This is a genomic window from Luedemannella flava (genome assembly GCF_039528515.1).
Classification (GTDB): Bacteria; Actinomycetota; Actinomycetes; order Mycobacteriales; family Micromonosporaceae; genus Luedemannella; species Luedemannella flava.
This window is the reverse complement of sequence record NZ_BAAALT010000143.1, coordinates 1-56328: the sequence shown is the minus strand read 5'-3', so window position 1 is coordinate 56328 and position 56328 is coordinate 1. Positions and strand designations below refer to the sequence as shown.

54 protein-coding genes and 1 pseudogene (1 of these 55 only partly in view) are annotated in these 56328 nt (G+C 71.1%); 30 read left to right on the top strand and 25 right to left on the bottom strand.

What is annotated here, in order from left to right; all coding sequences use genetic code 11:
* From ABD211_RS21640 to ABD211_RS21630, 3 genes are all read right to left on the bottom strand, one after another.
* On the bottom strand, positions 1 to 828 hold the start of the coding sequence (locus tag ABD211_RS21640) for a putative bifunctional diguanylate cyclase/phosphodiesterase (protein WP_344134864.1). Its footprint begins 948 nt before the window's first position; only the first 828 of its 1776 coding nucleotides appear in the window; the start codon lies at positions 826 to 828; its stop codon lies beyond the left edge, outside the window.
* Positions 825 to 1631, bottom strand: a complete 807-nt coding sequence (locus ABD211_RS21635) for an SAM-dependent methyltransferase (protein ID WP_344134861.1) — start codon at positions 1629 to 1631, stop codon at positions 825 to 827. Before ABD211_RS21635 ends, ABD211_RS21640 begins: the two co-directional genes overlap by 4 nt.
* Positions 1632 to 1708: 77 nt before the next feature.
* Positions 1709 to 2488: a VOC family protein gene (locus ABD211_RS21630; protein WP_344134858.1), complete on the bottom strand. Its 780-nt coding sequence runs from the start codon at positions 2486 to 2488 to the stop codon at positions 1709 to 1711.
* A 170-nt stretch (positions 2489 to 2658) separates the two neighbouring features.
* Between ABD211_RS21630 and ABD211_RS21625 the strand changes: the two genes are divergently transcribed.
* Positions 2659 to 3648, top strand: coding sequence for a hypothetical protein (locus tag ABD211_RS21625; RefSeq protein WP_344134855.1), 990 nt, complete (start codon positions 2659 to 2661; stop codon positions 3646 to 3648).
* A 225-nt stretch (positions 3649 to 3873) separates the two neighbouring features.
* Positions 3874 to 5517: pseudogene (gene ctaD / locus ABD211_RS21620) on the top strand (aa3-type cytochrome oxidase subunit I); the annotation flags it as partial.
* Between the two features lie 170 nt (positions 5518 to 5687).
* Here ctaD and ABD211_RS21615 read toward each other — a convergent pair.
* Together ABD211_RS21615 and ABD211_RS21610 are read right to left on the bottom strand one after the other, a co-directional pair.
* Positions 5688 to 6245: an isochorismatase family protein gene (locus ABD211_RS21615; protein WP_344134852.1), complete on the bottom strand. Its 558-nt coding sequence runs from the start codon at positions 6243 to 6245 to the stop codon at positions 5688 to 5690.
* Positions 6242 to 7540 carry a nicotinate phosphoribosyltransferase gene (locus tag ABD211_RS21610; protein ID WP_344134849.1) on the bottom strand — a complete coding sequence of 433 codons (1299 nt, stop codon included), beginning with the start codon at positions 7538 to 7540 and terminating at the stop codon, positions 6242 to 6244. Before ABD211_RS21610 ends, ABD211_RS21615 begins: the two co-directional genes overlap by 4 nt.
* A 204-nt stretch (positions 7541 to 7744) precedes the next feature.
* On the opposite strand from ABD211_RS21610, the gene ABD211_RS21605 reads away from it, so the two are divergent.
* The 6 genes from ABD211_RS21605 to ABD211_RS21580 all read left to right on the top strand — a co-directional run bounded on the left by ABD211_RS21605 (position 7745) and on the right by ABD211_RS21580 (position 12493).
* On the top strand, positions 7745 to 9763 hold the full coding sequence (locus ABD211_RS21605; RefSeq protein ID WP_344134846.1) for a protein kinase domain-containing protein: 2019 nt from the start codon (positions 7745 to 7747) through the stop codon (positions 9761 to 9763).
* A 52-nt stretch (positions 9764 to 9815) separates the two neighbouring features.
* Positions 9816 to 10106 (top strand): ATP-dependent Clp protease adapter ClpS, encoded by a 291-nt coding sequence (gene clpS / locus ABD211_RS21600; protein WP_344134843.1) that lies wholly within the window; start codon positions 9816 to 9818, stop codon positions 10104 to 10106.
* A 2-nt stretch (positions 10107 to 10108) separates the two neighbouring features.
* Complete coding sequence (locus tag ABD211_RS21595) at positions 10109 to 10600, top strand: DUF2017 family protein (protein ID WP_344134840.1); 492 nt, start codon at positions 10109 to 10111, stop codon at positions 10598 to 10600.
* Positions 10601 to 10638: 38 nt separating this feature from the next.
* Positions 10639 to 11124: a M67 family metallopeptidase gene (locus ABD211_RS21590; RefSeq protein WP_344134837.1), complete on the top strand. Its 486-nt coding sequence runs from the start codon at positions 10639 to 10641 to the stop codon at positions 11122 to 11124.
* A 63-nt stretch (positions 11125 to 11187) separates the two neighbouring features.
* A complete protein-coding gene (locus ABD211_RS21585; protein ID WP_344134834.1) occupies positions 11188 to 11538 on the top strand; it encodes a MoaD/ThiS family protein in 351 nt (116 codons plus the stop codon).
* 4 nt (positions 11539 to 11542) lie between these two features.
* On the top strand, positions 11543 to 12493 hold the full coding sequence (locus ABD211_RS21580) for a PLP-dependent cysteine synthase family protein (RefSeq protein ID WP_344134831.1): 951 nt from the start codon (positions 11543 to 11545) through the stop codon (positions 12491 to 12493).
* A gap of 44 nt (positions 12494 to 12537) precedes the next feature.
* Here the strand turns inward: ABD211_RS21580 and ABD211_RS21575 are convergent, their stop codons facing one another.
* Positions 12538 to 12975 (bottom strand): hypothetical protein, encoded by a 438-nt coding sequence (locus tag ABD211_RS21575; protein WP_344134828.1) that lies wholly within the window; start codon positions 12973 to 12975, stop codon positions 12538 to 12540.
* Positions 12976 to 13182: 207 nt separating this feature from the next.
* Between ABD211_RS21575 and murI the strand changes: the two genes are divergently transcribed.
* The 5 genes from murI to ABD211_RS21550 all read left to right on the top strand — a co-directional run bounded on the left by murI (position 13183) and on the right by ABD211_RS21550 (position 18053).
* Positions 13183 to 14007 (top strand): glutamate racemase, encoded by an 825-nt coding sequence (gene murI / locus ABD211_RS21570; protein WP_344134825.1) that lies wholly within the window; start codon positions 13183 to 13185, stop codon positions 14005 to 14007.
* 1 nt (position 14008) lies between these two features.
* Positions 14009 to 14758, top strand: a complete 750-nt coding sequence (locus ABD211_RS21565; protein WP_344134822.1) for an MBL fold metallo-hydrolase — start codon at positions 14009 to 14011, stop codon at positions 14756 to 14758.
* Positions 14759 to 14831: 73 nt separating this feature from the next.
* The gene (locus ABD211_RS21560) at positions 14832 to 16004 is read left to right on the top strand and encodes a glycosyltransferase family 4 protein (RefSeq protein WP_344134819.1); all 1173 of its coding nucleotides are present in this window, start codon (positions 14832 to 14834) and stop codon (positions 16002 to 16004) included.
* Positions 16005 to 16077: 73 nt separating this feature from the next.
* On the top strand, positions 16078 to 17271 hold the full coding sequence (locus ABD211_RS21555) for a glycosyltransferase (RefSeq protein ID WP_344134816.1): 1194 nt from the start codon (positions 16078 to 16080) through the stop codon (positions 17269 to 17271).
* 2 nt (positions 17272 to 17273) lie between these two features.
* Positions 17274 to 18053, top strand: coding sequence for an SGNH/GDSL hydrolase family protein (locus ABD211_RS21550; RefSeq protein ID WP_344134891.1), 780 nt, complete (start codon positions 17274 to 17276; stop codon positions 18051 to 18053).
* Between the two features lie 172 nt (positions 18054 to 18225).
* On the opposite strand, the gene ABD211_RS21545 is transcribed toward ABD211_RS21550, so the two are convergent.
* Positions 18226 to 18450, bottom strand: coding sequence for an RNA-binding S4 domain-containing protein (locus ABD211_RS21545; protein WP_344134813.1), 225 nt, complete (start codon positions 18448 to 18450; stop codon positions 18226 to 18228).
* Positions 18451 to 18468: 18 nt separating this feature from the next.
* A complete protein-coding gene (locus tag ABD211_RS21540) occupies positions 18469 to 18975 on the bottom strand; it encodes a YfbM family protein (RefSeq protein ID WP_344134810.1) in 507 nt (168 codons plus the stop codon).
* 89 nt (positions 18976 to 19064) lie between these two features.
* Between ABD211_RS21540 and rph the strand changes: the two genes are divergently transcribed.
* Both rph and rdgB read left to right on the top strand, forming a co-directional pair.
* Positions 19065 to 19793: a ribonuclease PH gene (gene rph, locus ABD211_RS21535; protein ID WP_344134807.1), complete on the top strand. Its 729-nt coding sequence runs from the start codon at positions 19065 to 19067 to the stop codon at positions 19791 to 19793.
* A complete protein-coding gene (gene rdgB / locus ABD211_RS21530) occupies positions 19790 to 20428 on the top strand; it encodes an RdgB/HAM1 family non-canonical purine NTP pyrophosphatase (RefSeq protein ID WP_344134804.1) in 639 nt (212 codons plus the stop codon). The genes rph and rdgB overlap by 4 nt, the downstream gene beginning before the upstream one ends.
* 55 nt (positions 20429 to 20483) lie before the next feature.
* Here rdgB and ABD211_RS21525 read toward each other — a convergent pair whose 3' ends face one another.
* From ABD211_RS21525 to ABD211_RS21510, 4 genes are read right to left on the bottom strand one after another with little or no spacing between them, the layout of a single operon-like run.
* Positions 20484 to 21881, bottom strand: coding sequence for a UDP-glucose dehydrogenase family protein (locus ABD211_RS21525; RefSeq protein ID WP_425560480.1), 1398 nt, complete (start codon positions 21879 to 21881; stop codon positions 20484 to 20486).
* Complete coding sequence (locus ABD211_RS21520) at positions 21872 to 23032, bottom strand: NosD domain-containing protein (protein ID WP_344134799.1); 1161 nt, start codon at positions 23030 to 23032, stop codon at positions 21872 to 21874. Before ABD211_RS21520 ends, ABD211_RS21525 begins: the two co-directional genes overlap by 10 nt.
* A gap of 4 nt (positions 23033 to 23036) precedes the next feature.
* A complete protein-coding gene (locus ABD211_RS21515) occupies positions 23037 to 25046 on the bottom strand; it encodes a right-handed parallel beta-helix repeat-containing protein (RefSeq protein ID WP_344134796.1) in 2010 nt (669 codons plus the stop codon).
* The gene (locus tag ABD211_RS21510) at positions 25043 to 26338 is read right to left on the bottom strand and encodes a glycosyltransferase family 2 protein (protein WP_344134793.1); all 1296 of its coding nucleotides are present in this window, start codon (positions 26336 to 26338) and stop codon (positions 25043 to 25045) included. The genes ABD211_RS21515 and ABD211_RS21510 overlap by 4 nt, the downstream gene beginning before the upstream one ends.
* 625 nt (positions 26339 to 26963) lie before the next feature.
* On the opposite strand from ABD211_RS21510, the gene ABD211_RS21505 reads away from it, so the two are divergent.
* From ABD211_RS21505 to ABD211_RS21495, 3 genes are read left to right on the top strand one after another with little or no spacing between them, the layout of a single operon-like run.
* Positions 26964 to 27413: an SRPBCC family protein gene (locus ABD211_RS21505; protein ID WP_344134790.1), complete on the top strand. Its 450-nt coding sequence runs from the start codon at positions 26964 to 26966 to the stop codon at positions 27411 to 27413.
* The gene (locus ABD211_RS21500) at positions 27410 to 27739 is read left to right on the top strand and encodes an ArsR/SmtB family transcription factor (RefSeq protein ID WP_344134787.1); all 330 of its coding nucleotides are present in this window, start codon (positions 27410 to 27412) and stop codon (positions 27737 to 27739) included. The genes ABD211_RS21505 and ABD211_RS21500 overlap by 4 nt, the downstream gene beginning before the upstream one ends.
* A 2-nt stretch (positions 27740 to 27741) precedes the next feature.
* Positions 27742 to 28182 (top strand): SRPBCC family protein, encoded by a 441-nt coding sequence (locus tag ABD211_RS21495; RefSeq protein ID WP_344134784.1) that lies wholly within the window; start codon positions 27742 to 27744, stop codon positions 28180 to 28182.
* Positions 28183 to 28205: 23 nt separating this feature from the next.
* Here the strand turns inward: ABD211_RS21495 and ABD211_RS21490 are convergent, their stop codons facing one another.
* From ABD211_RS21490 to ABD211_RS21455, 8 genes are all read right to left on the bottom strand, one after another.
* Positions 28206 to 28811: a DUF1349 domain-containing protein gene (locus tag ABD211_RS21490; protein ID WP_344134781.1), complete on the bottom strand. Its 606-nt coding sequence runs from the start codon at positions 28809 to 28811 to the stop codon at positions 28206 to 28208.
* A gap of 57 nt (positions 28812 to 28868) precedes the next feature.
* Positions 28869 to 30710: an ABC transporter ATP-binding protein gene (locus ABD211_RS21485; RefSeq protein WP_344134778.1), complete on the bottom strand. Its 1842-nt coding sequence runs from the start codon at positions 30708 to 30710 to the stop codon at positions 28869 to 28871.
* Positions 30707 to 32434, bottom strand: coding sequence for an ABC transporter ATP-binding protein (locus ABD211_RS21480; RefSeq protein ID WP_344134888.1), 1728 nt, complete (start codon positions 32432 to 32434; stop codon positions 30707 to 30709). The genes ABD211_RS21485 and ABD211_RS21480 overlap by 4 nt, the downstream gene beginning before the upstream one ends.
* Positions 32435 to 32543: 109 nt before the next feature.
* A complete protein-coding gene (locus ABD211_RS21475) occupies positions 32544 to 33038 on the bottom strand; it encodes a methylated-DNA--[protein]-cysteine S-methyltransferase (RefSeq protein WP_344134775.1) in 495 nt (164 codons plus the stop codon).
* A complete protein-coding gene (locus tag ABD211_RS21470) occupies positions 33035 to 34564 on the bottom strand; it encodes a DNA-3-methyladenine glycosylase 2 family protein (RefSeq protein ID WP_344134885.1) in 1530 nt (509 codons plus the stop codon). Before ABD211_RS21470 ends, ABD211_RS21475 begins: the two co-directional genes overlap by 4 nt.
* Positions 34565 to 34703: 139 nt before the next feature.
* Complete coding sequence (locus ABD211_RS21465) at positions 34704 to 35123, bottom strand: DUF4395 domain-containing protein (protein WP_344134772.1); 420 nt, start codon at positions 35121 to 35123, stop codon at positions 34704 to 34706.
* A gap of 179 nt (positions 35124 to 35302) precedes the next feature.
* Positions 35303 to 35950 carry a LysE family translocator gene (locus ABD211_RS21460; RefSeq protein ID WP_344134769.1) on the bottom strand — a complete coding sequence of 216 codons (648 nt, stop codon included), beginning with the start codon at positions 35948 to 35950 and terminating at the stop codon, positions 35303 to 35305.
* A complete protein-coding gene (locus ABD211_RS21455) occupies positions 35947 to 36402 on the bottom strand; it encodes a thioredoxin family protein (RefSeq protein ID WP_344134766.1) in 456 nt (151 codons plus the stop codon). Before ABD211_RS21455 ends, ABD211_RS21460 begins: the two co-directional genes overlap by 4 nt.
* A gap of 63 nt (positions 36403 to 36465) precedes the next feature.
* On the opposite strand from ABD211_RS21455, the gene ychF reads away from it, so the two are divergent.
* From ychF to ABD211_RS21440, 3 genes are all read left to right on the top strand, one after another.
* Positions 36466 to 37554: a redox-regulated ATPase YchF gene (gene ychF, locus ABD211_RS21450; RefSeq protein WP_344134763.1), complete on the top strand. Its 1089-nt coding sequence runs from the start codon at positions 36466 to 36468 to the stop codon at positions 37552 to 37554.
* Between the two features lie 200 nt (positions 37555 to 37754).
* Entirely contained in the window at positions 37755 to 38054 is a 300-nt protein-coding gene (locus ABD211_RS21445; RefSeq protein ID WP_344134760.1) for a hypothetical protein, read from the top strand.
* A gap of 102 nt (positions 38055 to 38156) precedes the next feature.
* Positions 38157 to 39950 (top strand): glycosyltransferase family 39 protein, encoded by a 1794-nt coding sequence (locus ABD211_RS21440; protein WP_344134757.1) that lies wholly within the window; start codon positions 38157 to 38159, stop codon positions 39948 to 39950.
* On the opposite strand, the gene ABD211_RS21435 is transcribed toward ABD211_RS21440, so the two are convergent.
* Positions 39937 to 40239 (bottom strand): pterin dehydratase, encoded by a 303-nt coding sequence (locus tag ABD211_RS21435; protein ID WP_344134754.1) that lies wholly within the window; start codon positions 40237 to 40239, stop codon positions 39937 to 39939. The genes ABD211_RS21440 and ABD211_RS21435 overlap by 14 nt on opposite strands.
* 180 nt (positions 40240 to 40419) lie before the next feature.
* Here ABD211_RS21435 and ABD211_RS21430 point away from each other — a divergent pair, with 180 nt between their 5' ends.
* Both ABD211_RS21430 and ABD211_RS21425 read left to right on the top strand, forming a co-directional pair.
* On the top strand, positions 40420 to 40833 hold the full coding sequence (locus ABD211_RS21430; protein ID WP_344134751.1) for a (deoxy)nucleoside triphosphate pyrophosphohydrolase: 414 nt from the start codon (positions 40420 to 40422) through the stop codon (positions 40831 to 40833).
* Positions 40830 to 41339 (top strand): DUF1990 domain-containing protein, encoded by a 510-nt coding sequence (locus tag ABD211_RS21425; protein ID WP_344134749.1) that lies wholly within the window; start codon positions 40830 to 40832, stop codon positions 41337 to 41339. Before ABD211_RS21430 ends, ABD211_RS21425 begins: the two co-directional genes overlap by 4 nt.
* Before the next feature lie 571 nt (positions 41340 to 41910).
* Here the strand turns inward: ABD211_RS21425 and ABD211_RS21420 are convergent.
* From ABD211_RS21420 to ABD211_RS21410, 3 genes are read right to left on the bottom strand one after another with little or no spacing between them, the layout of a single operon-like run.
* Positions 41911 to 42966: a succinate dehydrogenase/fumarate reductase iron-sulfur subunit gene (locus ABD211_RS21420; RefSeq protein WP_344134746.1), complete on the bottom strand. Its 1056-nt coding sequence runs from the start codon at positions 42964 to 42966 to the stop codon at positions 41911 to 41913.
* Positions 42966 to 44891, bottom strand: a complete 1926-nt coding sequence (locus ABD211_RS21415; protein WP_344134743.1) for a fumarate reductase/succinate dehydrogenase flavoprotein subunit — start codon at positions 44889 to 44891, stop codon at positions 42966 to 42968. The genes ABD211_RS21420 and ABD211_RS21415 overlap by 1 nt, the downstream gene beginning before the upstream one ends.
* A gap of 16 nt (positions 44892 to 44907) precedes the next feature.
* Positions 44908 to 45720 (bottom strand): hypothetical protein, encoded by an 813-nt coding sequence (locus ABD211_RS21410; protein WP_344134740.1) that lies wholly within the window; start codon positions 45718 to 45720, stop codon positions 44908 to 44910.
* 259 nt (positions 45721 to 45979) lie between these two features.
* Here ABD211_RS21410 and ABD211_RS21405 point away from each other — a divergent pair, with 259 nt between their 5' ends.
* From ABD211_RS21405 to ABD211_RS21380, 6 genes are all read left to right on the top strand, one after another.
* On the top strand, positions 45980 to 46762 hold the full coding sequence (locus tag ABD211_RS21405) for an HAD-IIA family hydrolase (RefSeq protein ID WP_344134737.1): 783 nt from the start codon (positions 45980 to 45982) through the stop codon (positions 46760 to 46762).
* Between the two features lie 373 nt (positions 46763 to 47135).
* Entirely contained in the window at positions 47136 to 48197 is a 1062-nt protein-coding gene (locus tag ABD211_RS21400; protein ID WP_344134734.1) for an ABC transporter permease, read from the top strand.
* An 82-nt stretch (positions 48198 to 48279) separates the two neighbouring features.
* Positions 48280 to 50028 carry an ABC transporter substrate-binding protein gene (locus ABD211_RS21395; RefSeq protein ID WP_344134731.1) on the top strand — a complete coding sequence of 583 codons (1749 nt, stop codon included), beginning with the start codon at positions 48280 to 48282 and terminating at the stop codon, positions 50026 to 50028.
* A 95-nt stretch (positions 50029 to 50123) separates the two neighbouring features.
* Positions 50124 to 51116: an ABC transporter permease gene (locus ABD211_RS21390; RefSeq protein WP_344134728.1), complete on the top strand. Its 993-nt coding sequence runs from the start codon at positions 50124 to 50126 to the stop codon at positions 51114 to 51116.
* A gap of 1 nt (position 51117) precedes the next feature.
* Entirely contained in the window at positions 51118 to 52182 is a 1065-nt protein-coding gene (locus ABD211_RS21385; RefSeq protein WP_344134725.1) for an ABC transporter ATP-binding protein, read from the top strand.
* Entirely contained in the window at positions 52179 to 53210 is a 1032-nt protein-coding gene (locus tag ABD211_RS21380) for an ABC transporter ATP-binding protein (RefSeq protein WP_344134722.1), read from the top strand. The genes ABD211_RS21385 and ABD211_RS21380 overlap by 4 nt, the downstream gene beginning before the upstream one ends.
* Here the strand turns inward: ABD211_RS21380 and ABD211_RS21375 are convergent.
* Positions 53207 to 55267: a prolyl oligopeptidase family serine peptidase gene (locus ABD211_RS21375; RefSeq protein WP_344134719.1), complete on the bottom strand. Its 2061-nt coding sequence runs from the start codon at positions 55265 to 55267 to the stop codon at positions 53207 to 53209. The two genes, ABD211_RS21380 and ABD211_RS21375, sit on opposite strands and share 4 nt — an antisense overlap.
* A gap of 128 nt (positions 55268 to 55395) precedes the next feature.
* Here ABD211_RS21375 and mshB point away from each other — a divergent pair, with 128 nt between their 5' ends.
* Entirely contained in the window at positions 55396 to 56256 is an 861-nt protein-coding gene (mshB, locus tag ABD211_RS21370; protein ID WP_425560482.1) for an N-acetyl-1-D-myo-inositol-2-amino-2-deoxy-alpha-D-glucopyranoside deacetylase, read from the top strand.
* Positions 56257 to 56328 lie beyond the last annotated feature (72 nt).

The window sequence follows — 56328 nt, the reverse complement described above, 5'->3', positions numbered from 1 at the left end:
CGCCAGCTCGTGCCCGTCGATGTGGACCGGCACCGCGACCGCGGCGAGCACCTCCTCGGCGACCGCGATGAGCTCGTCGGTGTCCGCCGGGTCGACGACGAGGACGACGAACTCGTCGCCGCCCATCCGCGCCACCAGCTGGCGGTGCGTGGCGACGTGCTGGCCGAGCCGCGCGGCGATCGCCACGAGCAGCCGGTCGCCGATGCCGTGCCCCAGGCTGTCGTTGATGACCTTGAAGCCGTCGAGGTCGATGAAGCAGACCCCGACCCGGCCCTCGCCGTTCTGGCCGAGGGCCTCGGCCAGTCGGTGGCCGAACAGGGCGCGGTTCGGCAGCCCGGTGAGCGGGTCGTGGGTGGCCTGGTGGCGGAACCGTGCCTCGCTGGCCCGCAGCGCCTGCTCGGCCTGCACCCGGGCGACCAGGGCGGCCTGCCGGATCGTCTCCTGCTCGTCCAGGGTTCGGTCGCGCACGGCCCGGGTGAACCCGGTGGCCAGCGCCCCGAGCAGCCGACCGAGCCGGTCGGCGGCGTCCGGTGTGGCCAGGTCCAGGTCGTGCAGCAGGCGCAGCTGAGTCACCTCGATGGTGCGGCCGAGCGTCTCGGCCGCGGCGAAGTCGGCTGCCACGAGCTCGGCGCCGATGTCGTAGCCGGCGCGCGGGCTGAACGGCTCGGCGGTCAGGGCGGTGGCCAGCCGCCCGGCCAGCCCGCCGAGGTACGTCTCGACCTCCGCCAGCGCCAGTGGCACGTAGGACGTGCCGGTGACGGCCTTCGCCCAGGCCCGGGCGAACGTGGTCACCCCGGGCCCGGGAGACCCGGGTGCGCCACCGGTCATTCCTTGCGTCCCACCCCGCCCAGTACGCCCGTCCGCTCGGGGTTCTCGCCGACCTCATCGGGCGAGTCGGGATGCCACTGGGGCACCCACACCACCCCGGGCGGCACGAGCTCGAACCCGTCGAAGAGGGCGGTCACCTGCGCCCGGGTGCGCAGCGTGATCGGGTTGGCGGTGTTGCGGTAGATGGCCATGCCGATGGCGCCGTCGCCCGGCCGGGCGTCGTCGGTGCCGTGGCTGAGCGCGAGATAGCTGCCCGACGGCACGGCGCCGTGCAGGGCCCGCACCATGCCCGCCGGATCGTCGTCGTCGGACACGAAGTGCAGCATCGCCACCATCATGATCGCGACCGGCTGCTCGAAGTCGAGCAGCGCGCGCACCTCGGGGTGTCCGAGGATGGTGTCGGGCTGACGGCCGTCGGCCCGGATCGCCGTCGCGTGGTCGTTCCCGGCGAGAATGCGCCGGCTGTGCGCGACGGCCACGGGGTCGATGTCGACGTACACCACCCGGGACGCGGGATCGGCCTGTTGGGCGATCTCGTGCACGTTGCCGAGCGTCGGGATCCCCGACCCGATGTCGAGGAACTGGCGTACCCCGGAATCGACGAGGAACCGGACCGCGCGCCGCAGGAAGGTGCGGTTTGCCTGGGCGCTGACTGACACGTCCGGGATGACCGCCTGCACCTGCTGCGCCGCGGCCCGGTCGGCGGCGAAGTTATGGCTGCCGCCCAGGTAGTAGTCGTACATCCGGGCAGCGCTCGGCCGCTCCATGTCAATGTCTTCGGGTGCCCAGTCCGGTCGGTCCATACCGTCCCCTCGACGTGGATGATCACCGCTATTGTGCCTGTTCCAGGTGAAGATCCGCCAGACGGACGAAGCCCTCGTTAGTTCGGTGGCGCGTCGAGAAGCTCCGGAATCGGCTGGAAGACGCCGAACAGGGCGCCGAGGGGGTCCACCAGGAACGCGGCGGTGCCGACGTCGACGAACACCGGCGGCACGGCCACGAAGCCGCCCAGGTCGCGGCAGCGCGCCGCGACCGCCTCGCAGTCGTCGACCTCGAAGGTGACGCCCCAGCGTGGCGGCAGCTCGGCCGGCATCTCGTCGGTGATCGCGATCAACCCGCCCACGGTGCGGCCACCCGTGTAGAACTCGCCGTAGTCGACCGACGCGGCCAGTTCGCCGGTGCGCTCGGACCAGCCGAAGACCTCCTTGTAGAAGGCGGCGGCGCTGACGGTGTCCCGGGTCCACAGCTCGCTCCAGGACGGCGCGCCAGCGACCCGCTGCACCTGTGAACCGGCGAAAGTGGCCCGCTGCCACAGGCCGAAGACGGCACCCTGCGGGTCGGCGCAGATGGCCGCGCGCCCCCGGGTGCCGACCTGGGCGGGCGGGGTCACGACGCGGCCCCCGGCCGCGGTCACCGCGGCGACGGTGGCGTCGAGGTCGTCCGTACTCACGAAGACCACCCAGGACGCGGGACCACCACCCGCAGCCGTCGCGCCGGCAGCGACCAGGTCACCCAGCCGGAAGTCCAGGCGGCCGTCGGCCGGGTCGCCCGCGTTCGTCCAGCCGAGGAGGGAGCCGTAGAACGCGCTCGCGAGGGTCAGATCGGGGCAGAACAGGTCCACCCAGCACAGAGCCGCCGGCGGGTACCCACGCACGCGCATGCCGCATCCCTTCCCAGCGTGACGATTCCCGGGACGTTACGCCTCTGTTAAGTGCGCGCATTCGTACGAAGGTCTCGTTGTTTGTCGACGAAAAAGCTTCACGCCAACTGAATGTGGTGGACCGTTCATCGACAATGGGTCGCACCCGCCGTTGCCGAGGAGTTCCCGCCATGACCGAGAGCGCGCAACCCACGCCGGCGCAGGACGCCGCCCTGCGTCAACTCACCGACACCGGCCAGTTGACCGAGGAGCAGGCGCGTGCCGTGCGCGGCGCGCTCTGGCCCGCCCCGCAGGCCGTCGCCCGGCAGGTGTCCTGGCTGCTGGAGGCGGCGGGCTACGTGGGCGGCGGCCTGATGGCCGGCGGCATCGCGATCGTCCTCGGCGAACGCTGGGGGGACCTGACCCGCCAGGGCCGGGCCGCGGTGCTGGGCGGCCTGGCCGTGCTGTTCGTCGTCGCGGCCCTCGTACTGGCGGGCGGGCGGTTGATCAGGGTCGGCCGTGGTCCGACGGGTGCGCGGCGGCGCGTCGTGGGTGCGCTGCTGACCTCCGCGGCGGTGCCGGTCGCCTTCGCCGTCTCGACCGTGGCCGACGTCGACGACGACCCGCTCGTCGGCCTGATCGCCGGCCTGGTCGTCGCGGTGGCCGCCTACGCCCTGGCGGACACGCCCTACGGCGTCGTGATGATGGCCGTGATGAGCCTGGGCGTGCTGGCCACGGGCCTGGGCCGGGCCGGCACCACCGAGGCGACGACAGCGGTCGTGACGGTCCTCGGCGGCCTGCTCTGGTGCCTGGCGGCCGTCGCGCGGCTGGTGCGTCCGGTCGCGCTGGGACTGGCGATCGGGCTGGCCACCGCGCTGGTCGGGCCGCAGTTCGCGATCGACGAGTACCCGTGGCTGGGCTATTCGCTCGGGTTCGGCGTCGCGGTGGGCGCGTTCGTGCTCTACCACCGGGTACGCGAACTGGTCCTGCTGATCGCCGGCGTGATCGGGCTGACCGTGCTCGTCCCGGAGCTGGTCAACGAGCTGACCGAGGGTGCCCTGGCCGGCGCCAGCGTGCTGGTCGTCGGCGGGGCCGTGCTCATCGCCGCCAGCGCCCTCGGCCTGCGGCTCCGTAAGGTGGAACGGGTCGCGCCGGTCGTCGCGGAGGAGGGTTCGCCATGACCGACCTGCGGAGTCTCGTGAACATCGGCCCGACGCTGGCCGCCGATCTGACGGCCGTGGGCATCCCGGACGCGGAGACGCCGCTGCGGACCAGCGCGAGCGGCGGGTCGTGATTTGGCACTGGCGAGTCCTGTGACCCCGTGGGATCCCTGTGACGCCGAGGGATTATTCTGCGTCCGAGGTACGCCTCAGATCTTGTACGACAGGTGACCCAGGAGGCCCCGAGTGACCACGGTTGCACCGAAGCCGATCGTGACCCGGCCGTGGCCGGTTCACCAGCCGGTCAAAGGCTCGGCCTTCGCGCGCCTGTTGCGGACGACGGACGCCAAGCAGATCGGCCTGATGTATCTGGTCACGTCGTTCGTGTTCTTCATGGTCGGCGGCATCATGGCGCTGCTCATGCGGGCCGAGCTGTTCAAGCCCGGGCTGCAGTTCCTGTCGCCGGAGCAGTACAACCAGCTCTTCACGATGCACGGCACGATCATGCTGCTGTTCTTCGCGACGCCGATCGTGTTCGCCTTCGCGAACTACATCGTGCCGCTGCAGATCGGCGCGCCGGACGTGAGCTTCCCTCGCCTCAACTCGCTGGCCTACTGGCTGTACCTGTTCGGTGCGTCGCTGGCCACCGCCGGCTTCATCACGCCGGGCGGCGCGGCCGACTTCGGTTGGTTCGCCTACACGCCGCTGACCAACGTCACGAACTCGCCCGGCCCGGGCGCCGACATGTGGATCATCGGTCTGGTCATCTCCGGCCTCGGCACGATCCTCGGCGCCGTCAACATGATCACCACGATCCTGACGCTGCGCGCGCCCGGCATGACGATGTTCCGGATGCCGATCTTCACCTGGAACATCATGATTACCAGCCTGCTGGTGCTCATGGTCTTCCCGATCCTGGCCGCGGCCGCCCTCGCGCTCGCCGCCGACCGGCACCTCGGCGCCCACGTCTACGACCCCGCCACCGGCGGGCCCATGCTCTGGCAGCACCTGTTCTGGTTCTTCGGCCACCCCGAGGTGTACATCGTGGCGCTGCCGTTCTTCGGCATCGTCTCCGAGGTCATCCCGGTCTTCAGCCGCAAGCCGATCTTCGGCTACAAGGGCCTCGTCGGCGCCACCATCGCCATCGCGGCCCTGTCCATGAGCGTGTGGGCGCACCACATGTTCGCCACCGGCCAGGTCCTGCTGCCGTTCTTCAGCTTCCTGAGCTTCCTCATCGCCGTGCCGACCGGCATGAAGTTCTTCAACTGGATCGGCACCATGTGGCGGGGGCAGCTCACCTTCGAGACGCCGATGCTGTTCTCCATCGGCTTCCTGGTGACGTTCCTCTTCGGCGGCCTGTCGGGCGTCCTGCTCGCGGCCCCGCCGATCGACTTCCACGTGTCGGACACGTACTTCGTGGTGGCGCACTTCCACTACGTGCTCTTCGGCACGATCGTCTACGCCGTCTACGCCGGCGTGTACTTCTGGTTCCCGAAGATGACCGGCCGCATGCTCGACGAGCGCCTCGGCAAGGTCCACTTCTGGCTCACCACGATCGGCTTCCACACCACGTTCCTGGTGCAGCACTGGCTGGGCACCGAGGGCATGCCGCGCCGGTACGCCGACTACCTGGAGCAGGACGGCTTCACCACCCTCAACCAGATCTCGACGGTGGGCGCCTTCATCACGGGCATCTCCACGCTGCCGTTCCTGTGGAACGTCTGGAAGTCCTACGTCACCGGCCGCACGGTCGACGTGGAGGACCCCTGGGGCTACGGCAACTCCCTGGAGTGGGCGACCTCCTGCCCGCCGCCGCTGCGCAACTTCGACCGGATGCCCCGCATCCGCTCCGAGCGCCCGGCGTTCGACGCCAAGTTCCCCAACCTGGCGGTCGACACCAGCCGGGAAGCAACCCTGAGCATCCACGCCAGGGACGCGATCAGCACCGCCCCCGCCACCACCACAGAACCCCCCAGCGGCGAAACGGCCGGCGAAAAGTAACCCTGCCTGAGAGTTGCGGCGGGTAAGTGCCCTGGGGGCACTTACCCGCCGCAGCAGGCCTATGGCGCGAGGGTGACTCCCGCGGAGCGCATGGTGGTGAGGGCGGATTCTCTGGTGGTGGGGGAGACGGCGGCCGTCAGGGGAAGCAGGACGGTGGTGGTGAAGCCCGCCTTCGCCGCGTCCAGGGCGGTGGCCTTGACGCAGTGGTCCGTCGCTATGCCGACCACGTCCACCTCGTCGACGTTGCGCATGCGGAGCCAGGCGGCCAGGCCGATGCTGCCGGAGAGGCCCTCGAAGCCGGAGTAGGCCGCCGCGTGCTGGCCCTTCTCGAAGACGGCCTCGATTCTGTCCGTGTCCAGCTCCGGGTGGAAGTCGACGCCGCCCGTGCCCACCACGCAGTGGGCCGGCCAGGAGTCGACGTAGTCCGGCGGGTTGCCGAAGTGGGCGCCCGGGTCGATGTGGTAGTCCTTCGTGGCCACCACGTGGTCCCAGCGCCTGGGCTCCTCGCGCAGGACGGCGGAGATGGCGGCGGCGACGGCCGCGCCCCCGGTAACGGGCAGCGAGCCGCCCTCGCAGAAGTCGTTCTGCACGTCGACGATGATCAGGGCCCTGGTCACGGCTTACTCCTAGCGGGGATGACGGTCAGCGGGATGGCGGGGTCGCCGGCGGAGAGCTTGAGACCCTCCCACGGGATGGAGATCAGGCACTGGCGCAGATGCTCCCGCGACTCCGACAGGGTCGGCACGTCCGGCAGGACCTCGCCGTCGCGGACGAAGACGCGCTGCAGCGCGCGGTCGTGCGGCGCGGCGTCGGCGGTACCCTGCGAGACCACGATCTCCTCGGTCGCCGTACCGGTCGGCTTGTGCCGGCGTACGGCCGTCTTGCGGCCGCCCACCGTGCCCTTGTTCTCCGAGCGCTTGACCACCGGCTGCCCGTCCACCTCGACGAGCTTGTAGACCAGGCCGGCGGTCGGCGCGCCGGAGCCGGTCACCACGGCCGTGCCGGCCCCGTAGATGTCGACGGGCTCGGCCGCGAGCGCCGCGATGGCGTACTCGTCGAGGTCGCCGGAGACGATGATCTTCGTGTCCGTCGCGCCGAGGGAGTCCAGCAGGTCTCTCGACTGTTGCGCGAGGACGGACAGGTCGCCCGAGTCGATGCGCACGGCGCGCAGCGCCGGCCCGGCCACCTCGATGGCGTTGCGGATGCCCTGCGAGATGTCGTACGTGTCGACGAGCAGCGTGGTCTGCTTGCCCAGCGCGGCCACCTGGGCGGCGAACGCGGACGGCTCGTCGGCGTGCAGCAGGGTGAAGGCGTGCGCCGCGGTGCCCGCCGTGGGGATGCCGTACCGGTGGCCGGCGGCCAGGTTGGACGTGAACGCGAAGCCGGCCAGATAGGACGCCCGGGCCGCGGCCACGGCCGCCTCCTCGTGGGTGCGGCGACCGCCCATCTCGATGATGGGCCGGCCGCGGGCCGCGGTGACCATGCGGGCCGCGGCGACCGCGATCGCGCAGTCGTGGTTGAGGACCGACAGGATCAGGGTCTCCAGCACCACGCACTCGGCGAACGTGCCGGACACCGTCAGAATCGGGGAACCCGGGAAGAACAGCTCTCCCTCGGCGTACCCGCTGATCTCGCCTTTGAACTGGTAGTTGAGCAGCCACGCCGCCGTCGCCTCGTCGACGACGTCCGCGCGCCGCAGAAACTCGACAGTTTCCGGGGTGAAGCGGAAGCCGCGGACGAGATCGAGCAGCCGTCCCACGCCCGCGACCACGCCATATCGTCGACCGGGCGGCAGGCGCCGGGCGAAGACCTCGAAGACGCACTGTCGATCGGCGGTTCCGTCGCGCAGCGCGGCACTCACCATCGTCAGTTCGTAGTGGTCCGTCAGGAGCGCGGTATCAGGGCCTGTCACGGCTCCAGCCTAGGCGGTCACACACGGCTGGCGGGTGGATCGGATCTGTGACGCCCACCCCCATGCCCGGCGACGGAACCCGTACACTCGGTGGCTCAGCTCAACCACCCACCGTGGCGGCGTGTACGCAGGCAGGAACATCCAGGTCTGTAGAACCGTCCATCAACCGGGTCCGTGCTGGACAGACAGTGAAGGGCGCTCGCCGTGAGCAGACACCGCGCGGGCGGCGACGGTGATGCCGAGCTCGCGCCCGGTGTCCAGTTCGCCGCATACGAGGTTCTGCAGCGCCTCGGGGCCGGTGGCATGGGGGAGATCTACCTGTGCCGGCACCGGATGCTCGACCGCGTCGACGCGGTCAAGGTGTTGCACCGCCACTACGCGAGCGACCCCGTCTACCGGCAGCGGCTACGCCTTGAGGCACTGTCCGCGGCGAAGCTGCGGCACCCGCACATCGTCACCATCTACACCGCCGACGAGGCGGACGGCCTGCTGTACCTCGCGATGGAGTACATCGAGGGCGCGGACCTGGCGGCCGTCATCGAGCGGCACGGAACGCTCGACCTGGCCCGCACGGTGGCGTTGCTGAGCCCGGTCGCGGCCGCGCTGGACGTGGCGCACGGCGCGAAGATCATCCACCGGGACGTGAAGCCCAGCAACGTGCTGGTGACGCCGGACGACCGGTCCTTCATCACCGACTTCGGGATCAGCAAGGTCGTCGGGATGGAGCCGCAGGGGCTGACGGCGCCGGGGGAGTTCGTCGGCACGGTGGCCTACTGCTCGCCCGAGCAGCTGTGCGGCGAGCCGCTGGACGGCGCCTGCGACCAGTACGCGCTGGCCTGCGTCGCGTACGAGTGTCTGACGGGGCATCCGCCGTACGTGCGCGACAGCCAGGTCGCGACGATCTCGGCCCACCTGACGCTGCCGCCGCCGCGCATCCGCGACATCCGGCCGGACCTGCCCGCCGAGATCGACGCGGTCTTCGCCCGTGCCCTCGCGAAGACCGCCGACCGGCGGTACCCGACGTGCTCGGACCTCATCGCGGCGCTGACCAAGGTGCTGTCGGGGGTCCCCGCGCCGTCGGTCGACCTCATCGACGGGCCCACCATGCCCCTGGTGCGGCAGCGCGTCCCGCAGCCCGCGCCCCAGCCCGTCAGCGGGCCGCCGGCGGCCGTGCCCCCGCCGTCCGTGGTCGGCAACCCGCTGCTGCGCGGCAGCATGACGACGCCGCCGCCGGTGCTCGCGGTGATCGGCGGGCCGGGCGCCGGCGAGGTGCTCACCGTCCCGGAGGTCGGTCTGCAGCTGCCCGGCGCCGGCCACGACGCCCGCGTCGAGGTGCAGCCGAGCGGTCTGTTCCTCGCGCCCTTCGGGCCGGCGCGGGTCAACGGGCTGCCCGCCGACGAGGGCCGCGACCTGCGCCCCGGCGACGTGGTGTCGGTGCGGTCGACGCTGCTGCAGGTGCGTTCGGCCGCCGAACCGTGGCGTGACCCGTTCGGGGATCCGGAGCCCGGCTGGGTCGGGCTGGACCCGCTGGCCGTCACCTACCTGGCCCGTCGCGGGCTGCCGGAGCACGGGACGGTGGGCAAGGACAACGAGCTCATGGTCCGGGTCGGCTGGAAGCACGGGACGCCGCCGGGGCCGATCGCGGTGAAGGTCGGCGGCGTCGACCCGCTGGCGGTGCGGGGCGAGCTCGACGTGGTGGCCGGCCTGGTGCGGCGCATGGTCACCCAGTTGGCCGCCCTCTACGCGCCCGGCGACCTGTCCCTCGTGGGGACCGTGTCCACGCTGGCCCGCGAGGACTGGTCGTGGTTGGCCGAGCTGCCGCACGCACGGGCGTTGCCGTTGGTGGGGCCGGACACCGGCCCTATCTACAGCCGGCGCTACGCGAAGGCGCTCGGCGCCGCGCTGCGGGCGTTGGTCGAGACCCGGCGGCGCAGTGCCCGGACCCGGCCCCGGGTGGTGGCCGTGCTCGATGACCAGCTCGGCGGCGTGCCGCGCGGGCTGTTGGGCCCGACGGCGGCGCAGGTCGGGGTGCACCCGGTCGTCCTCCTGCCGCCGCGCGCGAAGATCCCCACCGGCGTGGGGATGCACCTGGAGCTCGACTCCCACGGCGGCATGGGACTGCATCTGGGCCGGCACGGCATCCCGGCCCAGACGGGCGTGCCGGACGCCGTCAGCAGCCAGTACGCCCGTTCGATAACGGCCGCGCTGCTCGCCCGGACGTGACCGGCCACCCGCGCCGCTGCGCTGTCGCGGCCGGAGTTCGTAGGATGGTGTCGTGGCGACTCCACTCGCGGTGCCGACCGAGACACCCGACGTCGACGAGGTGCCCGGTGCCGACCGGCCCTGGGTCACCATTGTCTGGAACGACCCGGTCAACCTGATGCAGTACGTGACCTGGGTCTTCCAGAAGCTGTTCGGTTACAGCCGGGAGAAGGCGGAGAGCCTCATGCTCGACGTGCACCACAAGGGCAAGGCGGTCGTCTCGTCCGGGGCGCGCGAGAAGATGGAGTTCGACGCGTCCGCGCTGCACGGCTACGGCCTGTGGGCGACGGTGGATCAGCAGTAGTGATGTTCTACCGCGACGGCGCCGAGCTGGTGGCGCACATCGACCGCGATGCCGCGCAGGTGCTGCGCCAGTGCGCGGCGCAGCTGACCGAGCTGCTCGGCGACGACCCGGACCGCGACGACCCCGTGGTGGCGCGGCTCTTCCCGGACATGTACCGCAACGACCCCGAGGCCGCTGCCGAGATGCGGGAGCTGACCGAGGACGACCTCCGGTTGGCCAAGGTCACCGGGTTCAGCGAGATGATCGCGGACCTGCCCCGCAACGGCGGCGACGTCCGGCTGACCGAGGAGTCGGCGGACGTGTGGGTGCGCGGGCTCACAGACATGCGGCTCGCGCTCGGCCTGCGGCTCGACATCCGGGACGACACCGACTTCGAGGCCGAGATCGACGACGCGGTGGCGGCCGACCCGACGTCGAACCGGGTCCGGCAACTGGCGGTGTACGGGTATCTGACCGGTTTGCAGGGCTCGTTGGTCGACGCCCTGATGGACTAGGGTTTCTTGATCAACAAGGGCGAGGTAGCCTAGTCGGCGTGCTGAGCATCGATGCGGGGGTTCTCGAGGCGATTGTCGCCCACGCCCGCCGGGACCACCCGGACGAGGCGTGCGGCGTGGTTGCCGCGCCCGCCGGCCAGGAGGGCCCGCAACGGCACATCCCCATGGAGAACGCGGAGCGGTCCAGCACGTTCTACCGCTTCGACTCGATGGAGCAGTTGCGGGTGTGGCGCGAGATGGACGACCGCGACGAGGAGCCGGTGGTGATCTACCACTCGCACACCGCCACCGAGCCGTTCCCCTCCCGCACGGACATCAATCTCGCCAGCGAGCCGAATGCCCACTATCTGCTGGTCTCGACGCGTGATCCGGGCCCGGCGGAGGTGCGCTCGTTCCGCATTCTGGACGGCGAGGTGACCGAGGAACCGGTCCGCGTCCTCAATGCGATCGTGGATCCCGTGGCAGTGCAGTCCTACATGTTCGGGCAGAGCCCGGCGACGGTCGATTACGAGTGTCGCGCCTGATCTTTCTCAGGCCCCCGTAGTCATCTCCGTCCGACGAAACCCGATCAAGGAGTTTGTAGAACCATGGCCATCGAAGTTCGCATCCCCACCATTCTTCGTTCCTACACCGGCGGCGAGAAGGCCGTGCAGGGCGCCGGCGACACCCTCGCCGACCTGCTCACCGACCTCGACGCGAAGTTCTCGGGCCTGCGCGGCCGGTTGATCACCCCCGAGGGCGGTCTGCACCGGTTCGTCAACGTCTACGTCAACGACGAGGACGTGCGCTTCCTCGGCGCGCTCGACGCGAAGCTCAACGACGGTGACACCGTGACGATCCTGCCCGCCGTGGCCGGTGGGGCGCTCGGTCTCCTGGCCGCCGCCGCGCTGCTCGGCCGCCCGCTCTCCGACGCGGGCCTGGCCAGCCAGCGGTTCTAGACCCATGGCACGCTACGAGAACCTGCTCGACGCGTGCGGCGACACGCCCCTGGTCGGGTTGCCGAGGCTGTCCCCGTCGCCGGAGGTCCGGCTGTGGGCGAAGCTCGAGGACCGCAACCCGACCGGGAGCGTGAAGGACCGCCCCGCGATCTGGATGATCCGGCAGGCCGAGAAGGCCGGCCGGATCAAGCCGGGCGACACCATCCTGGAGCCGACGAGCGGCAACACGGGCATCGCCCTGGCCATGGTCGCCAAGCTCCGGGGCTACCGGCTGGTGTGCGTCATGCCGGAGAACGTCTCCGCCGAGCGGACCCAACTGCTCCGGATGTACGGCGCTGAGATCATCTTCTCGCCGGCCGCCGGCGGGTCGAACGCCGCCGTCGCGCAGGCCCGTCAGATCGCCGCTGAGCACCCCGACTGGGTCATGCTCAACCAGTACGCCAACGAGGCCAACTGGCGGGCGCACTACGAGACGACGGGTCCGGAGCTGCTGCGCGACCTGCCGACGCTGACCCACTTCGTGGCCGGCCTCGGCACCACGGGCACACTCATGGGTGTCGGGCGCTACCTGCGCGCCAAGCTCGACCAGGTGGAGATCATCGCGGCCGAGCCCCGCTACGGTGAGCTCGTCTACGGCCTGCGCAACATCGACGAGGGGTACGTCCCCGAGTTGTACGACGCCTCCGTGCTGACCCGCCGGTTCTCGGTGGGCACCCGCGACGCCGTCCTGCGCACCCGCCAACTGGTGGAGGTCGAGGGCATCTTCGCGGGGTTCTCCACGGGCGCGATCCTGCACGCGGCGCTCGCCGTGGCGCACGAGGCGATGAAGGCCGGCCGCTCGGCGGACGTGGCGTTCCTCGTCCCCGACGGCGGCTGGAAGTATCTGTCGACCGGCGCCTACGGCGGCACGCTCGCCGACGCGGAGAACGCGCTCGAGGGCCAGCTCTGGGCCTGAGCTTCGTGGCTCCGGTCGCCCACCCGCGACCGGAGCCCGAGCTGTCAGAAGGCGCTGATCGTGGACACCAGGCCGGCGAGCAGGGTCACCGACGCGGCGCCCAGCAGCACCCAGGGTGCCCGGTGCCGGTGGATGGTGGCGAAGCCACCGACGGTCAGCCCGATGCCGACCACGCCGAGCGTGATGATCGTCGGTTCGTACCAACTCGCCGCGTCGCCGGCCAGCACGCCGACGAAGCCCCGCAGCCCTATCGCGAGGCCCACTACGCCCAGCAGGGCGGCCCAGACGCTCGCGGCCACGAGGTGGCGAAGGCGCGGCGCGTCCTCGTTCCGGGAGACCCGGATCGCGGGGGCGATGGGATGATCCTTGAGGGCCGTGTGCAGGCCCGTCATCGACAGGTCGGCGGAGTGCGGCTGGGTGGGCACGCGGGCCGCGGTGTCGGTGGGGCGTCCGGTCACCTGGGGTTGGGTATCGGTAGCCACGTCGTCTCCGTTTCCGGTCCGGTCCGCAGTTGTTCAGCGGGCGTTTCCCTGCTGTGCGTACCTCTGCTGTGTGACGATAGGCAGCACGCCCATGGAGTGCAACGCGCGACAATACCCTGCGTAACGGCAGGTATCGGGTGTCGCGTTCGTGACACGTCCCGTGCGAGCGCTCATAAAACCGGTCCTGGCCGGCGTAGGCTCCGCTGCGTGGCGGACGCACCGATCGGGATCTTCGACTCAGGGGTCGGTGGATTGACGGTCGCCCGAGCCATCCTGGACCAGCTCCCGCACGAGCAGGTGCGGTATGTGGGCGATACGGCCCACTTCCCGTACGGCGACAAGCCCATCGCCGAGGTGCGCCGCTACGCGCTGGAGTGCCTCGACAAGCTCGTCGCCGACGGTGTGAAGCTCCTGGTGATCGCGTGCAACAGCGCGGCCGCCGCGTGCCTGCACGACGCGCGCGAGCGCTACCAGGTCCCGGTGATCGAGGTCATCCGGCCGGCCGTGCGCCGGGCCGCGGCCGCCACCCGTAACGGTCAGGTCGGCGTGATCGGCACCACAGCCACCGTGAACAGCGGTGCGTACGCCGACGCCTTCGCCGCCGCCCCGCAGGTGCACGTCACGAGCGTCGCCTGTCCGCTCTTCGCCGACTTCGTGGAGCGCGGCGTCACCTCCGGGCGGGCCCTGCTGGGCCTCGCCGAGTCGTACCTGGAGCCGCTGCAACGCGCCCAGGTCGACACGCTGGTGCTTGGCTGCACCCACTATCCGATGCTCTCCGGCCTCATCGGGCTGGTCATGGGTCCCGAGGTCACGCTCGTCTCCAGTGCGGACGAGACGGCCAAGGAGGTCTACCGGGTGCTGACGAACCGGGGGCTGCTGCGCCCCGAGGCCCAGGCGCCCCCCGTGCACCGGTTCATCGCCACCGGCGACCAGGCGCCTTTCGCGCAGCTCGCCCGGCGTTTCCTCGGCCGGGACGTCCCGGTGACCGCCCGCCCGAGCGGGCCGGCCACAAGCTACGGAGCGGCGGCATGACATGCGCTTGACCATCCTCGGGTGCGCGGGAAGCTTCCCCGGACCCGAGTCGGCCTGTTCCGCGTACCTGGTGGAGGCCGACGGGTTCCGACTGCTGCTCGACTTCGGGCCGGGGTCGATGACCGCGTTACAGCGCTACGCGAGCCTCAAGTGCGTGGACGCGATCCTCATCACCCACCTGCACGCCGACCACGTCCTCGACGCGGTCAGCTACGTCGTGGTGCGCCGGTACGCCCCGGAGGGCCCGTACCCGGTGCTGCCCGTCTACGGCCCGGCCGCCACCGCCGAGCGGATCGGGGCGAGCTACGCCCAGCAGAACGAGGGCCCGCTCGACGACGTGTACGACTTCCGCGTCCTGGAGCCCGGCACCCTGGAGATCGGCCCCTTCTCGGTGACCGTCGACCGCGTCAACCACCCCATCGAGACCTTCGGGGTGCGTCTGGAGCACGAGGGGCGCGTCCTGACGTACTCGGCGGACACGGCCCCCTGCGAGGCGGTGGAGCGGCTCGCCGAGGGCGCGCACCTGTTCCTGTGCGAGGCCAGCTACCTCGACGGCGAGGAGAACCCGCCCGACCTGCACCTGACCGGCCGCGAGGCCGGCGAGATCGCGGCGAAGGCGGACGTGGGCCTGCTGGTGCTCACCCACCTCGTGGTCGCCTGGGGCAGCGAGGCGCGGACGTTGGAGGCCGCCCAGACGACCTACCACGGTCCGGTGGAGGTCGCCCGCCCCGGCGCACGCTTCACGGTCTAGTTTTGGCCGGCCGTTTCACCGTTCGTCAATCTCCCGTCGACCCGAGCACGGCGGAAGCGTCCACCGTGTGGATATGCGCATCGCGATCATCACGGAGTCGTTCCCGCCTGATGTCAACGGAGTCGCGAACTCGGTAGTCCGCGTCGCCGAGCACCTGGTGGCCCGGGGCCACGAGCCCCTCGTGATCGCGCCCGCCCCGGGCCTGACCGCGCGCGGCTATCCGGGGGCCTTCGGGTTTCCGGTCATGCGGGTGCCTTCGGTGCCGCTGCCGGCCTACAAGGGATTCCGGCTGGGGCTGCCCAGCGCGAAGCTGACCACCACGCTGCGCGACTTCGCGCCGGACCTGGTCCACCTGGCCAGTCCGGTGGCCCTCGGCGCGCGCGGCGTGGTGCTCACCGACCAGTTGGACCTGCCCACCGTGGCGGTCTACCAGACCGATCTGCCCGCGTACGCCCGGCTGTACCGGCTCGGCATCGGCGAGGCCGCGGCGTGGGCCTGGCTGCGCGCCGTGCACAACGGCGCCGACCGCACGCTGGCGCCGTCGACGAGCACCGCCGACAGCCTGGTGGCGCAGGGCATCCGCCGGGTGTGGCTGTGGCAGCGCGGCGTCGACGCCGTCCGCTACCACCCCGGCAAACGCAGCGACGCGGTGCGGGCCGCGTTGGCTCCCGGTGGGGAGATCATCGTGGGGTACGTGGGACGGCTCGCCGCCGAGAAGCGGGTGGACCTGCTCGCGGGCGTGGCGCGGCTGCCCGGCGTCCGGTTGGTGATCGTGGGCGACGGCCCGGCCCGCAAGCGCCTCGCGAAGGCGCTGCCCGGGGCGCGGTTCGTCGGCGAGCGCCACGGCGAGCAGCTGGCCCGCCTGTACGCGAGCCTGGACGTGTTCGTGCACACCGGTCCACACGAGACGTTCGGGCAGACGGTGCAGGAGGCGTCGGCGAGCGGCGTGCCCGTGGTCGCGCCGGCCGCGGGCGGCCCGCTCGACCTGGTCGAGCCGGGCGTGACCGGCGAGCTGGTGCCGCCGGGTGACGGGGCCGCCCTGACGGAGACGATCGCGCGCCTGGCCGCGGACCCCGGGCTGCGCGCCGCCTACGGCGCGGCCGGTCGGACCCTGGTCGAGGGCCGCACGTGGGCCGCCGTCGGCGACGAACTGATCAGCCACTACGAGTCGGTCCTCGCCTACCGCTGGGGCCGCGCCCCGGCCGCGCGCCCCACCTCCACGCCGGCGCTGGCGGTGACGGCATGAGCGAGTGTCAGCGAGTGAATCTTCGGTTCAGGGTTGCCTCATGGCGGCGCCGGAGCCCGGCGGAGGTGACGGCATGAGGATCGTTCGGCTCGCCAACTTCGTCACGCCCACCTCGGGTGGGTTGCGGACCAGCCTGCAGCACCTCGGGGAGGGTTATACGGCAGCGGGTCACGAGCCCGTCCTGGTCATCCCCGGCGTGCGGGCCGGCGACGAGATGACCGACGCGGGACGGGTGATCACCCTGCCCGGCCTCGCGGTGCCGGGCACGGGCGGCTACCGGCTGCTCATCGGGACGGGCCGGGTGGCCGCGCTGCTGGCCAGGCTGCGTCCCGACCGGCTGGAGGTCTCCGACCGCACCACGCTGCGCTGGACGGGCGCGTGGGCCCGCCGGCACGGCGTGCCGTCACTCATGGTGTCGCACGAGAGCCTCGCGGGCCTACTGGACGTGTGGCGCCTGCCGCCGAAGCGCGCGGCGGCGATCGCGGACAGGCTCAACGGCCGCACGGCCGCCGCGTTCGACACGGTGGTCGCCACGACCGAGTGGGCGGCGGCCGAGTTCCGGCGCATCGGCGCGACGAACCTGCGCCGGGTGCCGCTCGGCGTCGACCTCGACGCGTACCACCCGTCCCGGCGCAGCCCCGCCCTGCGGCGCACGCTCGCCGGCGACGACGAGCTGCTGCTCGTGACGGTCTCCCGGCTGTCGCCCGAGAAGCGGCCCGACCGGACGCTGGACGCCCTCGCGGCGCTGCGGGCCGCCGGGGTGCGGGCCACACTCGCGGTCGCGGGCGACGGCCCGCTGCTGGGCGCGTTGCGCGAGCGGGCCGACGGCCTGCCCGTACGCTTCCTGGGTTTTCTGCGTGACCGGCGGGAGGTGGCCACGCTGCTGGCCACCGCGGACGTGGTCATCGCCCCCGGCCCGGTGGAGACGTTCGGCCTGGCCGCGCTGGAGGCCCTGGCCAGCGGCACGCCGGCGGTGGTGGACGCGGCGTCCGCGCTGCCCGAGGTGGTCGGCGCGGCGGGCGTCGCGGTGACCGGCGCGGACTTCGCCGCGGGAGTACGGGAGGTGCTGTCGCGGCCGGCGGCGCAGTGCCGGGCGGCGGCGCGGGCGCGGGCCGAACTGTTCGGCTGGTCCGATTCGGCCGCGGGCTTCCTGGCGGCGCACGGCCTGGCCGAGGGCGGCGTGGTGCTGCCCGGGCAGCGCCGGCCCGCGGCGGCGCTCGGCGACGGCCGTCCGGTCGACGGCGCGATGGGTCCCGCGGTGGCGTGACGATGCGGTTCGTGGCGCTCGGCGACTCCATCACGCTCGGCATGGGCGACCCCCTGCCGGGCGGTGCGTGGCGCGGCTGGGCGGCCCTGCTCGCCGAGTCGCTGCCGTCCCCGGACGGGTTCCACAACCTGGCGCAGAGCGGCGCGATGATCGGCGACGTGTGGCGCGGGCAGGTACCGGCGGCCATCGCCCTGCGGCCGGACGTGGTGTCCATCATCGTCGGGGTCAATGACACGCTGCGCCGGCGCTTCGACGGCGACGTGCTGCGGGAGCAGCTCGGGGCCTCGGTGCGCACGCTGGTCGCCACCGGTGCCGTGGTGCTCACGATCCGGCTGCCGGACCCGGGCCTGATGTTCGGCCTGCCGGGGGCGTTGGCCCGGCCGCTCGCCCGGCGGGTGCGCGCGATCAACGCGGCCATGGACGACATCGCGGCCCGGCACGACACCCTGCACTTCGACGCGGCCGGCCACGAGGGCGTATACGACCGTCGCATGTGGAGCGTGGATCGACTGCACCCGAGCGAGCGCGGCCACCGCCTCCTGGCCGGCGCCTACCACGACCTGATGCGCGGGGCCGGCCTGGCGCTCGGCCCCCGCCCCGGCCCCGAACCCCGCAATCCGGCACCGACGCGCGCCGCCCAGCTCCGCTGGCTCGCCACGAAGGGCACGGGCTGGCTGGTCGCCCGCAGCACCGACCTCGTCCCGGCCCTCACGTGGCTGGCGGCGGTGGAAACGGCCCGCACCCTGGCGACCCGCGCCCTGCGCACGACACCCCCCACCTGACCCCACGCACGGCACCGCCCCACGGCGCCGTCCGCGGGGCCCCGGCCAGATGTACACATGTGCGGGGTGGGGCCGGGTCTCGTCCGCCAGATGGTGAGGTGCAGATCGCCAAGACCCCCAGATGGACCATTGGCGGCCGGAGGCATCCGCTCATCAAGTGGCGCGGCGCGGGTCAGGCGGGGGTGACGCGGAGGGTCAGGGAGCCGACCTCGACGATGTCGCCGGGGTGGAGTTGGCGGCCGCGGCGCTCGTCGACCTCGCCGTTGACCAGCACGTCGCCCGACGCCAGCAGGTCCTTGATCTCGCCGCCCGTGTCGACCACGTTGGCCAGCTTGAGGAACTGACCAAGCCGGATCATGTCGCCCTCGACGGGCACGTCTTCAGGTGCGGGAACCATGGTCCCATCCTCGCATTCTCAGGTCAGGTAGATGACCAGCGAGTCGCCCGCCGCCGCGGCCCGGGCGAAGAACGTGGCCAGCCCGTCGTACCAGCGGCGCAGGTAGTCGCGGGCGCGCTCGTCGGTGTGCCAGATCTCCGGGTAGACGCCGGCGCGGGTGAGCGCCTCGGCGTCATAGTGCTCGGCGAGCCTGTCGAACGGCAGCGCCGACAGGTAGTCGGCGCCCGCACGCACCTCGGCCGGGTCGAGCAGGCGCGGTGGGGCGTACCCCCAGTCGTCCACGGTGAGGGCCTCCTCGCCGTAGATGACGTTCACGGGGGCGCCGCCGGCCTTCTCCAGCAGGTGGTCGAGGCCGGCCCACGCCCTGTCGGTGTCGAAGGTGCGGCCCTCGGGCACGTCGTCGACGGCCAGGTCGGCGAGCTCGTCGACGAAGTCGAACGCGCCGTTGGGGTCGCTGCGGAGCAGGTCCCGCAGCCGGGTCAGTTCGTCGGAGCGCAGCCGCACGTACTGCATGATCATGCTCATCGGGTTGGGATCCTCCGGCGGGTGCACCCGGGCGACAGACTGCCAGGCCTACGACAATGCCAGACGGCGTCCCGCATAGGCTGCATCACATGGCCCGACCTGATGGACGAAAAGCCGAAACGCTGCGACCCGTGACGATTGCGCGTGGGTGGAGCATGCACCCCGAGGGGTCCGTGCTCGTGGAGTTCGGGGCGACGCGGGTGCTGTGCACCGCGAGCGTCACCGAAGGGGTGCCCCGCTGGCGCAAGGGGACCGGCCTCGGCTGGGTCACCAGCGAGTACGCGATGCTGCCGCGCGCGACGACCACCCGGTCGGACCGCGAGAGCGTGAAGGGCCGCGTGGGCGGCCGCACCCACGAGATCTCCCGGCTCATCGGCCGCAGCCTGCGGGCCTCCATCGACCTGAAGGCGTTGGGGGAGAACTCCATCGTCATCGACTGCGACGTGCTGCAGGCCGACGGCGGCACCCGCACCGCCTCGATCACCGGCGCGTACGTCGCGCTGTACGACGCCGTGACCTGGCTCGCCGGCCGCAAGAAGCTGGCCGGCACGGTCGAGAGCGCGCTGCCGAGGAGCGTCGCGGCGGTCAGCGTCGGCATCATCGACGGCGAGCCGCGCCTGGACCTCTGCTACGAGGAGGACGTGCGCGCCGAGGTCGACATGAACATCGTCTGCACTGGCACGGGCGACTTCGTCGAGGTGCAGGGCACCGGCGAGGACGGCGTGTTCAACCGTGACCAGTTCAACCAGCTCCTCGACCTGGGCGTGGCGGGTTGCCTGAGCCTCGCCGCCGCGCAGCGGGAGGCACTGGGCCTGTGAGACTCCTGCTCGCCACCCGCAACGCCAAGAAGCTCGTCGAACTGCAGCGCATCCTGGACGCGGCGCTGGGCGGTGGTGCGGTCACCCTGGTCGGCCTCGGCGACATCGACGAGTACGACGAGGTGCCCGAGACCGGGCTCACCTTCGAGGAGAACGCGCTCATCAAGGCCCGCGAGGGCGCCCGGCACAGTAGCCTGCCCACGGTCGCCGACGACTCGGGCCTCGCCGTCGACGCGCTGAACGGCATGCCGGGCGTGCTCAGTGCCCGCTGGGCGGGCCTGACCACGGGCGACCAGGCGACGAAGGACCGCGCCAACCTCGACCTCGTGCTGGCCCAGATCGCGGACGTGCCCGACGCCCACCGGGGCGCGCAGTTCGTGTGCGCGGCGGCGCTCGTCCTGCCCGACGGCCGGGAGTTCACGGTGAGCGGCCAGATGCGCGGCCGCCTCATCCGCGAGGTGCGCGGCGCGGGCGGCTTCGGGTACGACCCGATCTTCGTGCCGGACCGGCAGCCCGAGGGGGAGTCGCGCACGTCCGCCGAGCTGAGCGCCGCCGAGAAGGACGCGATCAGCCACCGGGGCGAGGCGTTCCGGGCGCTGGCCAAGGTGATCGCCACCCAGGTCCCGCAGGACTGACCACGTGGCGGGCCGGGGCACGCGCCCCGGCCCGCCACATCCCCCAGGGCGATGCCTAGGACGGGCGGCCCAGCGCCCGGTATTCCCAGCCCGCGGCGCGCCATTGCGCCGGGTCGAGAGCGTGTCGGCCGTCGACGAGGCGCCGCTGCGCGACGACCGCGGCCATCGCCTCCGGGTCGATCTCGCGGAACTCGGCCCACTCGGTCAGCAGGACCACCACGTCGGCGTCGCGCGCGGCCTCGAGGGCGCTGCCGGCGTAGCTGAGCTCCGGGTGGGCGCGGCGGGCGTTGTCGAGCGCCACCGGGTCGAACATCCGCACCCGCGCGCCGAGCGTGTGCAGCGTGCTGGCCACGTCGAGCGCGGGCGCGTCGCGGATGTCGTCCGAGTTGGGCTTGAACGCGGCCCCCAGGGCGGCCACCCGCACCCCGTCGAGGTCGCCGCCGACGAGCTCGCGCACCAGGTCGACCGTACGGGCCCGGCGGCGCCGGTTGATGGCGTCGACCTCGCGCAGGAACGCCACGGCCTGCCCGACGCCGAGCTCCTCGGCCCGGTGCGCGAACGCCCGGATGTCCTTGGGCAGGCAGCCGCCGCCGAAGCCGAGGCCCGGGCGGAGGAACCGGCCGCCGATGCGGTTGTCGAAGGCGAGCGCGTCGGCGAGGTCGTGCACGTCGGCGCCGGTGGCCTCGCAGACCTCGGCCATCGCGTTGATGTAGGAGATCTTGGTGGCGAGGAACGCGTTCGCCGCGACCTTCACCAGCTCGGCCGTCGCCAGGTCGGTGACCACCACCGGCGTGCCCTGGGCGAGCACCGGCGCGAACGCGTCGCGCAGCCGCTGCTCGGCCCAGTCCGACGCGACCCCGAAGACGAGCCGGTCGGGGTTCATGGTGTCGTCCACCGCGAAGCCCTCCCGCAGGAACTCCGGGTTCCAGGCGACCTCGACCCCGGTGCCGGCGGGCGCGTGCGCCTGGATCAGCCGGGTGAGCTCGCCGGCGGTGCCGACCGGCACTGTCGATTTGCCCACGACCAGGCAGCGCCGGTCCAGGTGGGTGGCGAACTCGCTGGCGGCGCTGAGCACGTACGTGAGGTCGGCGGCCTGCGAGCCGGCCTTCTGGGGCGTGCCGACGCACAGGAAGTGCACGTCGCCGAAGGCGCCCGCCTCGGCGAACGACGTGGTGAACCGCAGCCGGCCCGAGTCCAGCGCCTTGCTCAGCATCTCGGGCAGGCCGGGCTCGAAGAACGGCACGTCGCCGGCGTTGAGGCGGGCGACCTTCTGCGGGTCGACGTCGACGCCGAGCACCTCGAAGCCGAGCACCGCCATGCAGATGGCGTGCGTGGCACCCAGGTAGCCGGTGCCGATGACGGTGAGCCGGGGCGGCGCGTCGGGCGTACTCGCGGTGTTGCTCAAGGGGTTCCTCCAGGGTAGGTGCGGATGGGGATAGGGGGTCAGCCGCATTTCACGTTCGCGAAGCCCTTGGCCGCGCCGGTCACCTTGTTGTCGCAGGAGACCTTGTTGCCGTTCACGGGCGTGAACGCGAACCCGTAGCCGGGGCCGTTCACCTGGGCGGTATTGGCGCTGAACACGTTGCCCGTGCCCCAGCCCTTGACGATCTCGTGGGTCTGGAAGCCGTCCTGCTTCGCGTTGCGGCCGATGTTCTCCGCGATGAGCCACTTGTTGCCCTTGACGTCCACCCAGGAGTCGTTGTGGCTGCCGCTGAGCTTGGCCCCGTCGAACGCGTTGCCGATGAGCTTGCCGCCGGTGGTGCCCTCTTTGATGTCGACCGCCTCGGCCGTGGTCTCGCTGATGATGTTCTCGCGCAGCTCGTTGCGGTCGCTGCGGTCGGGCAGGCAGCCGGAGACGGTGCACCAGTTGGACTGCGCGCTGCCCACATAGAGGCCCTCGCCGAACTTGTCGCGCCGTTCGCCGGTGCGCCGGACGGTGTTGCCGATGACGAGGTTGTCGGTGCTGAAGTTGCGCAGGTGGATGCCCTCGTCCCCGATCCGCTCGACCGTGAGGCCCTGGATGACGGCGAACGTGACCTTGTCGGCCATCACGCCCTTCTGGGCGTTGCGCACGGTGAAGCCGACGAGGCGCCAGTAGCTCGCGCCGTCCAGGTGCATGCCGTAGCCACCCTTGACGCTGCCCCCGTCGATCACGGCGCCGGACCCGCCGCACAGGAAGATGGGCTTGTCGGCGGTGCCGGGCCGTTCGGCGACGAACGTGCCCTCGTACAGGCCGTCGGCCATGAGGATGCTGGCACCCGCCTCGGCATCCGCCAACGCGATGGCCAGTGACTCGCCGTTGGACACCACGACCGTCGCGGGCGGGCACACCACGCCGCCCTCGACGGGCGCGACCGTCGGCATGGACGGCGTCGCCGCGTCCGGCGTGTCCATCCCGGTGCTGCCGTCGACCAGCGGACCCGTGACCGGGGCGGCACCCCCGGTGGGCAGTTCGCCGGAACTCAGCCCGATGGTGCGACCGGCCGGGCCCCGCGTGGTGGCGAGGACGACCACGGTCACCAGGAGGGCGGCGATCGCGCCGCCGGACGCGGCCAGCCATACCCGGGGTTCGCCGGGCAGCGGCCATCTACCAGTTCGGTTCATGCCGTCACCGCCGCTGGCCCGCGACGCCGAACGGGGCGACGATCGTGTCGTTCGACTCGTAGTCGTCGGGGTCCGTCTCGTACGGTCCGGCGGGGATCCGGGCGGCGCCGCGGGCCGGCTGACCGGGGGGCATCGTGCGTGCCATCACGGGCATCTCCTGGGTGTGCGTGGCGGTCGTCTCGCGCGGCGGCGGCGCGTCGAGCGGCAGCTTGTCCGCGTACGGGTGGCGCATGCCGTGGCCGCCGCGCAGCGCCCGGCTGCCCCGCTTGAGCGCGAAGAAGATGATCAGAAGGAGGATCGAGACCCAGAGCAGGGTCATGGGGCTCGCGTAGTGTCGGAACTTGATCCAGAACGAGCTGGTGTCGTGCCAGGCGAACGTCTGGTTCTCCCGGATCGTCGTGCGGCCGTGCGCCCGGGTCTGGTCCAGCGCGCTGGGCCCGACGCCGCCGATCACGTTGAACGTCACGACGCTGGAGCCGACCTCGCCGACCAGCAGCACGCCGTGGTTGCCCGCGCCCTGGACCGTATTGCCCCGGATCTCGACGACGGAGTCGCGTACGTAGATCGCGGTGTCCGCCTTCGTCACCACGTTGCCGCTGATGGTCGCGGCGGTGACGCCGTCGCGGACGGCGATGCCGTGGCGGGCCTGGCCGGTGAGCTGGTTGCCGGTGATGTTCACCCGGTTCGCGGCCTGGCGGGCCACGATGCCCATGTCGCCGCCCTCGACGCGGTTGTTCTGGATGCCGACGTCGAGCCCGCCGACGACCTCGATGCCGTAGTGCGCGTTGCCGAGCGCGGCGCTGTTGGCCACGGAGTTGGAGCCGTAGTTGGCGGTCGACTCGCCGGACGCGGACGGCCCCGTCGCCAGCGGCTGGCCGCTCAGCGTGAACCCGTTGTGGCCGTTGTTCCTCGACGTGCAGCCGACCACCTGCACCTGTGAGGTGGCCCGGGACAGCACGAACCCGTCCCCGCCGTTGTTCTCCGACACGACGCGTTCCACGACCGCGCTGGAGGCGAACCGGTGCAGCACTACCCCGTCCTCCAGGCTGTTGCGCACCGTGGAGTCGCTGATGGTGATGCCGGCGGCGCTGGAGACGAAGAGGCCGAACGCGTTGCCGTCGACCGTGACGTGCGAGATCTTCCCCGACACGTACGACAGGCCGGGCACCTCGAAGCGGCTGTCGGGCGTGCTCAGCGGCCCGCTGGGCTGGGCGAAGACGCCGTTGGCGTTGGGCGCCGTCGGGTCCGGCCCGTGGTTCTGGCGCTCCTCGCTCGCGGCGTGCCGCTCGTCCTTTGTCAGGTGCACCGGCCCCTCGACGTTGCCGGTGTAGGGCCGGTCGGTGCCGGTGAGCCCGACGCCGCCCGTACGACCGCTCCAGAAGCCCAGGTGCGACAGTGTCGTGTACGACATCGCGAACTGTCCGCCGATCGCCCGGATGTAGGCCCGGCCGTCGTTGACGTCGAGGTCCTCCTTGCTGGTCCGGGGATCCCAGCTCATGATCTTCACGGGGGACTGGGGCGTGCCGTCGACGGTCAGGCCGCCGCCGAACGACACGATGGTGACGAACCCGTTGCCGGTGCTCGCCATTCGCAGCGTCAGCCCGCCGGGGTTGCTGAGCTTCAGCTTCGCGCCGGAGTTGATGTAGATGTTCTCGGTCAGCAGGTAGGACCCGTCCTTCTGCCGGATGAACGTCTGCGGGGCCAGTCGCAGCAGGTCGCTGATGGTGTACGTGGAGCGTTGCTGGGTCAGCACGAGGGTGTAGCCGCCGCCGGTGTCGAGCCGGTACGGCTTGGTCCACGCGATGCCCTGCATGGGCGCCACGGCCGTGACGGCGCGGACGTTGATGAGCCGCCGGTCCTCCTCGGCGACCAGCGACGCCTGCCGTTCGGCGTTCTCGTCGGTGACCACCGGATCGCGGGTGACGACCGGCCCGGCGCTCGCGGGGGCCGGCACGGACAGCGTCGCGGCGGCGACCGCGGCGGCCACGACGAGCCGGGTGACGGGTCGGGTCATCGCGGCGTCACCCCCGCGGCGACCGGGCGCTGCGTGGGCACGCGGCCGGCGGCCAGCGACGCGGCGTCCTGGCCCTCGCCGCCGATCCGGTTGGCCGCCCGGGTCAGCCAGCCCTGCTTGTTCATGGTGATGAAGGCGAACAGCTTGATCGGCAGGGAGATCATGATGACCACGAGGGCCAGCAGCGGCAGCAGCGCGATCTCCTGCGGATGGCGCCGCAGGTGCGAGTACCCCCGGATGCCGCGGCCGACGAGCAGCCAGATCAGCACCAGGAAGATGCCGCGCGGGGTGAGTTCCAGGCGGCTGAACAGCAGGTACCCGATGGCCATGCCCATGGTCACCGGTGTCAGCAGGATCTGCAGCACGGTGATCTTCGTGACCAGCGGGACCCGCCACAGCCAGCCCTTGTACAGCGCGGTCAGGTAGCACCGGTACGAGTTGCGGCTCCACCGCACGCGCTGCTTGACGAACGCGCGGAACGACGTCGGGAACATCGAGATCGCCCTGGCCGACGACTGGTGCACGGTCTTGAAGCCGGAGGCGAGGACCAGCCAGGTCAGCCGGCCGTCGTCGCCGGCCACGCAGCGGCGGCCGAGGAAGAACTCGTTCTCCAGGTTGGGCAGCAGCGGCAGGATCACCGACCGGCGGTACGCGGCCGTGCGGCCCGACAGGCAGGCGACGCCGCCGGCCCGGCCCATCGCGGGCACGTAGTCGTAGTAGCGCAGGTTCACCAGCCAGTCGGCGATGCGCCGCCACACGCTGCTGGTGCGCTGGTAGACGTTCTGCTGGGTGCCGACGCCACCGACCTTCGGGTCGATGAACGGCATCTGGACGGCGTTGAGCAGGCCCGGCGTCCACCGGGTGTCGGAGTCGGCGAGGACCACGACCTCGCCGCGCGCGGCCCGGATGCCGACGCCCAGCGCCGACCGCTTGCCGCTGTGCTGGAAGACCAGGACGCGCAGCCGCGGGTCGTGCACGGTGGCCAGCCGCTGCTGCACCTCCACGTCGGCCACGTCGGGCACGATGATGACCTCGGTGGGGTTCTGCGCGAGCCAGCTGCGCAGGCATTCCAGCAGGATGTCCGGGTCCTCGCGGTAGGACGGGACCACCACGGAGACGGTGGTCCGGAAGTCGTTGACGATGGGTTTGGCGAATCGCGACAGTACGGCCCGATAGAGCCACAGGAACCACACGAACAGGCCGGCCAGGCCTAGCGGCATCAACTCTCGCCAGGACGTCTCGGCGGTTGCCGCAACGATCCACGACCAGACGCCGTCGAAGAAACTGGACACCGTCTTCCTTTTCTCGAGCAGGGTGGAGCGCGACAGATGCATTGACATTCATGGATGTAAAATGCGCGCAGTACGGCCAGGTGGCGGGTACTGCGGATCGCGTTCTCATTGGTCGGCGGTGTTTTCCGACCCGAGCGAAGGCGACGTTAGCAACGCTCGAACGGCCGGGAAGGCGGAACGAGTAACGCCGCCGTTAACGGTCCGGGTCGGTGTCCGTCATGCCCAGTTGGCGGGCCGTCGCGGCGATTGAGCGATTATCCCGATGGGGTGCGATGGGAGGTGCGGCGGTCGACGAGCGGTGCGGTGGTAAGGACCGGATTCCGTGCCCCCGGCGCGTCGACCGTTCCGCGACCGGGTCCGAAAAGAAGTCCGAAATGGATGATCGGCGAAGTTGACGGCCCTCACCGCGTGACGCACAGGCCCCGGGACCCATAACCAGAATCACTACGGGGAGTACGCGCGTGGCGCGCGGTGACGCCGGCCGTACGCGGGGCCAGGCGGGTGACAACCGGGCGGCCGACGAAAAAGACCCACCCGGATCCGGGGAAGTGCAACGTCTGGTTGCGTAACGGCGCGTGACGCGCTAGCGTAATACGCAACCAAGAGTTGCGAGAGGCGGGTTGCCATGGAGTACGGGACGCTGGAGCGGCAGATCCACATCGAGGCCTCCCCGGAGGTGGTGTTCGAGGTCGTCAGCCGGCCGGAGCACCTGCGCGAGTGGTGGGCCGACGACGCGAAGCTCGACCCGGCCCCGGGCGCGGTCGGCGAGCTGGTCTGGGGCGACCGGGCGCACGTCGAGGCGATCACGGTGGTCGACCTCGACCCGCCGCGCCGGTTCTCGTTCCGGTGGGTCGCGGACGGGGGCGAGGCGCCGGTCGCGGGCAACTCGCTGCTGGTGACGTTCGACCTCGAGCCCTCGGGGGCCGGCACGCTCCTGCGACTGACCGAGAGCGGCTTCCGGGAGAAGGGCTGGGAGATCGCGGTCCTCGAGGAGGCGTACCGGGACCACGTGACCGGCTGGGAGAGGTTCCTGCCACAGCTGCAGACGTACGCGGTGTCGCTGGGCTCGTCATGATCGACGAGGACCTGTGGTCGGCGATCGGCGACCCGACCCGGCGCCGCATGCTCGACCTGCTGCTCGTCGACGGGGTCGGCACGGCGACGAGCCTGAGCGAGCGGCTGCCCGTCACCCGGCAGGCCGTCGCCAAGCATCTCGGCGTCCTCGACCGCGTCGGCCTGGTCCACGGCACGCCCGCGGGCCGGGAGGTGCGCTACCGCATCGACGAGGCCCAGCTCGCCCGCGCCGTCGCCCAGCTGTCCGCGGTCGGCTCCGCGTGGGACGCCCGACTGCGGCGCATCAAGCAGATCGCCGAAGCCATCGAACGCGAAAGGAAGGCATAACCATGGTGGACATCCTGCACCAGGTCGGCGTCAGGTCGACCCCCGACAAGGTCTACGGCGCCCTCACCACGATCGAGGGACTTGAGGGCTGGTGGACGACGAACACGACCGGCGACACGGACGTCGGCGGGGTCATCGCGTTCCGGTTCGGCCCTGGCGGCTTCGACATGGAGGTCGTCGAGTCCGACCGCGACAAGCACGTGCTGTGGAAGGTCGTCGACGGCCCGGCGGAGTGGATCGGCACGACCATCGACTGGGAGCTGAGGCAGGACGGCGACTGGACCAGGGTCCTGTTCCGGCACCTGGGCTGGCGGGAGCCGGTCGAGTTCATGCACCACTGCAGCACGAAATGGGCGCTGTACCTGATGAGCCTCAAGGGCCTCATCGAGACCGGCAAGGGCGCCCCCGACCCGCACGACGTGAAGATCGACAGCTGGAACTGACTGCCGTGTCGGGCGGGCCTGCCTCAGTCGCCGGAGCGCAGGTCCGCCAGGCGCTCGGGGCGGAAGCGGACGTCGTCGAACGCGACCTCGCACCCGCCCCCCGTCGGCGACTGCGCGAGGAATCCCACCTGCGTCGGCAGGTCATCATCGCCGAGGGTGAACACCCGGATCAGCGACCAGCGGCGCCCGTCGGTCGAGGTGTGGAACGCGTACGCCGGTCCGAGCCGGCAGACGCGCAGCCACGTGGTGCGGCCGTCGAGGACGATGGAGTTCGCGTCGTCGGACGTCCCGCGGGTCACCACGGACACGATCATCGGCTCGTCGTCGGGGGAGAACTCGAAGCACAGCTTCGCCCACCGTCGCTCGTCGGCCCAGACGATCAGCCCGCCCGCGTCGTACGTGGCCTGGAAGTCGACCGTCACCCGCGCGCTGAGCTGGAAGTCGCCCGGCGCGGAGAACAGCAGTTGGGGCGCGTTGAGCGCGGCGGCGTCGCCGGTCGGGTCGAGGTAGAGGTCGGTCGCCGGTCCGGCCACGGCGGATACGCCCCCGTCCGGCGAGGCCAGCCAACACTTCCCGTCCCCACGGGCCGCCTCGGGCAGCCCCGCCACCATCACCTGATCGTGCGCCATGACCGACGTGTCTAACACGCCCCACCTGTCACGTCCAGTGTGGACTGCCCGGGAGTATCAGGCGAGGCTGGTGCGCCATTGGGTGTGGAGGTCGGCGTAGTGCCCGCCGCCCGCCACCAGGGAGGTTGGGGAGCCGTCCTCGATGATCCGGCCGTCGTCGATGACCAGGACGCGGTCGGCGATCTCGACCGTGGAGAGGCGATGGGCGATGACCAGGGCGGTGCGGTCCGTGAGGACCGTGCGCAAGGCGCGTTGGACCAGGCGCTCCGACGGGATGTCCAGCGATGAGGTCGCCTCGTCGAGGATCAGGACCGCGGGGTCGGCGAGGAAGGCGCGGGCGAACGCGACCAGTTGGCGCTGCCCGGCCGACAGTCGCCCGCCGCGCTTGCGCACGTCCGTGTCGTACCCGTCGGGAAGGTTTCTGATGAAGGCGTCGGCGCCGATCGCGGCCGCGGCCTCCTCGATCTCGGGCCGCGTCGCGGTGGGCCGGCCGAACGCGATGTTCTCGGCGATCGTGCCGGAGAAGAGGAAGTTCTCCTGGGTGACCATCACGACCGTGCGGCGCAGGTCGGCCTCGGACACGTCGCGCAGGTCGACCCCGTCGATGCGCACCGTGCCGACCGTCGGGTCGTAGAAGCGGGCGACCAGCTTCGCCACGGTCGACTTGCCGGCGCCCGTCGCGCCGACGAGCGCGACCGTCTGCCCGGCCGGCACCCGCAGGTCCATGGCGGGCAGGACGACGAGGCCGGGCCGGTAGCTGAACGCGACCGAGTCGAAGGTGATCTCACCCTTGGCGTCGCGCAGCGGCACCGGCGCGGCCGGCTCGGCCACGTCGGGCGCCTCCTGCAGCACGCCGGAGAGCTTCTCCAGCGCGGCCGTCGCCGACTGCAGCGTGTTGTAGAACTGGCTGAGCTCCTCCATCGGCCCGAAGAACCGGCGCAGATACAACAGGAACGCGGCGAGTACGCCCACCTCCATCTGGCCGTGCAGCACCCGGTAGCCGCCGTAGGTGAGCACCACCGCGATCGTGACGTTGCCGACGAGCCGGATGCCGGGGGAGAACTTGGCGATGAGCCGGTTCGCGACCAGGTTCGCCGCCCGGTAGTCCTCGTTGACCTTCTCGAAGATCTGCTGGTTGCGGGGCTCGCGGCGGAACGCCTGCACCGCGCGGATGCCGCCGAGCGACTCCACGAAGTGGACGATCACCAGCGCGACCTTCTCCCGGGTGCGCCGGTAGGCCACCGCCGACGCCAGCCGGAACCAGTTCGACAGCAGCACCAGCAGTGGGAACGACAGGAGCGCGACGAGTGCCAGCGGCGGGTCCAGCCACAGCAGGATCACCGCCACGGAGCCCACGGACAGGCCGGCCAGCACCAGGTCCTCGATGCCGCCGTCGACCAGCTCCGAGATGGTGTCCATGTCCGAACTCAGCCGGGAGATCATCCGCCCGGCCGTGTAGCGCTCGTGGAACCCGACCGACAGCCGCTGGAACTGGTCGTAGACGCGTCGCCGCAGGTCCAGCAGCACCGACTGGCCGGTGCGCCCGGACAGCGCCAGGAACCCGCGCTTCGTCGCGTACTCCCCGACGGTCGCGGCCCCGAACGCGACCGCCAGCAGGATCAACAGCGTGTAGTCGCCGCGCCCGGCGATCGGCGGGATCCCCTGGTCGATCCCCAACTGCACCAGCCACGGCCCGGCCATGCCCGCGGCGTTCTGCAACAACAACAACGCCACGAGTACGCCCAGGGCGCGCTTGTGCGGCCGCAGCAGCGACGCCAGCAGCGCCCGGCTCGCGGCGCGCAGCCGGATCGTGGCCTTCTGATCGGGCGCCTCGGCGGCGGTCCGCTCCGCGTCCTGCTCCTGCGCGACCCCCCGCCACGCCTCAACATCCACGCTCACCGTGCGCCCTCCCCGGCCAGTTCACCCGCGTCGTCGGCGGCCGCGCTCAGGACCGCGGCGTAGGAAGGGTTGGTGGCGAGCAGTTCGGAATGGGTGCCCACGCCCGCGATGACGCCGTCGGAGAGGAACGCGACCCGGTCGGCCAGCGCCACGGTGCTGGGCCGGTGCACCACGATGATCGCGGTGGTGCCGGTCAGCACCCTCGTCAGGGCCCGCTCCACCAGCGCCTCGGTGTGCACGTCCAGCGCCGAGAGCGGGTCGTCGAGCACCAGCACCTTCGGCCGGGTCAGCACGGCCCGGGCCAGCGCCAACCGCTGACGCTGCCCACCCGACAGGGACAGGCCCTGCTCGCCCACCCGGGTGTCCAGGCCCCACGGCAGCGTACGGACGAAGTCGGCCTGCACCACGTCGATCGCCTCGTCGATCTCGGCGTCGGTGGCGTCGGGCCGGCCGAGCGTGAGGTTCTCCCGCACGCTCATGGAGAACAGGATCGGCTCCTCGAACGCGACCGCCACGACCGTACGCAGCGACTCGAGCGTCACGTCGCGGACGTCGCGGCCGTCGAGGAGCACCCGGCCGTGGTCGGCGTCGATGAGCCGGGGCACCAGCGACACCAGCGTCGACTTGCCGGCGCCGGTGACGCCGGCGATCGCCAGGGTCTCGCCGGGACGGACGACCAGGTCCACGCCGCGCAGCACCTCGGCGGGCGCGTCCGGGTAGGCGAACCGGACGTTGTCGAACCGGACCTCGCCGCCCACGTCGCCCCGCTCCAGCACGGCGGCGCCGGGTCGGTCGGTGATCGCCGGGTCGGTGTCGACGACCTCGTAGAAGCGGTCGGCGGCCGTCATGGCCTCCTGCGCGTTCGCGATGATGTAGCCGAGCGCGTCGATCGGCCAGATCAGCATGAGCTGCAGCGACACGAACGCCACCAGCTCGCCGACCGTCATCCGGTCGCGCGCCACGGCCAACGCCCCGCCGACGAGCACCACGGCGAGCGTCACGTTCGGCACGGCGTCGAACTTCGCCCACGTGCGGGACACCATCAGCGCCTTGCCGACGGCCGTGTCGTGCAGGTCGCGGGCGTACCGGGTGAACTTCTCCGCCATGTGCTCGCGCCGGCCGAACGCCTTGATGAGCCGGATGCCGCCCGCGCTCTCCTCCGCGACGGTCGCGAGGTCGCCCTGCTGGTCCTGCATCAACCGGGCCGCCGCGTTGTATCTGCGGGTGAACTGCTGGCTGAACCAGAACAGCGGGCCGGCGCTCGCGGCCACCACCAGCGCCAACGGCCAGTAGAGGTCGAACAGCAGGGCCACGACGGTGATCGCGGTGGCGGTGTTGAGCACCAGGAAGATCAGTCCGAAGGAGAGGAACCGGCGGATGATCGCCAGGTCCGTCGTGGCCCGCGACAGCAGCTGACCGGACTGCCAGCCGTCGTGGAACGACACCGACAGCGACTGCAGGTGCCGGTACAGGTCGTCGCGCATGGACGTCTCCATGCGCAGCGCCGAGTTCGCCTGCACCCACCGGCGGATGAAGATGAGCAGCGCCTCCACGAGGCCCAACGCGAGCGCCAGCGCGCCGAGCAGGAACAGGCCGCGGTCGTCGCCGTGCAGCACGGGGCCGTCGACGACGCGCTGCACGATGAGCGGGAGCGCCACGCCCAGCGCCGTGGTGACGACGCCGGCCAGGATCATCCATACGTACAGTGCCGCGTACGGCCGCATGTAGCTACGGGTACGCCAGAGGTTGTGCAACGGGTGGTGGGTTGACCGGGGCACCTTCCGAACGTAACCCGGCCGGTAGGTTGATTGATGTGTCGGTAAGTCCGTCGACTCATCCCTTGCGAGATTCGAAATCGAGCAACCACGATTTAACAGTTAGACCCCAGCGAAAGCCGCCGAGTGAGCCGTCGGTGCGGATTACCCTGTGGCATGGCACGAACAACGCGGCCGCGTTGCGCGCGCACGCCTGCGCCGCCGCCCGGGTCGCGGTCGGCCGCCCGCTCAACTCCGCAAACCCTTGGTACGTCACGGGTTCGCCCGGCTTGACCGTGCGCAACACGTCCCACGCGTGCGTGATGAACGCCCCACCGGCCGGTTGCCGCACGGTCACCGCGTCGATCGCCTGAAGATCCCCTTCGAAGTACGCCCTGGCAGCGGCGCTCGCGGAGCCCACATCACGCTTGGCTGTCGGGGCCGTTCCCGGCGCGAGCAGCAGCTCGTCGAGGCGGTCCGTCCAGCCGGCGGCGAGCACGGCCCCGTCGGCGTCGGTGACGATCGTGAACGGGCCGGCCGGGCTCGGCATCGTGGCCGTGTACGTGCTGGTCATGCGAGTCTCCAGAGTCTCATGGTGGCGTAGGAGCGCCAGGGCGCCCAGCGCCGCGCCGCGTGCCGGGCGAGCGCGGTCGGGTCGTCGGGGAGGCCGGCGGCGCGGGCGCCCCGGCGTACCCCCAGGTCGGTGGCGAGCAGCACGTCAGGGTCGCCGAGCGCCCGCAGCGCGACGTACTGCGCCGTCCACGGGCCGATGCCGGGCAGCGCCAGCAGCGTCTTCTCGGTCTCGGCGCGGTCCGCTCCGGGGTCCAGCCGTAGGTCCTCGTCGACGCCGGCCGACGCCAGCGCGCGCAGCATCCGCCGCCGCGCGGCCGGCATGCCGAACGCCTCGTCGGCCAACGCGAGCAGCGCGCTCGCGTCCGGAAAGGGCACGAGGCCGGCGGCCAGCTCCGCGCGGCTGGCGGGCGTGGCGCGGGCCGGGACGGCCCCGTCCGCTGTGGCGCGGTCGGTGGCGTCGCGGTCGGCGGTGACGCTCGCGGCGTGCGCGGCGGCCGTGAGGCGGGCGAGGACCGTGCGGGCGCCGGCGACGGAGATCTGCTGGCCGACGATCGCGCGGACGGCGATCTCGAAGCCGTCGACGGCCCGGGGGACCCGCACGCCGGGGGCCTTGCTGACGCCGGGCGCCAACGCCGGATCCTGGGCGAGCAGGCCGTCGATGGCCACCGGGTCCGCGTCCAGGTCGAGCAGGCGGCGGCACCGCGCCACGGCTGGGGCCAGGTCCCGGATGTCCGCGAGCTGGAGCGTCGCCTGCACGTACCCGTCGAGGATCTGCAGGGACGCCGTCGCGGAGCCGTGCGGCAGGCGCAGCGCCCGCACGTACCCGTTGGGGTGTCCCTCCTCGACGCCGGGGATCGCGCGGGCCGAGAGGTACTCGAGCAGTGAGGTCCCATCCAGCGGCGGCCGGTAGGCCAGCCGCAGGTTGATCGTCGCCCGGCCCTGGTCGGTGGGCGCCTCGGTGGTGCGGCGGCCGGCGCGCAGCCGCGACGGGGCGCGGCCGTAGATCTCCTGCATCGTGTCGTTGAACTGGCGCACGCTGCCGAAGCCGGCCGCGAACGCGATCTCCGCGAGTCCGAGGTCGGTCGTCTCGACCAGGATGCGGGCCGTCTGCGCGCGCTGCGCCCGCGCCAGCGCGAGCGGCCCGGCGCCGAGCTGCTCGGTGAGCATCCGGTGCAGGTGACGTTCCGTGTAGCCGAGCTTGGCCGCGAGGCCCGGCACACCCTCGCGGTCGACGAGGCCGTCCGCGATCAGTCGCATGGCCCGGCCGGTGAGGTCCGCGCGCGTGTCCCACTCCGGCGAGCCGGGCGCCGCGTCCGGGCGGCACCGCAGGCAGGCCCGGAAGCCGGCCTTCTGCGCGGCGGCCGCCGACGGCAGGAACCGCACGTTCGCCCGTTTCGGCGTCAGCGCGGGGCACGACGGCCGGCAGTAGATCTTCGTGGACGTCACCGCCGTTACGAACCACCCGTCGAACCGCGCGTCGCGGCTGTCCACCGCCCGGTAGCACCGCTCGAAGTCCAACTGTCCCATCACGCCACCGATACTGCCCCGCAGGTGGGCACATTGGCTGGCGGTTTTCGGACGTGACTGTCGCGGCGCTATCGGTGGATCTTGGCTCGGATTGGTATCTATGGGTACCAATCCGAGCCAAGGTCAACTGCTTCGTGGGTCAGCCCGCGGCGGGGCGGGTGGTCAGGCGCTTGAGGAGGAGGTAGGTCTCGCAGCCGAGGCAGAAGCCGAACGCCGCGTTGAGGAACGCTGCGGCCAGCGCAAACCCGGTCGCGACGAGGCCGACGGTCGTCGCGCCCGACAAGAAGCCGATGGTGGCGACCGCGGCGAAGACGAAGCCGACGCCCTGCGCGAAGCGGACCGGCTCGGCCGGCTCGCGCTCCGTCACCGGGCCCAGCTTGGGGGCGATCACGGTGCGGAAGAACCAGCCGTAGGGGGCGTAGCGGGCGCTGCCGGCGCCGATGGCGAACACGACCGCCTGGGCGAGCGCGAGCCAGCCGGAGCCGGTGACCAGCGCCAAGACGAGGACGACGGTGGTGACGGCGGCCGCGAAGCGCGGGCCGCGTACGTCGAGCTGCATGGGAGGGGACCCTTCTGACGGTGGGGGAGGAATGAGGTCAGAAGGGACGACAGAGGCTGGCGCAGACGCGGCACAGGTCCACCGCGCGGCGTCTGGTCAGCAGGGGGTTCACGAAGTTAACGGTAGACACACCGCGGCTGAGCTGCTATCCAGTCTCACTCGATAGGAATTATCGAGATCTATGCGACGGCATTCGGGCGGGTGCGGTCGGTCGCCAGGCGCAGCGCGATGGCGCCCAGCAGCGTGCCGGTGACGTACCGCTGCACGCGCAGCCACGCGGGCCGGCGCGCCAGGAACACCGCCACCGTGCCCGCGACCAGGATGATCACCGTATTCACCAGCATGCTGACGCCGATCTGGATGCCGCCCAGCAGGAAGCCCTGCGCCAGGAGGTGCCCGGCGGACGGGTCCAGGAACTGGGGGATCAGCGAGCCGTAGAGCAGCGCCGCCTTCGGGTTCAGCAGGTTCGTGAACAGCCCCATCGCGAACAGCTTCCGCGGGCTGTCCGGCGGCAGGGCCACCGGCTCGAACACCGACGTCCCGCCCGGCTTGAGCACCTTCCAGGCCAGCCACAGCAGGTAGGCGGCTCCCGCGAAGCGGACGGCGTGGTAAATCCCCGGAACCGCCGCGAACAGCGCCGACAGGCCGAAGGTCGCCGCCGCCAGGTAGAACAGGAACCCCAGGGCCACGCCGCCGAGCGACACCAGCCCGGCCCGGCGACCCTGCGAGATGCTGCGCGAGACCAGATACATCATGTTCGGTCCGGGCGTCAGCACCATGCCGAGCGAGACCGCGGCCACGCCGAGCGCGCTGCCAAGGGAAATCACGCCTTCACCTCCGCCAGAGCGGCCAGCAGTTGGGCCTTCGTGGGGGCGCCGCTGGCCCGGCGCCGGATCCGGCCCGCGTCGTCAATGATCAGAACCGTGGGGGTACGCCAGATGTCGAGTTCGCGGACGGCTTCCAGATGCGACTCGGCGTCCACCTCGACGTGCGCCACCCCGGGGACCGTCCGCGCGACGTCGGCGCAGATCACCCGCGTGGCCCGGCACGGGGCGCAGAACGCCGACGAGAACTGGAGCAGCGTCAGCGGCGTACCCGGGGAGATGCCCAGAGCCTCGCGGAGGGTGCGGGGCACCGCGGCCCCGTCCGGCGCGGACGTCGGCGTCGGTTCCGCAGGAACCGGGGCGAAACGGCCGTTGCGGCGGCGCAGGAGCAGACCCGCGAGGGTGGCGGCGGCGAGCACGCCGAGGGCGACGAGGGCGCCGGTAAGGGACTGCACGGGTCGACGGTAGCGCGATCCGTAGACTGGTCGCCGAGCCCTGAAGTCCACGAAAGAGGCGGTATGGCCCAGCTCACCATCGGCATCGTCGGCCTGCCCAACGTCGGCAAGTCCACGCTGTTCAACGCGTTGACGAAGAACGACGTGCTCGCGGCGAACTACCCGTTCGCGACGATCGAGCCGAACGTGGGCGTCGTCGGCCTGCCCGACCCGCGGCTGGACAAGCTCGCCGAGATCTACAACTCGGAGAAGATCATCCAGGCGCCGGTGTCGTTCGTCGACATCGCCGGGCTCGTGCGCGGCGCCTCCAAGGGCCAGGGACGCGGCAACGCGTTCCTCGCCAACATCCGCGAGGCCACGGCGATCTGCCAGGTCGTGCGCGCCTTCTCGGACCCGAACGTGGTGCACGTTGACGGCAAGATCTCCCCTCGCGACGACATCGAGACGATCAACACCGAGCTGATCCTCGCCGACCTGCAGACGTTGGAGAAGGCGCTGCCCCGGCTGGAGAAGGAGGCCAAGCTCCGCAAGGACCGCGCGGGCATCCTCGCCGCGGCCAAGGCCGCAGCTTCTTTGTTGAACGAGGGGACGACGCTCTACGCCGGCGCGGCGGCCGCCGGCATCGACGCCGAGGAGCTGCGCGAGCTGCACCTGCTCACCGGCAAGCCGTTCCTGTACGTCTTCAACGTCGACGAGGAGGAGCTGGGCAACGCCGAGTTCCTCGACGAGCTGCGCGCCATGGTCGCCCCCGCCGAGGCCGTCTTCATGGACGCCAAGATCGAGTCGGAGCTCATCGACCTGTCCGAGGACGAGGCCCGCGAGCTGCTGGAGGCCATCGGCCAGCCCGAGCCCGGCCTGCACCAGCTGATCCGGGTCGGGTTCAGCACCCTCGGCCTGCAGACCTACCTGACGGCGGGCCCGAAGGAGGCGCGCGCCTGGACCGTCCCGGTCGGCGCCACCGCCCCCGAGGCCGCCGGCGTGATCCACACCGACTTCCAGCGCGGCTTCATCAAGGCTGAGATCGTCGCGTACGACGACCTGATCGCGGCCGGCACCATGAACGCCGCCAAGGCGGCCGGCAAGGTCCGCATGGAGGGCAAGGACTACATCATGCGCGACGGCGACGTGGTCGAGTTCCGCTTCAACGTCTGACCAGCCTAGTGACTGGCGCCCTGCGATGCCGGCCGAGCGGGCCTGCACGGGTGGCAGGTCGCGTCACACTTCGTGTTGCACAGAAAGTGCGACATAGGTTCCACACCATTTCAGCATTCGTTCAGTAATCCGTGGTGGCGACATGGTTGGGCGGCCATCGTGGGGCCACAATGGAACGCGAGAACTGTTATCGTGCCGCGATGTCCAGCTCGGAGTCCGCGCGTTCCGCGGCGACGACCACATGGAACAGCAACCCGTGGCTCTACGGCATCGGCTGGTTCGGCGGGAGCACCTTTGCGGTCGGTGTGCTCCTGTTCTACATCGGTCGCGACAAGCACTGTTACGGCAGCACCTGCCTTTCTGACTGGGAGGAGCTGCTGCCGGCGCAGGTGCTCGGCCTCGTTCTCCTCGCCGTGGGCCTGCTCGCGTTCCTGGCTGTGATGGCGTTGGCCGCAGTGTTCTGGCAGCTGCGGCACCGCCCGCCGCGCTCTCTCCCCTGACCGGGTGGCGAGGGGTGGGCCGGTCGGCCTACCCCGGGTGAGGTCCCATGGGTGACAGGGCCGCGACCACTACCAAGCCGCCGGTTGCGCGTTTGACCAGGCGTGACACAGGTCCTGACTCGCTCCGCCGCACCGACCCCCGAGCCGACCCGGTGGCGCCACGGCCGCCCCGGCCGGCTCGCCGCCCTCACCGCCGTGGCCCGGCGCATCGGGTACTGGCGGGCGGCGGCCGCCGTCATCGCCGCCGGCTCGGCGCTGCGGATCTACCACTGGCTGTCCGGCGGGTCGTTCTCCCAGGACGAGACCTCGCTGGTGATCAGCTTCGCGCACCGGTCGCTCGCGGGTCTGACGGGCCGGCTGGAGTACGACCAGATGGCGCCCATCGCCTGGCTGTGGGCCGAGAAGCTGGCCTATATGGTCGCCGGGCCGAGCGAACAGTCGCTGCGGTTCCTGCCGCTGGTGGCGGGCTGCCTGGGGCTCGTGCCCGTCGCGGCCGTGGCGCGGCGGCTGCTGTCCGGGCCGCTCGCTCTCGTCGCGCTCGGCGTGGTCGCCGGTTCGCCGCAGATCCTCTACTACTCGACGCAGGTCAAGCAGTACTCCGCGGAAGTGGCCCTGACGGCGCTGCTCGTGCTGCTCGCGTTGCGGGCGGACGCGAAGCCCACGCCCCGGCCGGAGGCCGAGACGGGCCGGGGACGCGTCGTGATGTTCTGGGCGACGGCCGCCGTCGCGTTCTGGTTCGCGACCACGTCGGTGTTCACGACGATGACGCTCGGCGGGCTGCTGGTGGCGTTCGCCGCGTGGCGCGCGCGGTGGCGCCGGGTGGCGTGGCACGGCGTGGGCGGCGCGGTCGCCGCCACGTCGCTCGCCTTCATGTACCTGGTGCAGCGCCCCCACGTGGCGGACTGGCTGGCCGCGTGGTGGACCAAGCACTACCCGGGCTCGATGGCTCCCGTCGGCCTCACCCCCGAGCGGTGGTTGCGGTGGACGGTCAAGTGCGCCGAGAGCCTCGCCCGGACAGCCATGGGGGTACGCGCGGCGGAGCTGCGCGTCGTGCTGATGGCGCTCGTCGTGCTCGGCGCGGTGGCGCTGCTGCTGCGGCTGCGCCGCACGGCGGTCCTCGCGCTCGCGCCGGCCGTCGTGGCGTACCTGCTGGCGATGTTCCGGTTGTACCCGTTCAGCGCCCGGTTGGCGCTGTGGGTCGTGCCGCTCATGCTCATCGCGGCGTGCGCGGCGATCGACGCGGCGGCCCGGTGGGCGTGGCGGCCGCGCGGGCACTGGGCCCGCCGGACACGCCCCGTGGCCGTCGTCCTGGCGCTGGCGCTGGCGGCCGGCCTCACCTGGGCGTACGCGCCGACGATCGGCCGGCGGTTGCCGCACAACCAGCTCACCCTGTATGAGCGCGCCGAGGAGGCGATCCGCTTCGTGGCGGCGAACCGTGCACCGGGCGACCTGGTGTATTTCGGCTACAACACGTCGCGGGTGGCGGTCTGGTACGGCCCTCGGGCGGGCCTGGCGTGGGACGGCCTGTTCCAGCCGGTCAAGGGGCGCGGGTGCGCCAGGGCGCAGGGGGCCGTGACCACGGGCGGGCGGATCAGCGGCGTCGAGGCGACCGGCGAGGAGACCGGCGCCGGTCAGCCCGGCCCGGCCGTGAAGCCCGAGAAGCTGGTCGCCGCGCCGCGGGTCTGGATCGTGATCCGGGCCACCGAGCGGGTCAACCCGGGCCGGCTCGACGAGTTCCACACGATCATGGCGCGGTCGGCCACGCTGCTGCGCGAGCGGCGGTTCAACTGGCTCCTCGTCGCCGAGTACCGGTTCACGGCGCAGCCCGTCGGCCCGGCCCCGGCCGCGTCCAGGCGGGTGGTCGAGGCGGACTGCTACCGCTTCAGCGGCCGGTGACCGCCTGGTAGGCGGCCTCGATCCGGGCGGCGAGCGCGACGGCGCCGGCGTTGATGCTGCCGCCGTCCGCCGTCCGTACCCGGATCTGGGTGTTGCCGTCGGCCCGGCGTACCTCTGGTCTCAGTTGAAAGACGTCAGAGGCCACCTTGATCCGTTCGGTCAGGGCCGCGTGCTCGGCGTCGCTGATGTGCAGCGTCCGCCGGATCTCGCGAGCGTCCCCGAACCACTCCTTGAGCGTGCGCAGAGCATCGTCGAGGAACTCTTGACCGGGAGGGCCGAATGGCAGCATTGCCGCACCTCCGGAGCGTGAATATCGCAACTTGTGGCCGCGCCTTTATCGCACCGTTACTTATCTCCAAGTCTTCCCGAAGGCCGGCGGCTCTGTCCACGACCACATTTCCGTCTTGTGTCGCGCAAAGGGGCAGGCCGGGTGGGCCGTTCGGCCGGAAATCTGGCACGCTTGACCGTCGTGCGAACCGAAAGGCCGATACCGGCCGTGATCGTGGGTGCCGCCATCGTGCGTGACGGGCTCGTTCTCGCCTGTGAGCGGGCCACGCCCGCCGAGGTCGCCGGCCGGTGGGAGTTCCCGGGTGGCAAGGTGGAGCCCGGCGAGCCGGACGAGGCCGCGCTGATCCGCGAGTGCGAGGAGGAGCTCGGCGTGACGATCAAGGTCGGCGAACGGGTGGGCACGGACGTGCCGCTGGGCACCCGGACAGCGGTGCTGCGCGTGTGGCAGGCGACCCTGGTGGACGGGGAGCCCGCGCCGCTGGAGCACGCCTCGCTGCGCTGGGTCGCCCCGACCGACCTGCTGGACCTCGACTGGCTCCCCGCCGACCAGCCCATCGTCGCCGACCTGGCCCGCGAGCTCGGCGCCGCCGCGTGAGCGACCTGACCTACGCCGAGGTGGGGTTCACCCGGCCGGGCCTCGCGCTGCCCGCCGGCTACCACCACGTCACCGCGCGGGCCCGGGTCGGCGCCGGCGACCGGGCGTTCCAGGGCGTGATCGCCGAGATGCGCGAGTGGGGCATCCACCGCGGCGCCGGACTGACGGTCCGCGACCCGCAACCTCCGGCCATCGGGGTACGCGTCAACGCGCGCATCGGCGTCGGTCCGCTCGGCGTACCCGCGCCGTGCAAGGTCGTCTGGGTGCACGACGAGGAAGATCTCTACGGGTACGGCTTCGGCACGTTGCCCGGCCACCCGGCGACCGGCGAGGAGGCGTTCATCGTGACCCGGGCGGGCGCGGGCGGCGCGGTGTACTTCGAGGTGCGCGCGTTCAGCCGCCCCGCCACCTGGTACACCCGCCTGGGCGGGCCTGTCGCCCGCGCCGCCCAACGCCTGGTCACGAACCGCTACGTGGCGGCGGCCCGCCGCGCCGCCACCACCTGACCCCGCCCGGCAAGGACCGGCCACCGGGCGAGGCAGGGCGAGCGGCGCCCAACCCCGCCAAGGGTCGCAGTGAGGCGGGGCGGGCCCGTCCGAGCGGCGCCAAGGGGTCGCAGTGAGGATGGTGGGGTGATCGGGACCGGTCAGCTGACTCGAAGGGTCGCGGGCCGAGCGAGGTGCCTCGCCAAGGGGTCGCTCCTGGTCGGGCGGGTTCGCCAGATGTGCGCAGTTGGCGGCTCCGGCGTGCCCGGCCCCATCACCCGGCGCGCGGTCGGCGGTGGGCGGTGCCGTCAGCGTCGCTCAGTCGCCACATGTGCGCATCTGACGCCGCTCGCGGCTTGTGCTGAGCGGCGGGGCGAGCGGCTCGCCAGAAGCGCACATGTGGCGGGCGCATGCGGCCCTTACCTCGCCACATGTTCACTTGTGGCGAGCCCCGGCCTTCGGCGCCTCGCCGCGTGTTCACAGTTGGCGACGTGAAGGGGTCCTAGCCCGCCACATGGGGGCAAAGCGCGATCGCCGTTCCGGGCGCCGGGGTTTGCCGGGCTCGGAACGGCGATCGGGCGTGGTGCTCGGGTCAGCCCTCGACGTCGGGGGTGGCGCCCGTGCCGGGGTGCGGAACCTCTTCGGTCTGCGGGACACCCTCCGGGTGGTTGTAGCGCAGCGACCCCGGGTCGACCGGGAAGTCGATGTCGTCGCCGAACGGGGAGGCGGCGCCGGCCCGGTCGAAGGTGATCTCCGTGATCGGCATCTTGCCGTCCTCGCCGACCGCGGCGGCCAGCGGCTTCGGCTCCTCGACGTGGTGCCACGTGCCCGAGGAGTGCGACGCGGTGGGCGGTGGGGTGCCCTGACCCTCCGGACGACGGAAGATCTTGCGGCCCAGGAAGACGATCGGGTCGAACCGGCGGTCGACGACGCGCTCCTTCATCGGGATGATCGCGTTGTCGGTGATCTTGATGTGCTCGGGGCAGACCTCGGTGCAGCACTTGGTGATGTTGCAGAAGCCGAGGCCCTGCTCCGCCTGCGCGTACTCCTTGCGGTCGGTCCTGGCGTCGAGCGGGTGCATGTCCAGCTCGGCGGCCCGGATGAAGAACCGGGGGCCGGCGAAGGCCTCCTTGTTCTCCTCGTGGTCACGCACGACGTGGCAGGTGTTCTGGCAGAGGAAGCACTCGATGCACTTGCGGAACTCCTGCGAGCGCTCGACGTCGAGCTGCTGCATCCGGTAGTCGCCGGGGGCGACGCCGGGCGGCGGGGCGAACGCCGGGGTCTCGCGCGCCTTCTCGTAGTTGAAGGACACGTCCGTGACCAGGTCGCGGATGACCGGGAAGGTGCGCAGCGGGGTGACCGTCACGACCTCGTCCGGCTCGAAGCTGGACATGCGCGTCATGCAGCCCAGGCGCGGCTTGCCGTTGATCTCCATGGAGCAGGAGCCGCACTTGCCGGCCTTGCAGTTCCAGCGCACGGCGAGGTCGGGGGTCTGGGTGGCCTGCAGGCGGTGGATGATGTCGAGCACCACCTCGCCCTCGTTCACCTCGACCTCGAAGTTCTCCAGCGAACCGCCCTTGGCGTCGCCGCGCCACACGCGGAACTTGCGGACCGACCCGCGGCCGGTCCCCTTGGTCTGGCCGGCCATTACTGCTCCGCCTTTCCGGTCGCGGCGGACTTGGCCGCGTCGAACTCGCTCAGCTCTTCGTCGGTGAGGTACTTGCCCATCTCGGGGCGCTCGAACAGCGCCAGCAGGTCGTCGCGCATGCGCGGGACCGGCTGGTGGGTCAGCCTCACCTCGTCGCCGTCGAGCGAGCAGACCAGGTTGACCCGGCGCCAGGTCGGCACCATCTTCGGGAAGTCCTCGCGCGTGTGGCCGCCGCGCGACTCCTCGCGCTCGAGCGCCGCCTTGGCGGTGCACTCGGACACGACGAGCATGTTGCGCAGGTCCAGCGCGAGGTGCCAGCCCGGGTTGTAGCGTCGACCGCCGGTGGCCCGGACGTTGGCGACGCGGCTGCGGAGGTCGACCAGCTTCTTCTGGGCCTCCTCCAGTTCGTGCTTGCGCCGGATGATGCCGACCAGGTCCTGCATGACGGTCTGCAGGTCGTGCCAGACCTCGTACGGGTTCTCGCCGGCGGTGCGCTCCAGGGGAGCGAGCGCCGTGGTGACGGCCGCGTCGATGTCAGCCGCCGTCACGCGCGGCTTGTCGGCGCCCAACGACGCGCTGTAGGACGCGGCGTACTCACCGGCTCTTTTTCCAAAGACCAGCAGGTCGGAGAGCGAGTTGCCACCGAGCCGGTTGGAGCCGTGCATGCCGCCGGAGACCTCGCCGGCGGCGAACAGGCCCTGGATGGTGCCGGCCGCGGCGCCGCTGTCCGGGTCCACCTCGATGCCGCCCATGACGTAGTGGCACGTCGGGCCGATCTCCATCGGCTCCTTGGTGATGTCGACGTCGGCCAGCTCCTTGAACTGGTGGTGCATCGACGGCAGGCGCTTGTGGATGAACTCGGCGGACCGGCGCGAGGCGATGTCGAGGTAGACGCCGCCGGCGGGGGTGCCGCGACCGGCCTTGACCTCGGCGTTGATGGCGCGGGCCACCTCGTCGCGGGGGAGCAGCTCCGGGGGACGCCGGTTGTTGTCCGGGTCGGTGTACCAGCGGTCCGCCTCCTCCGGCGTCTCCGCGTACTGCGCGCGGAAGACGTCGGGGACGTAGTCGAACATGAACCGCTTGCCCTCGGAGTTCTTCAGGATGCCGCCGTCGCCGCGGACCGACTCGGTGACGAGGATGCCCTTCACCGACGGGGGCCAGACCATGCCGGTCGGGTGGAACTGCAGGAACTCCATGTTGATGAGCGTGGCGCCGGCGCGCAGCGCCAGGGCGTGGCCGTCGCCGGTGTACTCCCAGGAGTTGGAGGTCACCTTGTACGACTTGCCGACGCCGCCCGTGGCCAGCACGATCGCGGGCGACTCGAACAGCACGAAGTCGCCGGACTCGCGGTAGTAGCCGAACGCGCCCGAGATGCGACCGTCGTTCACGATCAGCTCGGTGATGGTGCACTCGGCGAAGACGCGGATGCGCGCGTCGTAGTCGCCGAACTCGGCTTTGTCCTCCTGCTGCAGCGACACGATCTTCTGCTGCAGCGTGCGGATGAGCTCCAGGCCGGTGCGGTCGCCGACGTGGGCCAGCCGCGGGTACTCGTGGCCGCCGAAGTTGCGCTGGGAGATCTTGCCGTCCTTCGTACGGTCGAACAGCGCGCCGTACGTCTCCAGCTCCCAGATGCGGTCCGGCGCCTCCTTGGCGTGCAGCTCGGCCATGCGGAAGTTGTTGAGGAACTTGCCGCCCCGCATGGTGTCGCGGAAGTGGACCATCCAGTTGTCGTTGCTGTTCACGTTGCCCATCGCGGCGGCCGCGCCGCCCTCGGCCATGACCGTGTGGGCCTTGCCGAACAGGGACTTGGAGATGATGGCGACCTTGCGCCCGGCGAGGCGGGCCTCGATGGCCGCGCGCAGGCCGGCGCCGCCGGCGCCGATCACCACCACGTCGTAGGCGTGCTTCTCAATCTGCTGTGTCATGTTGTCGGCCGCGTCCTCAGTTGATGAACCGCAGGTCGTTCCACCAGCCGGCGGAGACGCCCATCACGTAGAAGTCGGTAAGCGCCAGCGTGGCCAGCGTGATCCAGGCGAGCTGCATGTGCTTGGCGTTGAGCCGGGAGACGAACGTCCACATGCGGTAGCGCACCGGGTGCTTGGAGAAGTGCTTGAGCCGCCCGCCGATGATGTGCCGGCAGGAGTGGCAGGACACCGTGTACGCCCACAGCATGATCACGTTGACCCACAGGACGATGTTGCCCAGGCCGAAGCCCAAGCCCTCGGTGCCCTCGAACGAGACGACCGCGTCCCAGGTGTTGATGAGGGAGATGACGAACGCGGCGTAGAACGCGTACCGGTGCGCGTTCTGGAAGATGAGCGGGAATCGGGTCTCGCCCGAGTACGTCTTGTGCCCGTCGGGGACCGCGCACGCCGGCGGCGACATCCAGAAGCTGCGGTAGTACGCCCGGCGGTAGTAGTAGCAGGTGAGCCGGAACAGCAACAGGAACGGCAGGCTCAGCGCGGCGTACGGGATGAGCGGGTGGTCCGGCAGGAAGGTGCCGAACTCCGCCGCCTCGGGCACGCAACCCTTGGAGACGCACGGGGAGTAGAACGGCGTCAGGTACTTGAAGCCGGGACCCTCCAGGAAGTACCACTTCTGCATGAAGACCCGGACGGTGGCGTAAGCCACCCAGGCCGTCAGGCCGGTGACCGTGAGCAGGGGCGCGAGCCACCATCGGTCCGTTCGCAACGTCCGCGCGCTGATCGCCGCGCGCGGCTTGGCCCCCCCAGGGCGCGTTGCCGTCGTCGTCATCTTTAAGTTTTCTCCCTGTGCGGGCGCCGCGGCCGCTTCTCCAGCGGTCGCCGGGCTGCTCACCATGCACGACTATGGCCGGCATGACCACGTTTAGGCACACGTTACGCCGGGTGAACCGGGCAACCTGCGCAGGGGAGTGTGGCGCGCGGTTGGCCGTGGGGGAAAGCCTTGACGTCACACTGGACGCAAAGTGTGCAGAACTTCACTCGCGTTCATGTGCTCACAACACATCTCACCTGGCGGTTAGGATCACGGCGTGAGTGAGCGTAAGCCGATCGAATCCTGGCTGACCGATATGGACGGAGTGTTGGTCCACGAGGGCAGCCTGGTGCCCGGGGCCGACGAGTTCATCAAGCGGCTGCGCGACTCGGGCCGGCGCTTCCTCGTGCTCACCAACAACTCGATCTACACCCCGCGCGACCTGCGCGCCCGGCTGCGGCACAGCGGCATCGACCTGCCGGAGTCGGCCATCTGGACCTCCGCGCTGGCCACGGCCCAGTTCCTGTCGAACCAGCGGCCCGAGGGCTCGGCTTACGTCGTCGGCGAGGTGGGGCTGACGACCGCGCTGCACGAGGCGGGCTACACGCTCACCGAGACCGACCCGGACTACGTGGTGCTGGGCGAGACCCGCACCTACTCCTTCGAGGCGATCACGAAGATGATTCGCCTCATCGTGGGTGGCGCGCGGTTCATCTGCACGAACCCCGACCCGATCGGCCCGTCGCTGGAGGGCGTGCTGCCCGCGGCCGGGTCGGTGGCCGCCCTGGTGACCAAAGCGACCGGCGTCGAGCCTTACTTCGTGGGCAAGCCGAACCCGGTGATGATGCGCGAGGGCCTCAACAAGATAGAGGCGCACTCGGAGACGACCGCCATGATCGGTGACCGGATGGACACCGACGTGCTCTGCGGCATCGAGGCGGGCCTGCAGACCTTCCTTGTGCTGACGGGGGTCACGCAGGCCGACGAGGTGGACCGGTTCCCGTACCGGCCGTCCCGGGTCGTCGCCTCCATCGCGGATCTGATCTCGTACATCGACTGAGGCCGATCTAATCCGATCATTCGGTCACCGGGGATAAAACCCCCCATCAATGCGCGGGGAACCCCTCTTTTCGTTGCCTGTGTCTGGTTTCCGGCGCCTACGCGCCGTACCTTGCCCAGAAGACTTCTGTCACCGAATCGGGACGCTCGGCCACTTACCAGCAGGTAGGTGCCGTGGTTGAGTAACTCGTAAGGCACCTTGTTGGAACGGCGTAAGTGGTTCGGTTTACACGGCGTTTACGCAGCTCACTCTGCACGTGATCGAGCTGTTATCGGAACGATGCGCAGGGGTGTTTCCCAACACGCGGTACGCCTATACCGTCTGCGTAAGACGTGGGCTGTACCGAGCCGGCGTCCGAAGGGAGCTGCACAGGATGAGCGAGACCACCACGAGTGGCGATCGGCTCGTCGGGTCAGCCGACGGCGACGTCGAGCTGGCGGTGGCCGGGGGAGGTTCGGCGGAGTCGCCCAAGCGACCCAAGGAACTGATCGGTCGGTCACCGAACCAACTTGCCTGGGTCCGGCTGAAGCGCGACCGCACCGCCATGGTCAGCGGCATCATCGTGCTGCTGTTCGCCGTGGTCGCGATCGCCGCTCCGCTCATCGAGTGGCTCTACGGCTACGGCCCGAACGTCGGCAACTCCAACCTTCTGGACCGCTCGGGTCTCCCGCTCGGCTATCTGGGTGGCATCGACTTCACGTCGAACAACGCGTCCAACCACCCGCACTTCCTGGGCGTCGAGCCGCAGACCGGCCGCGACATCTTCATCCGCCTCATCTACGGTGCGCGCACGTCGCTGGTCATCGCCGTCAGCGCCTCGATCATCTCGATCATCATCGGCGCCGTCATCGGCGTCATGGCGGGTTACTTCGGCGGCTGGATCGACTCGGTCCTCAACTGGTTCATCGACTTCATGCTGGCGTTCCCGTTCATCCTCTTCTCGATCGCGGCCATCCCGGTGATCAACACCTGGATCGGCGACGAGGTCGGCGACGTCTCCCCAACCAAGCGAATAATCACGATCATCGTGATCTTCTCAGTATTTGGTTGGCTCTACACGGCCCGGCTCGTCCGCGGTCAGGTCCTCTCGCTGCGTGAGCGCGAGTACGTCGAGGCGGCCCGGGCGGCCGGCGCCAGCGGCTGGCACATCATGTTCCGGCAGATCCTGCCGAACCTGTGGGCCCCGATCCTCGTCACGTTCTCGCTGAGCCTGCCGGCCACGGTGACCGCGGAGGCGGCGCTGTCCTTCCTGAACATCGGCGTCATCGAGCCGACCCCCGACTGGGGCCGCATGATCAACGCGAGCGTCCCGTGGATCCAGGCGGACCCGATGTACACGTTCATTCCAGGCTTTGCGATCTGGGTACTGGTGCTGACCTTCAACCTCTTCGGCGACGCGTTGCGTGACGCGTTGGACCCGAAGTCGGCCAAGTAGGCACCGCGCAAATAGAGGCATCCCGCACCGGTCGGACATCACACCGGTCGGGACGGGAAACAAAGGGAGAAGGAGAATCGCTGTGCGACACCCCGTGCGGGCGCTGGTTGTCAGCGCTCTAGTCGTTGGCCTTGCGGCCACCGGCTGTGACAAGAACACCGGAGGCACCGGTACCGGCAATGAGCCCGAGAAGGCTCAGTCCGCGATCGTTGTCGACTACAAGGGCGAGACCCCGACCCCGGCGCCCGAGGTCGAGGGCGCTACGCCCGGCGGCAAGCTGACGATCATGCAGGAGGGTGACTTCGAGCACCTGTCCCCCCAGCAGATCTACGTGTCGAACGCCCTCGCGTACGCCAACCTCTTCCACCGGCAGCTGACCGGCTACATCGAGGACGGCAAGGGCGGCCCGCTGAAGCTGGTCGGCGACCTGGCGACCAACGCCGGTGAGACCACCGACAACGGCAAGACCTGGAAGTACACCCTCCGTGAGGGTGTGAAGTTCGAGGACGGCACGCCGATCACGTCGAAGGACGTTGCCTACGGCATCGCCGTCTCGTTCTCGACCTACGGCGTCCAGGGCCCGCAGTACCTGCAGACGGCCCTCGACCCGGAGCGCGCCTACAAGGGCCCGTTCGACAGCAAGGGCGTCGCGGTTCCCGGCGTGACCACGCCGGACGACAAGACGATCGTCTTCACGTTCGCCACGCCGCACGCCGAGCTGCCCTACCTGGTGTCGTACCCGACGGCCACGCCGATCTCCGAGGCGAAGTTCACCAAGGAGAAGTACGAGACGGCGTTCCAGTCGACCGGCCCGTACAAGATCAAGGAGTACAAGCGCGACGCTTACCTTGACCTTGAGAAGAACCCGAACTGGGACCCGAAGTCGGACCCGATCCGTCACGCGTACGTCGACACCGTGCACTTCGACTTCACCGTCGACGGTGAGAGCGAGACCAACCGGGTCATCGCCGGCCAGGGCGACGACGCCGCGTCGATCATGACCGGCAACGTGGTGCCCGCCAAGATCGCTGAGGTCAAGGGCAACGCGGACGTCATGAAGCGGACCATCTCGGCCGCCACGCCGTTCGTGCGTTACCTCTACATCAACACCCAGCGCGTGACCGACCTGCAGGTCCGCCAGGCGCTGAACTACGCCTTCGACCGTGACGCCTACATCAAGGCCGTCGGCGGCTACGACGTGGCCGAGCCGGCCAGCACCACGCTGGCGCCGGTTGTCCCGGGCTACAAGAAGTTCGACGAGTACCCGGGCGCCAACGGCGGCAGCAACGGTGACGTGGAGAAGGCCAAGTCGCTGCTGCAGGGCAAGACCGTGCCGAAGCTGAAGTTCTGCTTCGCCAACACCCCGGTCAACCAGACGGTCATGGCCGTCATCCAGGGCTCGCTCACCAAGGCTGGCTTCACCTTCTCGTCCTCGCCGATCGACCCGGCCGCGTACTACACGACGGTTGGCGACAAGACCACCGACTGCGACATCATGGCCGGTGGCTGGGCGCAGGACTTCCCGGACGGTGACTCCACCCTCGGCGTCCTCTTCGACGGTTCCAAGATCGTCGACAAGGGCAACAACAACCTGGGCTACCTGAACGACGCGGCCATCAACGCCAAGCTCCTCGAGCTGCGTGGCCTGGCCGACCGTTCGCAGGCTGCCGCCCAGTACGGCGACCTGGACCAGCAGATCATGAAGGCCGCGCCGGTCATCCCGCTGCGTTACGACCGGTTCTTCTCGATCTACGGCTCCAAGGTTGGCGGCACGTTCGCCAGCCCGCTGTGGGCGCAGTTCAACATCACCGGCATCTACGTGAAGTCCTGACGTAGGAACCGCGTTACGGGCGGCCGGCTCCGGCCGGCCGCCCGTAGCAAACTCGCCGGCCGACAACGGCCGGCCGGCATCGGTGGAAGGTCCAGATGTTTAGGTTCGCTGTACGGCGGGTGCTCCTCGCGGTGCTCACCCTGTTCGCCATCTCGGTGGTGACGTTCTCGCTGTTCTTCCTTGGCCCCGCCGACCCGGCGTCGACCATGTGCGGCAGCAAGCTGTGCGATCCCGTGACGCACGCCCGCATCGAGCACGACCTCGGCATGGACCAGCCGGCGATCAACCAGTACGCCAGTTACATGCGCGGTGTGTTCGTCGGCCGCACCATCGGCTCCGGCGACACCGCCATCGACTGCCCGGCCCCGTGCCTGGGCGTCTCCTTCCGCACCCGCGAGCCCGTCACGCAGATCCTGGCCCGGGCCTTCCCGGTCACGTTGAGCATCGTGACCGGCGCGTTCGTCGTGTACCTCATCGTGGGCATCGGCCTGGGCATGCTCTCCGCCATCCGGCGCGGCACGGTGCTCGACCGGGTGTCGGTGGGCTTCTCGCTGAGCTTCGCGTCCATGCAGATCTACTTCCTTGGTCTGCTGCTCACGTACTTCCTCGTCTGGCAGACCGGGCTCCTACCACGCCCGCAGTACGTCAGTCCGGCTGAGAGCGTGGGCAGGTGGGCCATGGGCATGCTGCTGCCGTGGATCACCCTCGGCCTGATCAACTCCGCCGTCTACGCCCGGCTGGCCAGGGCGCAGATGCTGGAGACCCTCTCCGAGGACTACATCCGCACCGCCCGCGCCAAGGGCCTGCCGATCCGGCGGGTGTACTTCCGCCACGCGTTCCGCGCGGCGGTCACCCCGCTCGTCACCATCGCAGGCCTCGACCTGGGCACCCAGCTCGGCGGCGTGGTGATCACCGAGTCCACGTTCACGCTGCAGGGCGCCGGCCGTACCGCGGTTCTCGCCATCTTCCAGCAGAACCTGCCGATCATCATGGCGACGGTGCTGCTGGCCGCGATCATCATCGTCCTGATGAACGTCGTCGTGGACATGCTCTACGCGGTTATCGACCCCCGGGTGAGGCTGAGCTGATATGGCACCGCAGACCAACGCAACGACCGACCCGTACCTGAAGGTCGAAGACCTGCGGGTGAGCTTCCCGACCGAGGACGGCGTCGTGCGCGCCGTCGACGGGGTCTCGTTCTCCGTGGAGCGGGGCCGCACGCTCGGCATCGTCGGCGAGTCCGGCTCCGGCAAGAGCGTCACCAGCCTGTCCGTCATGGGCCTGCACAACCGGAAGAAGACCAAGGTCGAGGGCCGGATCCTGCTCGGCGGCGAGGACCTGCTGTCCCTCTCGGACGAGCAGGTGCGCCGCAAGCGCGGCCGCGACATGTCGATGATCTTCCAGGACCCGCTGTCCGCGCTGCACCCCTTCTACACGGTCGGCCGGCAGATCGTGGAGGCCTACCGGGTCCACCACAACGTCTCCAAGGCACAGGCCCGTACCCGCGCCATCGAGATGCTCGACCGGGTCGGCATCCCGAAGCCGGACAAGCGCTTCGACCAGTACCCGCACGAGTTCTCGGGCGGCATGCGGCAGCGCGCGATGATCGCGATGTCGCTGATCAACGACCCGGACCTGGTCATCGCGGACGAGCCCACCACGGCCCTCGACGTGACCGTGCAGGCCCAGATCCTCGACCTGCTGGAGGACCTCCAGCGCGAGTTCAACTCGGCGATCGTCATCATCACCCACGACCTGGGCGTGGTGAGCCAGATCGCCGACGAGGTGCTGGTCATGTACGCCGGCCGGGTCGCCGAGTTCGGCACCGCCGAGCAGGTCCTGCGCGGCCCGCAGCACCCGTACGCCTGGGGTCTGCTCTCCAGCGTGCCGTCGCTGCACGGCAACGCCGACGAGGACCTCCTCCCGATCAAGGGCAACCCGCCCAGCCTGATCAACGTGCCGCCGGGCTGCGCGTTCAACCCGCGCTGCCGTTACGCGATGCTCGACCCGGGCCCGTGCGACACCGAGGTGCCGCAGCTGCTGCCGCTGGCCCTCACCGACGAGCCGGGCCACAAGGTCGCCTGCCACCTGCCCGAGCGGCAGCGCAAGGAGACGTACGAGAACGACATCGCCTCGGTGGGAGTGGCACGATGACCGACCTGATCATTCCGGAGCAGGTGACCTCCACCCGCCGCGCGTCCAGTGAGCCGCTGCTGAAGGTGGAGAACCTCACCAAGCACTTCCCGGTGCGCGGCGGCGCCTTCGGCAACAAGCAGTACGTGCGGGCCGTCGACGGGGTCAGCTTCGACGTGGCGCCCGGCGAGAGCCTCGGCCTCGTGGGCGAGTCCGGCTGTGGCAAGACCACGACGGGCCGGCTGCTCGTCCGGCTGCTCGAGCCGACCGCTGGCAAGATCACGTTCGAGGGCAAGGACATCTCGCACCTGGGCCGCGGCGCACTGCGCCCGCTGCGTCAGGACATGCAGATCATCTTCCAGGACCCGTACTCGTCGCTGAACCCGCGGCACACCGTGGGCCGCATCGTGGCCATGCCGATGGCGGTCAACGGCATCAAGCCGCCGGGCGGCCAGAAGAAGCGGGTGCAGGAGCTGCTGGAGCTCGTCGGCCTCAACCCCGAGCACTACAACCGGTACCCGCACGAGTTCTCCGGCGGCCAGCGTCAGCGCATCGGCATCGCCCGGGCGCTCGCCCTCAAGCCGAAGCTGATCGTCGCCGACGAGCCGGTCTCCGCGCTCGACGTGTCGATCCAGGCCCAGGTCATCAACCTGCTGCGCGACCTGCAGCGCGAGCTGAACCTGTCGTTCGTGTTCATCGCCCACGACCTGGCCGTGGTGCGGCACTTCTGCGAGCGCATCGCCGTCATGTACCTCGGCAAGATCGTCGAGGTGGGCACCCGGGAGCAGATCTACGAGCGGCCGTCGCACCCGTACACGCGGGCGCTGCTGTCGGCCGTCCCGGACGTCACCAAGCTGGGCGCCGCCACCGGCCGCATCCGGCTTGAGGGCGACGTGCCCACGCCGATCGACCCGCCGTCCGGCTGCCGGTTCCGCACCCGCTGCTGGAAGGCCCAGGACCTGTGCGCGTCGGAGGAGCCGGCGCTCACCGTCAAGGACAACGGCTCGCTCTCGGCGTGCCACTTCCCCGAGGTCGGCGCGGTCCGCTAAGCCAGGTGGCGCCGGACGAAGTCCAGCTCCGCCGGCAGTGACATGGGCCGGGGCGCCCCCGTCACCGGCAGCACCGCGTGCGGGCGGCCCGCGTGCAGCAACGCGGCGGACAGCCGCAGCGCGTGCGCGGGCAGCACCGCCGCGTCGGCCAGGTCGGTCAGGATCAGCAGCGGGCGCGCGTCGCCCGGCCGGACCGGCGGCTCGGCGGCCGACTCCAGCAGGCCGTGGTGGGCGTACACGTCCGCCGCGTCGGCGGGCAGGCCCAGGTAGCGCTCCGCGTACGCGGTCGGCGCCAGGTGCCAGTCCACGATCGGGGTCCCCGCGACGCCGCAGCCGAACATGTCCGGTCGGCGCAGCACCGCGAGTGCGGCCAGCCAGCCGCCGAACTCCCAGCCGCGCACCGCGAGCCGGTCCAGGTCCAGGTCGGGGTGCTTCTCGGCGAGCGCCTGCACGCCGTCGACCTGGTCGGCGAGCACGACGTCCGCCACCCGCCGGTGCACCACCTTCTCGAACGACGGGGCCACGCCGGGCGTACCCCGGTTGTCGACGACGACCACCGCGAAGCCGGCGTCGGCCCACCACTGCCGGACCACCCACGCGGCCCGGTCCGCGACCACCTGCTGGCCGCCCGGCGCGCCGTCCACGTCCAGCAGTACGGGCAGGCGACGGCCCGCGACGTGCGCGCGGGGGTAGAGGACGGCCGCCGGCAGGCGTCGGTCGGTGATCCGCTCCAGGGCCGGGCGCGGGGCCGTCGGCGGCGCAGCCGCGTGCGAGCGGAGCTCGCCGCACCGGTCGCCGGCCAGGTACACGGCCCAGCGGATGCCCGCGTGGTCGAGCGACCGGGTGCCGACCACGACCGTGTCGCCGCCGACCGCGCCCGTGTGCCAGCCCGGCGCGGTGGTCAGCCGCTGCGCGTCGATGCCGGCCGAGCCGGCGTGCGCGGACACCCGGAACAGGTGCTGCTCGGCCGGGTCCGTGTCGCTCGCCTCCACCAGCAGATCGAACTCGGGGCGGTCCAGGCCGCCGGTCAGCGCCGGGATGCGGCCGCAGACGCGGCGCACATAGAGCGCGGGCGGGGTGAGCAGCGTGCCGTCGGCGAACAGGCAGCGCGCGTCGTAGCCGTCGTGGGCCAGCTCGCCGCCGATGAGGACGCGCCCGTCCGGCAGGTGGCACGGGGTGCCGGGCACGGGGGAGACCCACCGGGGGTCGGCAAGCTCGGCGTGCACCTGCGTCTCGCCCGTACGCGGGTCGATCGCGAGGACCAGGCCGTGCTGCTGCAGGCGGCGCAGCACCGTGATGAGCGGACCGCCCGCCTCCGTCCACGAGACGGACACCAGGTACGGGTACGTCTCGCGGTCCCAGTGCACGTCCACCCAGCCGCCGTCGAGGTCCAGCAGGTGCAGGGTGACCTGCGCGTTCGCCTCGCCGGCCAGCGGCAGGCTCTGGGCGCGCGCCGGGGCCTGCGGGTCCGCCGGGTCGAACATGGTGATCTTCGGGACGCGGCTGGTGTCGACGCGGGCGGCCAGCACGTACCGGCCGTCCGGCGACCACCAGTAGCCGCGGTCGCGGCCGAACTCCCGGGTCGCCATCCACTCCGCGCCGCCCCAGGCCACGCCGTTGCTGCCGGCCTCGCCGGCGAGCAGCACGTCCTCCCCGCCCGCGTCGAGGTCGCGGATCCGCAGCGTGCCGTCGGTGAGGTAGCCGACCTTCCCGCCCGTCGGGTCCGGCCGGGGGTCGCGGGCGGGGCCGGCGGTCGGGTGCCCGGTCACCTCCCGGGCGCGCAGGTCCGCGGTGAACAGGCGGCCCGCCACGGTGAACGCGGCGATCCGGCCGGCCGGGTCGGTCGCGTAGCCGTCGATGCCGACGGGACCGGCCGGGTCGAAGACCAGGCGCTCGGCGCGCGCCGGCACGTCGTACACCCAGAGCTGGTCGACCGGATCCTGCGTGCCCGCCGAGCGCAGGAACACGACCCGGTCACCGTCCGCGGAGACGGTCACGGCCCGCGGGGCACCTGCGGAGAATGTCCGGGTACGGGTGGCGAGCTCGGGAAAGTCCATGTGGAGATCGTCGTCTCTGAACCCCCTCGTGCGCCACCATTTCGACGTTCACCGGTCGTGTCGATTGGTGGCGGGTGCCCGCGCGTACAGTGGCTCGGGTGACCGCCGACCTACCCGCTCGACGCATCATGTTCGTCCACGCCCACCCGGACGACGAGACGATCGCGACCGGCGCCACCATGGCGCACTACGCGGCCGCCGGTGCCCTGGTCACGCTCGTCACCTGTACGGCCGGCGAGGAGGGCGAGATCCACGTCCCGTCGCTCGCGGGGCTCGCCGCGGCCGAGGCCGACCAGCTCGGCGGTTACCGGGTCAGCGAGCTGCACGCCGCGTGCGCCGCGCTCGGCGTGACCGACCACCGCTTCCTCGGCGGGGCGGGCCGCTACCGCGACTCCGGCATGATGGGCCTGGACACCAACAAGCACCCCCGCGCGTTCTGGGGCGCCGACCTCGAGGCGGCCGCGGGCCAGCTCTTGGAGATCATTCGAGAGGTACGCCCGCAGGTCGTCGTGACGTACGACGACAACGGCTTCTACGGCCACCCCGACCACATCCAGGCGCACCGGGTCACCATGCGCGCCGCCGAGCTGGCCGCCGACGAGGGCATCGCCCCCGCCAAGATCTACTGGTCCACGATACCGCGCAGCGTCATGGAGGCCGGCATGGCGCACTTCGCCGGCAGTTCCGACAACCCGTTCGCGGAGATCGAGCACGTCGACGACCTGCCGTTCGGCACGCCCGACGACGAGATCGCCGCGGAGATCGACGGCACCGACCACGCGGATGCCAAGCTCGCCGCCGTCCGGGCGCACGCCACCCAGATCCCGCCCACCTCCTGGCTGTTCTCGATCGCCGGCAACTTCGGCGGCGAGTTCGTCGGCATGGAGCACTACACGCTCGCCGTGGGGCGCAAGGGCCCCGGCTCCGGCAAGTACGGCTGGGAGACCGACCTGTTCGCCGGCCTCGACCTGGACGGGGACGCGGCGTGACGCCGCCCGTCCGTCGGGGCGGCGCCGCGAAGCGCGCCGCGGCGGCCAGGCGCGCGGGCGGCGGCGCGGGCG

Coding starts and splice junctions, on each gene's coding strand:
- ABD211_RS21515 (WP_344134796.1), bottom strand. CDS start 25,046: ATGACCCGACCCGTCACCCGGCTCGTCGTGGCCGCCGCGGTCGCCGCC.
- ABD211_RS21475 (WP_344134775.1), bottom strand. CDS start 33,038: ATGACCAGCACGTACACGGCCACGATGCCGAGCCCGGCCGGCCCGTTC.
- ABD211_RS21585 (WP_344134834.1), top strand. CDS start 11,188: ATGGCCATCGAAGTTCGCATCCCCACCATTCTTCGTTCCTACACCGGC.
- ABD211_RS21540 (WP_344134810.1), bottom strand. CDS start 18,975: ATGAGCATGATCATGCAGTACGTGCGGCTGCGCTCCGACGAACTGACC.
- ABD211_RS21495 (WP_344134784.1), top strand. CDS start 27,742: ATGGTGGACATCCTGCACCAGGTCGGCGTCAGGTCGACCCCCGACAAG.
- ABD211_RS21520 (WP_344134799.1), bottom strand. CDS start 23,032: ATGAACCGAACTGGTAGATGGCCGCTGCCCGGCGAACCCCGGGTATGG.
- ABD211_RS21375 (WP_344134719.1), bottom strand. CDS start 55,267: ATGGACTTTCCCGAGCTCGCCACCCGTACCCGGACATTCTCCGCAGGT.
- ABD211_RS21560 (WP_344134819.1), top strand. CDS start 14,832: ATGCGCATCGCGATCATCACGGAGTCGTTCCCGCCTGATGTCAACGGA.
- ABD211_RS21400 (WP_344134734.1), top strand. CDS start 47,136: ATGAGCGAGACCACCACGAGTGGCGATCGGCTCGTCGGGTCAGCCGAC.
- ABD211_RS21505 (WP_344134790.1), top strand. CDS start 26,964: ATGGAGTACGGGACGCTGGAGCGGCAGATCCACATCGAGGCCTCCCCG.
- ABD211_RS21625 (WP_344134855.1), top strand. CDS start 2,659: ATGACCGAGAGCGCGCAACCCACGCCGGCGCAGGACGCCGCCCTGCGT.
- ABD211_RS21525 (WP_425560480.1), bottom strand. CDS start 21,881: ATGCGGCTGACCCCCTATCCCCATCCGCACCTACCCTGGAGGAACCCC.
- ABD211_RS21630 (WP_344134858.1), bottom strand. CDS start 2,488: ATGCGCGTGCGTGGGTACCCGCCGGCGGCTCTGTGCTGGGTGGACCTG.
- rph (WP_344134807.1), top strand. CDS start 19,065: ATGGCCCGACCTGATGGACGAAAAGCCGAAACGCTGCGACCCGTGACG.
- ABD211_RS21420 (WP_344134746.1), bottom strand. CDS start 42,966: ATGGCCGGCCAGACCAAGGGGACCGGCCGCGGGTCGGTCCGCAAGTTC.
- ABD211_RS21385 (WP_344134725.1), top strand. CDS start 51,118: ATGGCACCGCAGACCAACGCAACGACCGACCCGTACCTGAAGGTCGAA.
- ABD211_RS21580 (WP_344134831.1), top strand. CDS start 11,543: ATGGCACGCTACGAGAACCTGCTCGACGCGTGCGGCGACACGCCCCTG.
- ABD211_RS21415 (WP_344134743.1), bottom strand. CDS start 44,891: ATGACACAGCAGATTGAGAAGCACGCCTACGACGTGGTGGTGATCGGC.
- ABD211_RS21555 (WP_344134816.1), top strand. CDS start 16,078: ATGAGGATCGTTCGGCTCGCCAACTTCGTCACGCCCACCTCGGGTGGG.
- mshB (WP_425560482.1), top strand. CDS start 55,396: ATGTTCGTCCACGCCCACCCGGACGACGAGACGATCGCGACCGGCGCC.
- ABD211_RS21470 (WP_344134885.1), bottom strand. CDS start 34,564: ATGGGACAGTTGGACTTCGAGCGGTGCTACCGGGCGGTGGACAGCCGC.
- ABD211_RS21465 (WP_344134772.1), bottom strand. CDS start 35,123: ATGCAGCTCGACGTACGCGGCCCGCGCTTCGCGGCCGCCGTCACCACC.
- ABD211_RS21380 (WP_344134722.1), top strand. CDS start 52,179: ATGACCGACCTGATCATTCCGGAGCAGGTGACCTCCACCCGCCGCGCG.
- ABD211_RS21480 (WP_344134888.1), bottom strand. CDS start 32,434: ATGCGGCCGTACGCGGCACTGTACGTATGGATGATCCTGGCCGGCGTC.
- ABD211_RS21550 (WP_344134891.1), top strand. CDS start 17,274: ATGCGGTTCGTGGCGCTCGGCGACTCCATCACGCTCGGCATGGGCGAC.
- ABD211_RS21565 (WP_344134822.1), top strand. CDS start 14,009: ATGCGCTTGACCATCCTCGGGTGCGCGGGAAGCTTCCCCGGACCCGAG.
- ABD211_RS21445 (WP_344134760.1), top strand. CDS start 37,755: ATGTCCAGCTCGGAGTCCGCGCGTTCCGCGGCGACGACCACATGGAAC.
- ychF (WP_344134763.1), top strand. CDS start 36,466: ATGGCCCAGCTCACCATCGGCATCGTCGGCCTGCCCAACGTCGGCAAG.
- ABD211_RS21545 (WP_344134813.1), bottom strand. CDS start 18,450: ATGGTTCCCGCACCTGAAGACGTGCCCGTCGAGGGCGACATGATCCGG.
- ABD211_RS21410 (WP_344134740.1), bottom strand. CDS start 45,720: ATGACGACGACGGCAACGCGCCCTGGGGGGGCCAAGCCGCGCGCGGCG.
- ABD211_RS21635 (WP_344134861.1), bottom strand. CDS start 1,631: ATGGACCGACCGGACTGGGCACCCGAAGACATTGACATGGAGCGGCCG.
- ABD211_RS21595 (WP_344134840.1), top strand. CDS start 10,109: ATGTTCTACCGCGACGGCGCCGAGCTGGTGGCGCACATCGACCGCGAT.
- ABD211_RS21490 (WP_344134781.1), bottom strand. CDS start 28,811: ATGGCGCACGATCAGGTGATGGTGGCGGGGCTGCCCGAGGCGGCCCGT.
- ABD211_RS21390 (WP_344134728.1), top strand. CDS start 50,124: ATGTTTAGGTTCGCTGTACGGCGGGTGCTCCTCGCGGTGCTCACCCTG.
- ABD211_RS21500 (WP_344134787.1), top strand. CDS start 27,410: ATGATCGACGAGGACCTGTGGTCGGCGATCGGCGACCCGACCCGGCGC.
- ABD211_RS21435 (WP_344134754.1), bottom strand. CDS start 40,239: ATGCTGCCATTCGGCCCTCCCGGTCAAGAGTTCCTCGACGATGCTCTG.